Genomic DNA, 57,366 nt, shown 5'->3' with positions numbered 1-57,366 from the left:
AGCAGGGCCTGCGGGTCCAGCCCGGCCGGGATCGCCACCGGCAGGCCGAGGCGTTCCAACAGTGCCTGCAGGCGAGCGCGGTCGGCATCGTCGGCCAGGCCGAGGTCGGTGGACAGCTTCGCCGCCAGCACCATGCCCACCGCCACCGCCTCGCCATGGTTCAGCGCATCGCGGCCTGGAGCCGAGTAGCCCTGCTCGGTTTCGATGGCATGGCCGAAGGTATGCCCGAGGTTGAGCAGGGCACGTTCGCCCTTCTCGAACGGATCGCGCTCGACGATGGCGGCCTTGTGCCGGCAGCTGCGCGCGATGGCTTCGGAAAGCACGTGGTCTTCACCGGCGACCAGCGCATCGGCATGCTGCTGCAGCCATTCGAAGAACACCGCGTCGCCCAGCGCACCGTACTTCACCACTTCGGCCAGGCCTGCACGCAGTTCGCGCGGCGGCAGGGTGGCCAGCACGCGGGTATCTGCGATGACCGCACGCGGCGGATGGAAGGCGCCGACCAGGTTCTTGCCGGCCGGGATGTCGACGGCGGTCTTGCCGCCCACCGACGAATCGACCATCGCCAGCAGGGTGGTCGGCAGCTGCACGCAGTCCACGCCGCGCATCCAGCAGGCGGCGGCAAATCCGGCAAGGTCACCGACCACGCCGCCGCCGAGGGCGAAGACACAGGCGTCGCGCGTGGCGCCGAGCGCCGCAAGCGCTTCGATCGCGCGGCCGAATTCGGCCAGCGTCTTGGAGGCCTCACCGGCGGCCAGCACGTGCTCGCCGATGATCAGGTCGGGGCGCGCGGCCAGCAGGGTCTGCTTCACTGGTGCCAGATAGCGCGGGGCGACTTCGCTGTCGCTGAGCAGCAGCACGTGGCGGCCGCGAACGTGCGCGGCCAGTGCAGCGCCATCGGCCTGGGCACCGGCGCCGATGGTGATGGTGTAGGGGCGGTCGCCGCCAACGGCGACCTGCAGCAGGGCGGGGGAAGTCATGCAGTCAGGTCCTGGCGCTGCCATTGCGTGGCCAGCTTGACCACCAGCTGGGCAGTCGCATCGGCAGCGGTGTACGGGTCGGTATCGAGGGTGAGGTCGGCCAGTTCGCGGTATAGCGGGTCGCGGTGTGCGGCCAGGTCGTGCAGCACCTGCTCGCGGTCCGGGCGTTGCAGCAGCGGCCGGCCCTTGTCGCGGGCCAGGCGTTCCAGCTGCGCGGTCACGCTGACCCGCAGGTAGACCACGAAGCCGCGGCGGGCGATCAGTGCACGGTTGTCGGGGTCCAGCACCGCGCCGCCGCCGGTGGAGACCAGCTGGCCGCGGCCTTCCAGCACACGGGCCAGGGCCTCGCGTTCATGGTTGCGGAAACCGGCTTCGCCGGCGTGCTCGAAGATGGTCGGGATGCTGGCACCGGCGGCATCGACGATGGCCTGGTCGACATCGACGAAGTCCAGCGTGAAGCGCTCGGCCAAGCGGCGGCCGATGCAGGTTTTGCCGGCGCCCATCGGGCCGATCAGGATCAGGTTCGGAGCAGGATTCATGCCCTCTGATGCTAACACCTCCGTGCCCTGGCCTTTACGTTCTTCACGTCAGGGTAGGCGTTCCAGCGGGGTCTCCCGCGCCAGCCGGAGTACAGGCCATGACGGTCGCCAAGGTCATCGAAATCACCGCCTCCTCGCCGAAGAGCGTGGAGGACGCCGTGCGCAGCGGGCTGAAGAAGGTCTCCGAGACGGTCAAGGGCATCCAGGGCGCCTGGGTGAACGAGACCAAGGTGGTCACCAATGGCAGCGGCGAGATCACCGAATGGCGGGTCAACCTGCGGGTGACCTTCCTGGTGGAATAGGCGTGCTCAGCGCACGTCCTGCACTTGGCGCTGGCCGTCCAGTACCACCACGTGGTCGGCGAGGGCGGGCAGGGTGTGCAGTGCCTGCCGACTGACCCGCTCGTAGTACTGCACGAAGCGCTCCAGCTGTGGCCGGCTCATGCCGTGCCGGCCCGGCTGCGCGGCTTGCAGGTTCTGCTCCTGCTGCCAGCGCCAGCGCGGTACCACCGAAAAATCCGGCGGATGAAGGAACCATAGCCGGTCGCAGCGCTGCCACAGCGCCGGGTAGTCGCGGGCCAGCGCCTGGTTGCACCAGCGCCGCCAGCGGCCATCGGCGTCGGCCTCGCGCTCCAGCGCGTTCAACGGGCTGTCCAGCGCGTTGTCATCCTGCGCGGGCGTGCCCAGAAACCAGCCTTCGAACACCAGCAGGTCCAGCGGTTGGTGCAGGCGCGGCCATTGCGCTTCGGGCAGGCGTTCGTCGGCCAGCTTGTCGAAACGCGGCATCGCGAAGGGCTGGCGCGCTGCCACCGCATCCAGCACTGCGTGGGCCAGCGGCAGGTCATGGGTTCCCGGCGGGCCCCGGGTGATCAGCAGTGGATGCACCTGGCGGGCCAGCCGCTGCCGCTGTGCGCGGGTCAGGTAGACATCATCAATGGACAGCGTGGCGGCGTTCAGGCCGCGTGCCTGGGCGCGGGCCACGACCTGCGCGGCCAGCGTCGATTTGCCGCTCCCCTGCAGGCCGCTGATCGCCAATACTGGAACCGCTGCGCCACTGCCCAGTGCGTCGTCCAGCACCTGTTCGGCCAATGTTTCGGGGAATCCTTTCACCTGGGGCATATACGCAGCAGCGGCCATGCAGCCACAATAGCCCAATCCGTGTGAGAAGAACGCAATCATGAGCGACCTGTACGCCGAAGCCCTGTCCACGTTTGCCAGCCTGTTCGAAGAGGCCAGGCAGAGCCGCGAGGTCGAGCCGAACGCCATGACCGTGGCCACCGCCGATACGCACGGCCGTCCGTCGGCGCGCACCGTGCTGCTGAAGGCGTTCGATGAGCGTGGCTTCGTGTTCTACACCCACCTGGACAGCCACAAGGGCCGGGAGCTGCAGGCCAATCCGCAGGCTGCACTGCTGTTCCTGTGGCGCAGCCTGCGCGAGGCCGGCATCCAGGTGCGCATCGAGGGTCGCGTCGAGCAGGTGGCCGATGCCGAGGCCGACGCCTATTTCGCCAGCCGCCCGCGGATGAGCCAGATCGGCGCCTGGGCTTCGCAGCAGTCGAAGACGCTGGCCACGCGCGAGGAATTCGACGCGCGCGTGGCCGAGGTCGAAGCCCGCTTCGAGGGCCAGGACGTGCCGCGCCCGGACGGCTGGAGCGGCCTGCGCGTGGTGCCTGACCGCATCGAGTTCTGGTACGGCGCGCAGTTCCGCCTGCACGAGCGCTGGTGCTATGAAGCCGGTGCTGAAGGGCGCTGGAGCAAGCGACTGCTGTATCCGTAAGTCAGGGCGGTGCCGGGGCTGCTGTAGAGCCGAGCCCATGCTCGGCTGTTGTCCCTGCAGAAGCAGCCGAGCATGGGCTCGGCTCTACAGACCCTCCGCGCGCAGCCAGCGCCATAGCGTGGTGCGTGATACGCCCAGCGCCTGGGCCATGCCCTCGCGGTCATTGCGATGTTCCTGCAGCAATGCTTCCAGCTGCGCACGCGGCGGGCGTTTGCCGTTGCTTTCCAGCGGCAGTGCCGTCGCGCCTTCGCTTGCCAGCTCGGGCGCAAGCTGCAGCAGTCGCGAAGCATCAATAGGCCCTTCAGCCGGCTGCCAGTGGATGCGTAGTCGATCCACCAGATTGCGCAGTTCGCGCACGTTTCCCGGCCACTCGGCCGCGCTCAGCAACGCCAGTGCATCCTCATCCAATGGTGCGTCGATGCCACGCAGCTGGCGGAAGAAGTGCTGTGCCAGCAGCGGGATGTCACTGCGCCGCGCACGCAGCGGGGGCAGGGCGATGCGTAGCGCGGCCAGCCGGTAATACAGGTCGCGACGGAAGCTGCCGGTCGCCGCGCGCTGCTCCAGCGACTGCAGGGTGGCGGCCACCACGCGCAGGTCGACTGCGGTCGGTTCGGTAGCGCCGACACGCAGCACCTCGCGTTCTTCCAGCACGCGCAGCAGGCGGGTCTGCAACGGCAGCGGCAGTTCGCCGATCTCATCCAGGAACAACGTACCGCCATCGGCGGCCTCGACCAGGCCCACGCGACCACCGCGCCGTGCACCAGTGAAGGCACCATCGCTGTAGCCAAACAGTTCGGCTTCCAGCAGTGATTCGCTGATGGCGCCGCAATTCAGCGCCACGAAGCGCCCGCGACGGCCGCTGGCGGCGTGCAGTTGACGCGCTACCAGTTCCTTGCCGGTGCCGGTTTCGCCGGTGACCAGCACCGTGCTGTCGTGCGGTGCGTAGAGCGCGATCTGTGCGCGCACCTGGGCCATCGCTTGGCTGTCGCCGAGCAGTTCATGCGTGTCGGCACGCGCTGCCGGGCGCCGGCGCGGGGCGGCTCGGTTGCCGCTGGAGCGGGCCAGCGCCTGGGTCAGCTCCAGCGCATGTTCAAACGCCTGCCGCACCGAGTCGGCCGAATAGAGCAGTACCCCCGGCAGGCCGGCCTGCTCGGCATGGTCGATGGCCATGCCGGTGCCGACGATGACCTCGATGCCGTTGGCGCGCAGGTCGGCGATGCAGTCGCGCGCATCCTCGCGGGTGACGAAGCGGCGGTGCTCGATATCCAGGCCGAAACTCTGCTGGAAGTTGCTGAACGCCGGTACGTCGCTGGCGTGGGTGACCAGGCCGATGCGGCTGGCGATGCGGCGGGCACGGGCCAACGCTTCCATCAGGTCGAAGCCATTGGCCTGGATCGGCACCAGTGGCAGCTCCAGCCGACCGCGCAGCCAGGCCGCGTTGGAGCCGCCGGCGATGACCACGTCGCAATGCTCGCGGCGCAGGCGTTGACCGATCACATCTACCGCTTCCTCGAAACCTAGGTTGATCTGCTCGATGCGCGCGCGTCGATCGAATTCGGGAATGACATCGCCGAGCAGGCCGGTCAGGCGCGAGACGCTGACCGTCCAGATCACCGGGCGACCGGGGTCGGTGTCGGCGTGGCGCAGGGGTGAGCGGGGCAGGTACATGGCGGCTGGAGGTCGACGTGATGTTTCATGATACATCCGTTTCAGTGTTTCATACGTTTCACTATTGCGTGGCGGTCATCCCCGTGAAATCAACGGCTTGCAGCTTGGCATGGTGCTTGCGCCTACCTATCCGTTCTCCAACCTGGATTGCCGCATGACCGCTTCCGCCCCTTTCTCCGCCGGTGCCCGCTTCCGTGAGGCGCTTGCTGCCGAATCGCCGCTGCAGGTGATCGGCGCCATCAACGCCAACCACGCCCTGCTGGCCAAGCGCGCCGGCTTCCGCGCCATCTATCTGTCCGGCGGCGGTGTTGCCGCGGGCTCGCTGGGCCTGCCGGACCTGGGCATCAACACCCTGGAAGACGTGCTGGTGGACGTGCGCCGCATCACCGATGTCTGCGACCTGCCGCTGATGGTGGACATCGATACCGGCTTCGGGCCGAGTGCGTTCAACATCGCGCGCACCGTGAAATCGCTGATCAAGGCCGGCGCGGCCGCCTGCCACATCGAAGACCAGGTTGGCGCCAAGCGCTGCGGTCACCGTCCGGGCAAGGAGATCGTCTCGCAGGGTGAAATGGTCGACCGCGTGAAGGCTGCCGCCGATGCCAAGACCGATCCGGACTTCTTCCTGATCGCGCGTACCGACGCCATCCAGGTGGACGGCGTGGACAAGGCCATCGAGCGCGCCATTGCCTGTGTCGAGGCCGGTGCCGACGGTATCTTCGCCGAGGCGGCCTACGACCTGGACACCTACCGTCGCTTCGTCGACGCGGTGAAGGTGCCGGTGCTGGCCAACATCACCGAATTCGGTGCCACCCCGCTGTTCAGCCGCGATGAACTGGCTTCGGCCGGTGTTGCGATCCAGCTGTTCCCGCTGTCGGCGTTCCGCGCGGCCAACAAGGCGGCCGAGAACGTCTACCAGGCGGTGCGCCGCGATGGCCACCAGCGCAACGTGGTGGAAACCATGCAGACCCGCGAAGAACTCTACGACCGCATCGGCTACCACGCCTTCGAGCAGCAGCTCGATGCGCTGTTCGCCGCCAAGAAATAAGCAGTACCCTGCACCATCAAGTTTCGGAGGGAAACATGAACGATACGACCGCAACCCCGACCTTCAAGCCGAAGAAGTCCGTCGCCCTGTCCGGCACCGCCGCCGGCAACACCGCGCTGTGCAGCGTGGGCCGCAGTGGCAACGACCTGCATTACCGTGGCTACGACATCCTGGACCTGGCCAACACCAGCGAGTTCGAGGAAATCGCCTACCTGCTGGTGCACGGCAAGCTGCCAACCCGCGCCGAGCTGGTTTCGTACAAGGCCAAGCTGAAGTCGCTGCGTGGCATCCCGGCCGCGGTGAAGGCCGCACTGGAAGAACTGCCGCCGTCGGCACACCCGATGGACGTGATGCGCACCGGTGTGTCCGTGCTCGGCTGCGTGGCGCCGGAGAAGGATGACCACAATCATCCGGGCGCGCGCGACATTGCCGACAAGCTGATGGCCTGCCTCGGCTCGATGCTGCTGTACTGGTACCACTGGAGCCACAACGGCCGTGCCATCGACGTGGAAACCGACGATGACTCGATCGGTGGCCACTTCCTGCACCTGCTGCACGGCGAGAAGCCGCAGGACTCGTGGGTGAAGGCGATGCACACCTCGCTGATCCTGTACGCAGAACACGAGTTCAACGCCTCGACCTTCACCTGTCGTGTCATCGCCGGTACCGGCAGCGACATGTACAGCGCGATCTGCGGTGGCATCGGCGCACTGCGTGGCCCGAAGCACGGCGGCGCCAATGAAGTGGCGTTCGAAGTGCAGAAGCGCTACGACAATCCGGATGAGGCCGAGGAAGACATCAAGGCCCGCGTCGAGCGCAAGGAAGTGGTGATCGGCTTCGGCCATCCGGTCTATACCGTCTCCGATCCGCGCAACAAGGTGATCAAGGACGTGGCCCGCGAGCTGTCCGAAGAACAGTCGAGCATGAAGATGTACGACATCGCCGAGCGCCTGGAATCGGTGATGTGGGACATCAAGAAGATGTTCCCGAACCTGGACTGGTTCAGCGCCGTCAGCTACCACATGATGGGCGTGCCGACCGCGATGTTCACCCCGCTGTTCGTGATCGCGCGCACCGCCGGCTGGAGCGCGCACATCATCGAGCAGCGCATCGACGGCAAGATCATCCGCCCGAGCGCCAACTACATCGGTCCGGAAGACCGCGACTTCGTCGCCATCGACAAGCGCGTCTGATCCACCTGCTGTCCCCATCCGGCCGGCCGCGTGCCGGCCGGATGCTTTCGCCGCCGCACCGCCGGCACCCGGCCCGCCCCAAGCATTCCGCCAGCCCATGAATACCGATTACCGCAAGAACCTCCCCGGCAGCGCGCTGGACTATTTCGACGCGCGCGCCGCCGTCGATGCAATCCAGCCCGGCGCCTATGCCACCCTGCCGTACACCTCGCGCGTGCTGGCCGAGAACCTGGTACGCCGCTGCGATCCGGCCACGCTCGCCGATTCGCTGAAGCAGCTGATCGAGCGCCGCCGTGACCTGGATTTCCCGTGGTTCCCGGCGCGCGTTGTGTGCCACGACATCCTCGGCCAGACCGCACTGGTCGACCTGGCTGGCCTGCGTGATGCGATCGCCGACAAGGGCGGCGACCCGGCCAAGGTGAATCCGGTGGTGCCGGTGCAGCTGATCGTCGATCACTCGCTGGCGGTGGAGTGTGGTGGTTTCGATCCGCAGGCGTTCGAGAAGAACCGCGCGATCGAGGATCGCCGCAACGAAGACCGCTTCCACTTCATCGACTGGACCAAGCTGGCGTTCGAGAACGTGGACGTGATTCCGCCGGGCAACGGCATCATGCACCAGATCAACCTGGAGAAGATGTCGCCGGTGATCTACGTGCAGGACGGCGTAGCCTTCCCCGACACCTGCGTGGGCACCGACAGCCACACCCCGCACGTGGATGCGCTGGGCGTGATCGCCATTGGTGTGGGCGGCCTGGAAGCCGAGAACGTGATGCTCGGTCGTGCCTCGTGGATGCGACTGCCGGATATCATCGGCGTCGAGCTGACCGGCAGGCCGCAGCCGGGCATCACCGCCACCGACGTGGTGCTGGCGCTGACCGAATTCCTGCGCAAGGAGCGCGTGGTCGGCGCGTACCTTGAATTCTTCGGCGAGGGAGCGGCGGCACTGACCATCGGTGACCGCGCCACCATCTCCAACATGTGCCCCGAATACGGCGCCACCGCCGCGATGTTCTACATCGACGGGCAGACCATCGATTACCTGCGCCTGACCGGGCGCGAGGAATCGCAGGTGGCGCTGGTGGAAAACTATGCGCGCACCACCGGCCTGTGGGCTGACGACCTGGCCACCGCACAGTATGAGCGCGTGCTGCGCTTCGACCTGTCCAGCGTGGTGCGCAACATGGCCGGCCCGTCCAACCCGCACAAGCGCGTGGCGACCGCCGAGCTGGCCGAGCGCGGCATCGCCGACGAGGCCAAGCTGGCAGCGGGCAAGGCCGAGCAGGCACAGGGGCTGATGCCGGATGGCGCGGTGATCATCGCCGCCATCACCAGCTGCACCAACACCTCCAACCCGCGCAACGTGATCGCTGCCGGCCTGCTGGCACGCAAGGCCAATGAGCGCGGCCTGCTGCGCAAGCCGTGGGTGAAGTCATCGTTGGCGCCCGGCTCGAAGGCGGTGCAGCTGTACCTGGAAGAGGCCGGCCTGCTGCCGGACCTGGAAAAGCTGGGCTTCGGCATCGTCGCCTTCGCCTGCACCACCTGCAACGGCATGAGCGGCGCGCTCGATCCGGCCATCCAGCAGGAGATCATCGACCGTGACCTGTACGCCACGGCTGTGCTGTCGGGCAACCGCAACTTCGATGGCCGCATCCACCCGTATGCGAAGCAGGCCTTCCTGGCGTCGCCGCCGCTGGTGATCGCCTATGCCATCGCCGGCACCGTACGCTTTGACATCGAGAAGGACGTGCTGGGCGTGGACGCCGACGGCAACGAGGTGCGCCTGAAGGACATCTGGCCGAGCGACGCCGAGATCGACGCCGTGGTCAAGGCCTCGGTCAAGCCGGAGCAGTTCCGCCGCGTCTACAACCCGATGTTCAATGTGCGCGTGGAGCACGGCGCGACGGTCAGCCCGCTGTACGACTGGCGCCCGCAGAGCACCTATATCCGTCGCCCGCCGTACTGGGAGGGCGCACTGGCCGGTGAGCGCACGCTGTCGGGCATGCGCCCGCTGGCGGTGCTGCCGGACAACATCACCACCGACCACCTGTCGCCGTCCAACGCGATCCTGGCCTCCAGTGCCGCCGGTGAGTATCTGGCGAAGATGGGCCTGCCCGAAGAGGACTTCAATTCCTACGCGACCCACCGCGGCGACCACCTGACCGCGCAGCGCGCCACCTTCGCCAACCCGAAGCTGTTCAACGAGATGGTGCGCAACGACGACGGCAGCGTGAAGCAGGGTTCGCTGGCGCGCGTGGAGCCGGAAGGCAAGGTGATGCGCATGTGGGAAGCCATCGAGACCTACATGGAGCGCAAGCAGCCGCTGATCATCATTGCCGGTGCCGACTACGGCCAGGGCAGCTCGCGTGACTGGGCCGCCAAGGGCGTGCGCCTGGCTGGCGTGGAGGCGATCGTGGCCGAGGGCTTCGAGCGGATTCACCGTACCAACCTGATCGGCATGGGCGTGCTGCCGCTGGAGTTCAAGCCGGGCACCACCCGCCTGACCCTGGGCATCGATGGCACCGAGACCTTCGACGTGGTCGGCGAGCGCACCCCGCGCGCCGAGCTGACGCTGGTCATCCACCGCCGCGACGGCCAGGACGTGATCGTGCCGGTCACCTGCCGCCTGGACAGCGACGAGGAAGTGGCGATCTACGAGGCCGGTGGCGTGTTGCAGCGCTTCGCGCAGGACTTCCTGGAAGGCGCCAAGGTGGCGTGATACCGGCCTGAATGCCTGCCCCCGGAGGCCGGGGGCGGGCTTGTCCGACACCTGGGCAGGGCGCACACTGACTTGGCAAAAACTGCCAATGGAGAGTCTCATGGCCACCATGAACATTTCGCTGACTGATCCGCTCAAGCAGTTCGTGGACGAAGAAGTGCGCGAAGGCGGCTACTCCAGCACGTCGGACTATGTGCGCGACCTGATCCGCCAGCGCCAGCGCAGCAAGGCCGAAGAACTGCTCAAGCAGCTGATTGCCGAGGGGCTGTCTTCTGGTCCTTCGGCGCCTCTGGCGCCGGATCACTTCGACAAGCTCCGTGAGCGTGCTCGGAACCGCAAGTGAGACCTTCGCACTGGTCTCCTGCAGCGGTTCTAGATCTCGACCAGGCAGCAGCCTGGTATGCAGATCAGGGCGGAGAAGTGCTGGAAGTCGGCTTCATCGATGCGGTGGAGTCCGTCGTCAAGCTGATCGAGGCTCACCCGGGTGCTGGTTCCACATTGCATGCGGATCTGTTGCCCTCGCTGCCAGCGCCGTTGCGTTTTCATCCGGTTCGTCGCTTCGACGGCTACCTGGTCTACTACGTGGAGCTACTTGCGCACGTTTCCATCGTGCGCATCTGGAATGCTTCGCGGGGTATGGAAGCACTGCTCGAAGACGAGGAGCTCAACCCCGATATTGGTTCGTCGCACCCAGGATACTGATCCATGACTTTCCTCCCTCAACTCCGTATTCCCGCCACCTACATGCGCGGTGGCACCAGCAAGGGCGTGTTCTTCCGCCTGCAGGACCTGCCCGACGCCGCGCAGGTGCCGGGCGCCGCACGCGATGCGCTGCTGATGCGCGTGATCGGCTCGCCCGATCCGTATGGCAAGCAGACCGACGGCATGGGCGGTGCCACCTCCAGCACCAGTAAATGCGTGATCATTTCCACCGCCTCGGTGCCGGACCACGATGTGGACTACCTGTACGGCCAGGTCTCGATCGACACCGCCTTCGTCGACTGGAGCGGCAACTGCGGCAACCTCAGCACTGCGGTGGGTCCGTTCGCGATCGCCAACGGCCTGATCGATCCGTCCCGCGTGCCACGCGACGGCCTGTGCACCGTGCGCATCTGGCAGGCCAACATCGGCAAGACCATCATCGCCCACGTGCCGATGCGCGATGGCGAAGTGCAGGAGACCGGTGATTTCGAGCTGGATGGCGTGACCTTCCCGGCCGCCGAGATCCAGCTGGAGTTCATCGATCCGTCCGATGACGGCGATGCGGGCGCGATGTTCCCGACCGGCAACCTGGTCGACACCCTGGACGTGCCGGGCGTGGGCAGTTTCGAGGTGACCATGATCACCGCCGGCATTCCGACCATCTTCCTCAATGCGGCCGACCTGGGCTACACCGGCACCGAACTGCAGCCTGCGATCAACGAGGACAAGGGGGCGCTGGAGCGCTTCGAGAAGATCCGCGCCTACGGCGCCTTGCGCATGGGGCTGATCAAGAACCTGGAAGATGCGGCGACCCGCCAGCACACGCCGAAGGTGGCCTTCGTGGCACCGGCGCAGGACTACGTGTCGTCCAGTGGCAAGGTCATTCCGGCCTCGGCGATCGACCTGCATGCGCGTGCGTTGTCGATGGGAAGGCTGCACCACGCGATGATGGGTACCGCTGCCGTGGCGATCGGCACCGCGGCAGCGATTCCGGGCACGCTGGTCAATCGCGCTGCTGGAGGCGGCGAACGCGAAGCGGTGACCTTCGGCCATCCCTCCGGCACGTTGCGCGTGGGTGCGCAGGCCGGTCTCGTTGACGGCCAGTGGACGGTGACCAAGGCCATCATGAGCCGCAGCGCCCGCGTGCTGATGGAAGGCAAGGTGCGGGTACCGGTCGAGTGATGCGTTGGTGAACGCCAACCAAGGTTGGCGACTACCGGGCCGCAGAGACCGATTGCTTTGGTAGATGCCAACCTTGGTTGGCATGGTGCACGGGCGACCGTGCACCGCAACGAGGAGATCGATGATGTCCGACAGCCACACCCCATCCAACGAGCGTGCAGCGTGGGATGCGCTGCTGGTGGGCATCGTCGACTACGTGCGCGACGCGCGCATCGACTCACCGCTGGCGTTCCAGACCGCGCACCACTGCCTGCTCGACACGCTGGGCTGCGGCCTGGAAGCGCTGTCGTTCCCGGCCTGCAGCAAACTGCTTGGTCCACTGGTGCCGGGCATCAGCGTGGTCAACGGCGCGCGCGTTCCGGGTACGCATTACGTGCTGGACCCGGTGCAGGCCGCCTTCAACATCGGCGCGATGGTGCGCTGGCTGGATTTCAACGATACCTGGCTGGCGGCCGAATGGGGGCACCCTTCGGACAACCTGGGTGGCATCCTTGCCGTCTGCGACTGGCTGGGGCGCAACGCGCAGGCTCTGCGGCGCCCACCTCCGACCGTGCGCGACGTGCTGCTGGCAATGATCAAGGCGCACGAGATCCAGGGCGTGCTGGCGCTGGAGAATTCCTTCAACCGGGTCGGGCTGGACCACGTGGTGCTGGTCAAAGTGGCCACCACCGCTGTGGTTGCGCAGCTGCTCGGCCTGGATCGCGAGCGCATGCTCAATGCGTTGTCGCTGGCCTGGGTCGATGGTCAGTCCCTGCGCACCTACCGGCACGCACCCAACACCGGCTCGCGCAAGAGCTGGGCAGCTGGCGATGCGACCAGCCGTGGCGTGCGCCTGGCGCTGATGGCGGCCAGTGGCGAGATGGGCTACCCCAGCGTGCTCAGCGCGCCGACCTGGGGCTTTGAAGCGGTGTCGATGCATGGCAAGGCACTGACGCTGGGGCGACCGCTGGGCAGCTACGTGATGGAGAACGTGCTGTTCAAGATCAGCTACCCGGCCGAGTTCCATGGCCAGACCGCAGTGGAGGCGGCCATCATGCTGCACCAGCAGTTGCGTGCGATGGGGCGGCGGGTCGAGGACATCGCGCATATCGCGATCCGGACCCAGGAAGCCTGCATCCGCATCATCGACAAGCAGGGCCCGCTGCATAACCCGGCCGACCGCGACCATTGCGTGCAGTACATGGTCGCCATCGCGCTGCTGCACGGGCGGCTGGTGGCCGAGGATTACGAGGACGACGTTGCCGCTGATCCACGCATCGATGCCCTGCGGGCGAAGATGGCCTGCCATGAGGATCCGCAACTCAGCGCCGACTACCTGGACCCGGACAAGCGCAGCATTGCCAACGGCCTGGGCGTGCGCTTCAGCGACGGTACTGAGCTGCCCGAGGTACTGGTGGAATACCCGCTCGGCCATGCCCGACGCCGGGAGGAAGGCATTCCGCTGCTGATGGACAAGTTCCGCCGGCACCTGGCCCACCGCTTCCCGACAGTCCAGCAGCAGCGCATCCTGGCGGCATCACTGGATCCGGTGGCGCTGGCGGCAATGCCGGTGACCGACTATGTGGACCTGTACCAGCCGGGGTGAGGCCGCTCTGGTAGATGCCAACCTTGGTTGGCATGTGGGGGGGCGCCAGCCAAGGTTGGCGGCTAGCGGGTCCCGGGCGGAACCGGGTTTCCGACCGCCGGGGCGCCAACGCCTTGACGCGGCCTGCCTATAATGGCCACCTCGATCAAGGAGTGACGACATGAGCGGTCCGGCACGGCGGAAGCGGTGGGGATGGGCGGCGGCGGTACTGGCAGGAGGCCTGTTGCTGGGCCTGGCCGGCTGCCGCAACGACAGCGGGCAGCTGCCCAAGGCCAGTGGCGAGGCGATCACCACCAAGGCCGAGCAGGTGAAGGAATTCACCCTGCTGCGCGCCTACCCGGACCAGAAGAATGACGGCCTGTCGCTGGCGCTGGAGTTCTCGCGCCCGCTGGTCGGCACCCAGGATTTCGACACGCTGGTGCGCTTCGAGGAGAAGGTCGGCACCGAGGACAGCAGCTGGACGCTGTCCGATGACGGCCTGACCCTGCGCTACCCGTTTGTCGAGGCCGGCAAGGAGTTCAGCCTGGTGGTCTCGCCGGACCTGCTGGCCGCCGATGGCAGCCGCCTGGGCAAGGAACTGAAGCAGAAGGTGTTCAGCGGCGAGCTGAAGCCGGTGGTTGGCTTCGCCTCGCAGGGCAGCGTGCTGCCTGCCAAGGACAGCCGTGGCCTGCCGGTGGTCTCGGTGAACGTGCCGGAAGTCGACGTCGAATTCCTGCGCGTGCGCGAGAAGGATCTTCCGACCTTCTTCAGCCAGTACCAGCGCGGCGGCCGCCGTGGCAGCTGGGAGCTGAGCAGCGACTACGAGCGCAGCCCGATCAACAAGCTGGCCGAGCCGGTCTACGTCAACCGCTTCATCCTTGGCGGCAAGCAGAACGAGCGGGTGCTGACCTACCTGCCCACCCAGGACATCAAGGAACTGCAGGAGCCGGGCCTGTACTTCGCCCTGCTCAAGCGTACCGGTGACTACGAAGGCGAGTTCGACACCGCGTTCTTCTCGGTCAGCGACATCGGCCTGCATACCCGCGCCTACAAGGACAAGCTGTTCGTGCACACCGCCGGTCTCAAGGACGGCGCGCCACTGAAGGGCATCGACCTGCGCGTGCTCGACGCCAAGGGCGAGGTGGTGCTGAAGGGCAGCACCGACGGCAATGGTAATGCGCTGCTGAACTACACCCTGGATGCCACCCACGTGCTGGTCGCCAGCAGTGGCAAGGACACCAGCTTCCTGCCGTTCAACCAGCCGGCGCTGGACCTGAGCGAATTCGCCGTGGCTGGCCGTGACAACGCCTGGTTCGATGTCTATGCCTGGTCCGGGCGCGACCTGTACCGGCCGGGCGAGACCGTGCGCCTGTCCGCGCTGCTGCGTGACAACGACGGCAAACCGGTCAAGGCCCAGCCCGTGTTCCTGCGCCTGAAGCAGCCCGATGGCAAGACTTTCCGCGAGACCCGGCTGCAGCCGGGTGACCAGGGCTACATCAATTTCGAGCAGGTGATCCCCACCGAGGCGCCGACCGGGCGCTGGCAGGTCGAGTTCCGCACCGACCCGGCCAGCAAGGAAGCGATCCAGGGCATGACCCTGCGCATCGAGGAGTTCCTGCCCGAACGCATGAAGCTGGACCTGGACAGCGCGCAGAAGACGCTGAAGCCGGGTGAGGACCTGCGCCTGCAGGCCAATGGCGCCTACCTGTATGGCGCACCGGCCGATGGCAACCGCTTCACCGCACGCATGGCGGTGGCCGCCGAACAGAAGCCGGTGGAAGGCCTGCCGGGCTATTTCTTCGGTGACCCGACCCTGCAGCTGCCGCGCGAGGCCAAGGACGTGATCGACACCACGCTGCCGGCCAATGGCCAGCTGCGCGAGGATGTGGCGTTGCCGGAAGAGGCCGCCAAGGCCAAGGCGCCGATCGCCGTGGTGCTGTCCGGCAGCCTGTATGAAACCGGCGGCCGCACAGTCACCCGCACCCTGAAGCGGGTGATGTGGCCGGCCAATGCGCTGGTCGGCGTGCGACCGCTGTTCAACCCGGACGATGGCGCCGATTCCAACGGCAACGCGCGCTTCGAGCTGATGCGCGTGGATGCCGCTGGTACGCCGCAGCCGGCCAAGGGCCTGAAGATCACCCTGGTGCGCGAGCTGCGCGACTACCACTGGACCTTCAACGACAACCGCTGGGACTACGACTTCACCCGCCGTTTCGAGAACAAGGAAACCCGCACCGTCGATGCCGGCAACAGCGCGGTCGCCTTTGATTTCCCGGTGGAGTGGGGCGAGTACCGGGTGGACGTGTTCGATCCGTCCACCGGCCTGACCAGCCGCTATCCGTTCCGTGCCGGCTGGAGCTGGGGCGATGACAACCGTGGCCTGGATGCGCGCCCGGACAAGGTCAAGCTGGGCCTGGACAAGACCGGTTACAAGGCCGGTGACACCCTGGAGGTGACGGTGACCCCGCCGCACGCCGGCAAGGGCATCCTGATGGTCGAGACCGACCGCATGCTGTATGTGCAGGACATCGAGGCCAAGCCGGGTTCGACCTTCAAGATCCCGGTCACCGCCGACTGGGAGCGCCACGACGTCTACATCACCGCGCTGGTGTTCCGTGGCGGCAGTGCGCCGAGCAAGATCACCCCGGCCCGTGCCGTGGGCGTAGTGCACGTGCCGATGGACCGCAAGGGCCGCACCGTGGCCGTCGGCCTGGTCGCGCCCAAGCAGATGCGCCCGGAGCAGGACCTGCCGGTAACCGTCAGTGCGCCGCAGCTGGCCGGCAAGACCGCGCACGTCACCGTTTCGGCGGTGGACGTGGGCATCCTCAACATCACCCGTTTCCCGGTGCCCGATGCCGGTGCACACTTCTTTGCCCAGCGTCGCCTCGGTATCGATGCCTACGACATCTACAGCCGGGTGATCGAGAGCTTCGATGGTGGCAGCGGCAAGCTGAAGTTCGGCGGCGACATGGCGCTGCAGGCATTGCCGCAGGCCAAGCGCCCGACCGCGCGCGTGCAGACCGTGGACCTGTTCTCCGGCCCGGTACAGCTCGATGCCAAGGGCAATGCCCGCATCCGGCTGAAAGTGCCGGACTTCAACGGCACCCTGCGCGTGTCGGCGCTGGTCTACAGCGATGACCAGTACGGCAAGCGTGACGTGGAAACCATTGTGCGCGCCCCGATCCTGGCCGAAGCCAGCATGCCGCGCGTGCTGGCCCCGGGCGACCGCAGCACCGTGACCCTGGACGTGCAGAACTTCACCGGCAAGCCGGGGCAGTTCAACGTGAAGGTGGAGAGCGAAGGCCCGTTGAACCTGGGCGAGGGCAGCCGCAGCGTGCAGTTGAATGCCGACGCCAAGACCACGCTGAGCTTCCCATTGTCGGCTCGCGAAGGCCACAGCGTGGCCAAGGTGAGGGTGCGGGTGGACGGCAACGGCTTCAAGGCCGATCGCCGCTACGACCTGCCGGTGCGTGCGGCGTGGCCGCAGGTGCTACGTTCGCAGGTGCGCACGCTCGATCCGCTGGCGGCGGTCAGCCTCGACAACAGCCTGACCGAGGGCCTGATGTCCGAGTCGGTGAATGCCCGCCTGCTGGTCAGCCCGCTGCCGCCGATCCCGTTCGCCAGTGCACTGCAGGGCGCGCTGAACTATCCATATGGCTGTGCCGAGCAGACCACCAGCAAGGGTTACGCCGCGCTGATCCTGGACCAGGCCACCTCGTCGATGCTCGGCGCCGATGGCCTGGATGCCAAAACCCGTAGAGAGCGCATGGAAGGTGCGTTCGGTCGCCTGGCGTCGATGCAGGTGGCCAATGGCAACTTCTCGATGTGGGGTGACGATGGCTACGTGAACCCATGGCTGACCCCGTACATCACCGAGTTCCTGCTTGATGCCAAGGACGCCGGCTTCGCCGTGCCCGACAAAGTGCTGCAGAAGGCGCTCAACCGGCTCAGCGAGGATCTGCTGTCCGGCGGCAATCAGTTCTATGGCCAGGAGGATCGCGAGAAGCTGAAGTTCGCCAACCAGGCGTATTCGGGCTACGTGCTGGCCCGGGTCAATCGTGCACCGCTGGGTACCCTGCGCACGCTGTACGACAACGAACGCAGCAAGGCGGTCGGTGGCCTGTCGCTGGTCCACCTGGGCGTGGCGCTGTCGCTGCAGGGTGATGCCAAGCGTGGCCAGGCCGCGCTGGCGGCGGCCTTCGCCAAGTCCAGCAGCGAACGTCCGTCGTACTTCGGCGACTACGGCAGTGCGATCCGCGATGATGCACTGATGATCGCGCTGACCCACGAGAACAAGCTGGCCAAGCCCGCCTGGGATGCGCGTGCGGTGGATCTTGGCCGTGGCCTGGATGCGCGCCGCAATGCCGGCTGGATGTGGCTGAGCACGCAGGAACAGGTGGCGATTGCCCGCCTCGGCAAGGCCCTGGCCGCCAACCAGAAGGCGCTGGTGGCCGGTGAGCTGGTGATCGGTGGCAGCACCGAAGCCATCGGCGAGCGCAAGCTGTTCGGCCGCAACTTCAGCGCCAGCGAGCTGGCCAGCGGCGTGCGCTTCACCCCGCAGGGGCAGCCGCCGATGTTCGCCAGCATTGATGTGGCCGGCATCCCGCGCAGTGCGCCCGCACCGGACAACAGCGTAGTGGGTATTGAACGCAGTTACTTCGGTACCGATGGCAAGCCGTGGTCGCCGCGCCCGCTGAAGGAAGGCGAAGCACTGATCGTGCGCGTCACCGTCACCACCGACACCACGATGCCCGATGCACTGCTGACCGACCTGCTGCCGGCGGGCCTGGAGATCGAGAACTTCAACCTGGGCGATGCCAAGCAGTGGGCCGACGTGGTGGTCGATGGCATCACCATCAGCGACCGGGGTGAGGCCGCCGATACCAAGCACGAGGAGTTCCGCGACGACCGCTACGTGGCCGCGCTGAAGCTCTCGCGTGGCAGCAAGGCCAACGTGTTCTACCTGGTGCGCGCGGTGACCCCGGGTACCTACTCGGTGCCGCCGCCGCTGGTGGAGGACATGTACCGGCCGCAGCTGCGCGGTGTCGGCCGCAGCAACCCGACCACGATCACGGTGGTACAGCCGTGACCGCGCGCACGGGCCGCGACGGCGCGGCCCGTCCTGCTGGCAACCCGCAATGAAGAACACGATGACGACCCGGCTGGCGACCCTGCGCCGCCGGTGGCGGCCGCTGTGGCCGTGGCTGCGCTGGGGCATGGCCGCTGCGCTGGCGCTGCTGCTGGTGCTGGATTTCGCCTTCCCGCCGCCGCTGCCGAAGCAGCGTGATACCAGCACACTGGTGGTGGCTGCCGACGGCACGCCATTGCGCGCGTTTGCCGATGCCGAGGGCGTGTGGCGCTATCCGGCCTCGATCGACAGCGTCTCACCGCTGTACCTGCAGGCGTTGCTGACCTATGAAGACCGCTGGTTCTGGCGCCATCCGGGCATCAACCCGCTGGCGATCCTGCGGGCCAGCGGCCAGCTGCTGCGCGGCGGCCGCATCGTGTCCGGTGGCTCGACCCTGACCATGCAGGTCGCGCGCATTCTCGATCCGCACTCACGCACCCCGTGGGGCAAGCTGAAGCAGATGCTGCGTGCGGTGCAGCTTGAGGTGCACCTGAGCAAGCAGCAGATCCTGGCCCTGTACCTGGAGCGTGCACCCTACGGCGGCACCATCGAAGGCGTGGAAGCGGCCAGCTGGGCCTATCTGGGCAAGCCGGCGGCGCAGCTGTCGCATGCCGAGGCTGCGCTGCTGGCGGTGCTGCCACAGGCGCCCAGCCGGCTGCGCCCGGACCGCCATCCGGAAGCTGCGCAGAAGGCGCGCGACAAGGTGCTGTCACGCATGGCCGAGCTGGGCGCGTGGACACCGGAAGAAGTGGAGGATGCGCGCGTCGAGAACGTGGTGGCGCGTTCGCTACGCCCTCCCTTGCACGCCGCGCTGCTGGCGCAGCGCCTGCACTCGGCGCATCCGGGCCAGGCACGCATCCAGAGCAGCATCGACATCGGCCTGCAGCGCACGCTGGAAGAGCGCGTGGCCAGCTATTTCTCGACGCTGCCCGAGCGTACCTCGGCGGCCCTGCTGGTGGTCGACAACCGGACCCTGCAGGCACGCGCCTATGTCGGTACATTGTCCTTCGGTGACCGCCAGCGGCTGGGTCACGTGGACATGGTGCAGGCCTGGCGTTCGCCAGGCTCCACGCTCAAGCCGTTCCTGTACGCGATGGCGCTGGACGATGGCCTGATCCATTCGGAAAGCCTGCTGGTCGATGCACCGCAGAGTTTCGGCAGCTACCGCCCCGGCAACTTCGACATGGCCTTCAATGGGCCCATCGGTGCCTCCAGCGCATTGCGGCTGTCGCTCAACGTGCCGTCGGTGGATCTGCTGCAGCGGGTCGGCGCGGCGCGCTTCGCTGCCCGCCTGTCGCACGCCGGGATCCAGCTGCGCTTCCCGCCGGGCAGTTCGCCCAACCTGTCGCTGATCCTGGGCGGCACCGGCGCGCGCCTGGAAGACCTGGTCGGCGCGTTCGCCGCGTTCAACCGGAGCGGTATCGCCGGCCGCGTGCGTTACACCGACGACGAGCCGATGATCGAGCGGCGCCTGGCCTCGCCGGGCGCCAGCTGGATCGTGCGCGAGATGCTCGAATCAAACCCGCGCCCGGGGTACAGCGCCGGGACGTTCGATGTCGGTGGCCGCCCGCGCGTGGCGTGGAAGACCGGCACCAGTTACGGGTACCGCGATGCATGGGCGATCGGCAGTACCCGCCACTACACGGTGGGCGTGTGGGTGGGCCGGCCGGACGGTACTCCGTTGCCGGGCCAGTACGGCGCGGTCACCGCGCTGCCGCTGATGTTCGAAGTGGTGGACAGCCTGCCGCGCCAGCGTGGTGATTCGGCGGCCGCGCCGATGCCGGCCAGTGTCAGCCAGGAAGACATCTGCTGGCCCACTGGCGAACGTGCCGAGGGGCTGCCGGCGGCACTGTGCCAGCGCAGGATGCCAGCCTACCTGCTCGATGGCGCCGCACCGCCGACCTTCCCGGAGCGCGAGGCGCGGCGCTGGCAGCCGGGGCGGCAGCGTTACCTGGCCGATGCGCGGACCGGTCTGCGTGTCTCCGCTGATTGCCGTTTGCCGCATGAGGAAGTCGCGCGTGAGATCGCGCGCTGGCCGGCGCTGTTGTCGCCGTGGCTGCCCAAGGCCACGCGCGACGCCTCGCAGCTGCCGGCGCTGTCGCCGGACTGCCGTGATGATGGCCGGGAGGCCAGCGTCGCGCTGCACATCGATGGCCTCAATGATGGCGCCGCACTGGCGCGTGCGCCCAACGCCGAACATGGCGTACGCCTGCAGCTGCGCGCGCTGGGCAGCGAGCAGGCGGTGGACTGGTTGCTGGATGGACGCTGGATCGCGCAGACCCGCGGCGCACAGTTGATGCAGCGCGAGTTCGCCGATCCCGGGGCGCATACCCTGACCGCCTTGGCCGCGGACGGCGCGTGGACGCAGGTGCGGTTCACTGTCCTCCGGTAGGTGCCGGGCCATGCGCGGCGGGATGGCATTGCTCCGCTTTGGTGGGTGCCAACCTTGGTTGGCACGCGAACGGCAAAGCGCCCACCAAGGTGGGCATCTACCAGAGCATCCGCAGCGCAATCATTCCCCGATCCACCCATCCAGCAGATCGGCGAACTCGTCGGCGTGTTCCTCTTCCTGCGCCAGGATCTCTTCGAGGATGCGCTTGGTGGTGGTATCGCGGTCGCCGATGAAGTTGATCATCTCGCGGTAGCTGTCGATGGCGATGCGTTCGGCCACCAGGTTCTCGCGGACCATGTCGCGCAGGTCGCTGCCTTCCTTGTATTCGGCATGCGAGCGCGCGGTCAGCGTATCCGGGTTGAAGTCGGGCTCGCCGCCGAGCTGCACGATGCGCTCGGCCAGCTTGCCGGCATGCGCCTGTTCCTGCTGTGCATGTTCAAGGAATTCGGCTTTCACCGCGTCGGCCAGCATGCCCTTGGCCATGAAGTAGTGCCGGTAGTAGCGCAACACGCACACGTACTCGGTGGCCAGTGCGTCGTTGAGCAGCTTGATCACCACCTTGCGGTCGGCGCTGTAGCTGTCGGTGATCGCACCATCCTCGATGTTGCGCCGGGCGCGCTCGCGCAGGGCCGTGCGCTCGCTGATGCCGGGAATCTGCGCGGTGGGCTTGGGGGCTTTGGCTGGCTTGCTGGACATGGCTGGCCGTTTCCTCTTGCGGTGGGAGATCAGGTGGGCAGGTGCTCCAGCACGTAGTCGGCCGAAGACACTTCGAATTGACCGGGCTGTTCAACCCAGGCGGCGCGGACCACGCCGTCGACCACGAACAGGGCGAAACGGCGCGAGCGGATGCCCATGCCCGAGGCACTGGCGTCGAGCTCCAGGCCGAGCGCACGGGTCAGTTCGGCATTGCCGTCGGACAGCATCAGCAGGCCGTCGGGCACGTGCTGATCGGCGGCCCAGGCCTTCATCACGAACGGGTCGTTGACGGCCATGCAGTAGACATCGATGCCGCGCTGGCGGAAGGCCTCGAATTTCTCGACGTAGCCGGGCAGGTGGCGGGCCGAGCACGTCGGCGTGAACGCGCCGGGCACAGCGAACAGCACCACCTTGCGCGCGTCGAACAGCGAATGCGTATCGAGCGTTTCAATGCCCTCGCGGATGCGCTTGAGGGTGACTTCCGGAATGCGGTCGCCGACATGGATGGTCATGGGGAACTCCTTGCTGGGGCAGCGTAGTGGGCCGGATGGGACAGGGACGTCAAGACATTGGAAAACCGGCGTGCAGGGCCCATCTTCAGGCTTTGCGGAGCGGGCTTCCAGCCATAGCCTGGGGCAGGGCGATGGCAACCGCATTGCGCAGGATCAGTCGGCCTCACCGGGGCCGCACGAGCGACGGCGTAGCATCGCCGGCGCGTAGAATGAACCCGGGGCGGCGCCACCGGCGCGGCCGAAGCAGATCGAGGTAGCTGGATGGAATTCAAGGATTACTACGCCACCCTGGGGGTGGAACCGAGCGCGGGCGAGGCGGAGATCAAGACCGCCTACCGCCGGCTGGCACGCAAGTACCACCCGGACGTCAGCAAGGAGGCCGGGGCCGAAGACAAGTTCAAGGCGGTCAACGAGGCCTACGAGGCGCTGCGCGACCCGGAAAAGCGTGCAGCCTACGACCAGCTGCGCGCGCAGGGCTATCGCCCGGGCGAGGAGTTCAACGTGCCGCCGAACTACGGCGGCGCCGGTGGTTTCAACTTCGAGGAAGTGTTCGGGGGTGGTGGCGCCAACGGCGGCTTCAGCGACTTCTTCGAAAGCCTGTTCGCGCGCCAGCGCGGCGGTGCCGGCCCTGGCCCGGGATTCAGCAGCCAGGGCCATGCGCCCAACCGCGACACCCGCGCCAAGCTGTCGGTACCGCTGGAAGCGGCCTACAGCGGCGACAGCCTGCGCATCACCGTCAACGGCAAGCAGCTGGACGTGCGCGTGCCCAAGGGCATCCGTCCGGGCCAGGTGATCCGCCTGGCGGGGCAGGGCAACCATGGCGGCAACCTGCTGCTGGAAGTGGAGTACGCCGCACACCCGCAGTTCGAGGTCGATGGCCGCAACATCCTCTACACCCTGCCGGTCACGCCGTGGCAGGCCGCGCTGGGCACCAGCATCAGCGTGCCGACCCTGGGCGGCGCGGTGGAACTGAAGATCCCGGCCGACTCCGATGCCGGGCGCAAGCTGCGCCTGCGCGGGCGTGGCCTGCCGGGCAATCCGGATGGCGACCAGATCGTCGAGATCGAGATCGTGGCCCCGGCCGCGACCGACGAGGCGCAGAAGAAGGCCTACCGGAACCTGGCCAAGGCGTTTGGCGAGACGATCTGAGCACGCCTTCCGGTAGTGCCGGCCGCTGGCCGGCAATCACACATCATTGCCGGCCAGCGGCCGGCACTACCGCGCGCGTCTCAGCCCTGCCCGGCGAACACGCGCTCCAGCACTTCGGACAGCTCGTCTTCCGAGAACGGCTTGGTGATGTAGGCCTTGGCGCCTTGGCGCATGCCCCACATGCGGTCGGTATCCTGGTCCTTGGTGGTCACCAGGATCACGGGAATATGCCGGGTTGCCTCGTCGCGGGCGAGGGTGCGGGTGGCCTGGAAGCCGTTGAGATTGGGCATCACCACGTCCATCAGGACCAGGTCGGGCAGCTCGGCCTTGGCGGTTTCGACCCCGGCGGCGCCATCGGTGGCGGTCAGGATCTGGTGCCCGAGCTTCTCGACGATGCGCTGTATCCCCAACAGCTGCGACGGTGAGTCGTCGACGATCAGAATGCGTGCCATGTTGTTCCCCATGTAATGCCCGCAGTGTAGTGCGGGCTCATTACCGGCGGGAGGGGCGCATCTGCCGTCCGTCGCCTGCCTGCTACGTTCAGTCGATCCGCACCACGGTGCGGCCCAGCGAGCCGCCCGCCAGCATCCGCTCGAACACGGCCGGCAGGCCATCAAGGCCAACCTCGGCGGTACAGATGCGGTCCAGGTGCTGCGGTTTCCATTCGTTGCCCAGCCGCGCCCAGACATCCTCGCGCAGCCCGCGTGGCGCATTGGCCGAGGACACGCCCAGCAGCGACACGCCACGCAGGATGAACGGCATCACGGTCATGTCCAGCGCCGGGCTGGCCGCCAGGCCGGCACTGACCACGCTGCCGTAGGGCGCGGTCTGCGCCAGCAGGCTGGCGAGCATGGCGCCGCCGGCATTGTCCAGGCCCCCACCGAAACGCGCCGATTGCAGTGGGCCGGTGTCGGCCAGGGCCTCACGCGGCAGCACCTCGGTGGCGCCGATGGCGTGCAGGAAACCGGTCTGGTCGGGTTTGCCGCTGATCGCATGCACCGTGTAGCCGGCGCGGCTGAAGATCGACAGTGCCAGCGCGCCGACGCCGCCACTGGCGCCGGTGACCGCCAGCGGTCCAAGTTCCGGGCTCTGCCGGTTGTCCTGCATGCGCAGCAGCGCCAACGCCGCGGTGAAGCCGGCGGTGCCCAGCACCATCGCCTCGCGGGGGCTCAGCCCGGCCGGCTGGGCGATCACCGCACGCGATTCCAGCCGCACATACTGGCTGTAGCCGCCGTCGCGGGTCTCGCTGAGGCCGCAGCCGGTGGCCAGCACCGCGTCGCCTTCACGCCATTCCGGATCGGTGCTGGCGACCACGGTGCCGGCTACGTCGATGCCCCCCACCAGCGGGAAGCGGCGCAGGATCTTTCCCTTGCCGGTGCCGGCCAGGGCGTCCTTGTAGTTGACCGAGGACCAGTTGGCGCGGATCAGAACCTGGCCGGGGCTGAGGTCTTCGACCTTGAGCTGGGCCAGGCCGCTGCGGTAACCGGCGTCGTCGTTTTCGATGCGGAAGGCGGTGAACGGGGTGGTGGGGGCCATCGGCATTGCCTGACTTCGAGGAAAACGCCACCTTACCCCGTTGCCCCCCTTTCGATCCTGCCGATCCGCCCCATCTTGTATGATCGGTAATGGTTTCACGGCTGGCGCCGCGGGAAGGGCCCGCGCCGCAGCCCACATCTTGATGGAGCGTGCATGGCCTGGAATACACCCGGCGGCAACAAGGGCGGACAAGGCCCCGAGGACAATCGACGCGGGCCGTTCGGGTCACGCGGCGGTGGCAATGGTGGTGGCTGGGGCGGTTTGCCCGGGCCACTGAAGGACCTGTTCGACGGCGGCATCGTGCGTTGGGTGGTGGCGGCCGTGGTGCTGCTGGTGCTGTTCTCCAGCTTCCAGTTGATCGGCGAACAGCAGCGTGGCGTGGTCCTGCGCTTTGGCCAGTTCTCGCGCATCCTGCAGCCCGGTCCGAACTTCAAGCTGCCGTGGCCGATCGAATCGGTCACCAAGGTCAACGCCACCGAGATCAAGACGTTCTCGATCCAGGTGCCGGTGCTGACCCGCGACGAGAACATCGTCAACGTCTCGCTGAACGTCCAGTACCGCATCGACGACCCGCAGCAGTACCTGTTCGGCACCGTCGATGCCAACCAGGTGCTGGAGCAGTCGGCGCAGAGCGCGGTGCGCGAGGAAGTCGGCCGTGCCGACCTCAACGCCGTGCTGAACAACCGTGGCCCGCTGGCCGTGGCCGCCGAGGAGCGCCTGCAGGCACTGCTGAAGGCGTTCAAGACCGGCCTGACCGTGACCGGCCTGACCCTGCAGGACGCCCGTCCGCCGGAAGAAGTGAAGCCGGCCTTTGACGAGGTCAACGGTGCCCAGCAGGTCAAGGAACGCCTGATCAACGAGGCCCAGGCCTACGCTGCCAAGGTCGTGCCGGAAGCCCGGGGCCAGGCCTCGCGCGCCCGTACCACCGCCGAAGGCTACAAGCAGGCCGTGGTGTCCAAGGCCGAGGGTGACGCGCAGCGCTTCAGCCTGTTGCAGGCCCAGTACAAGGACGCCCCGGAAGTGACCCGCAAGCGCCTGTGGCTGGAGACCGTGCAGCAGGTGCTGAGCGAGAACCGCAAGGTGATCGGCGGCGATGGCCGCCAGCTGATCTACGTGCCGATGACCGGCGATACCCGTCCCACCACCTCGGCCCCGGCCGCAGTGGCGAACCCGGACGTGGTGATGCCGTCGCTGCCGGGTGCAGCGGTGGAAGCTTCCCGTGATCCGGGCCGGCCGGTGGGCCGCCCGACCGGGCGACCGAGCGGCCGTGAGGAGGGCAGCCGATGAAGAGTCCTATCTGGATCGCCGTGATCGTGGCGGTGGTGCTGGGCCTGCTCGGCTCGGTGTACGTGGTCCGTGAGGACCAGACCGCCATGGTGCTGAACCTGGGCAAGGTGGTGCGTTCGGACATCAAGCCGGGCCTGCATTTCAAGGTGCCGGTGGTGGAAACGGTGAAGGTCTTCGACCGCCGCTTCCAGGTGCTCGACACCGCGCCGGCGCGCTACTTCACCGCCGAGCAGAAGGACGTCAGCGTCGACTTCTTCGCCATCGGCTACATCTCCAACGTAGGTGACTACTTCCGTGCCACCGGCGGCGATCCGCGCATCGCCAATGCCCGCCTGGCACCGATCATCACCGACTCGCTGCGCAACCAGATCAACTCGCGCACCCTGCAGCAGCTGGTGTCCGGCGACCGCAGCGAGCTGATCGCCGAGCAGCTGAAGGGGATCAACGAGGCGGTGGCCGGCCTCGGCATGCAGATGATCGACCTGCGCATCAAGCAGGTGGACCTGCCGACTGACAGCCAGGTGATCAACGACGTGTACGAGCGCATGCGCGCCCAGCGCAAGCAGGAAGCGGCCAAGCTGCGTGCGGAGGGCGAGGAGCAGTCGCTGACCATCCGTGCCCAGGCCGACCGCGACAGCACCGTGCTGATCGCCGAGGCCGAGCGTGATGCACAGCGCCTGCGCGGTGAAGGCGATGCCGAGGCGGCCCGCATCTACGGCAAGGCTGGCTCGGCTGATCCGTCGTTCTATGCGTTCTACCGCAGCCTGGAGGCCTACCGTGGCTCCATGACCGACGGCAATGGCGTGATCGTGCTCGACAAGAACGACCCGTTCCTGCAGTACCTGAAGAACGACCGCTGAGGTCGCAGGGCACTACCCCACGGGGCCCGGCCAGACGCCGGGCCCCGTGCTTTTTCCGGAGTCCCCCATGAAAGATCTGTTCGCCGCCGTCTGCCTGGTCGCGGTGCTGGAAGGCCTGTTCCTGTTCGTGGCGCCGTTCGCCTGGAAGCGCACGGCCGAGCGCCTGCTGGACCTGCCCAGCCCGGCCCTGCGCAGCTTCGGCGGGCTGGTGCTGCTGGCCGGCCTGGGCCTGCTGTGGTGGGTGAGGCATTAGCAGGGGTCAGATCCCTTTCCGCAGGAAAGGGATCTGACCCCATTTCGGTCCCCTGACCGGCCGGTGAAGCCGTCCGTCGGAAAGGTGGCAGCGGACCCCGGAAACCCGGATAATGCACAAAAGCCGGACGGGCCTCCCCGTTCGGCTTTTTCCGTGTCTGGGCCTTCCATCGCCGGCCGCTCCCCGTCTGGAGCCGCCCTCCAGGTGCTGGCCAGCCCCGCCACGGTTTACCCGTCCGCGGCCCCGATGGCCGCAACAAATCGAGGAGCCCGTCATGGGTCAGTCTGTCGTAGTGTTGGGTGCCCAGTGGGGCGATGAAGGCAAGGGCAAGATCGTCGATCTGCTCACTGAGGAAATCGGCGCCGTCGTGCGCTTCCAGGGTGGCCACAATGCCGGCCACACCCTGGTCATCAACGGCAAGAAGACCGTCCTGCACCTGATCCCGTCGGGCATCCTGCGTGACGACGCGCTGTGCCTGATCGGCAACGGCGTGGTGATCTCGCCGGCCGCGCTGCAGAAGGAAATCGCCGAGCTGGAAGCCTCCGGCGTGGAAGTACGTTCGCGCCTGAAGATCTCCCCGGCCGCGCCGCTGATCATGCCGTACCACATCGCCCTGGACCAGGCGCGCGAACGCGCTGCCGGTGGCAAGGCGATCGGCACCACTGGCCGTGGCATCGGCCCGGCCTACGAAGACAAGGTGGCGCGTCGCGGCATCCGCATCGCCGACCTGCATTACCCGAAGCAGCTGGAAGAACTGCTGCGCACCGCGCTGGATTACCACAACTTCGTGCTGACCAAGTATCTGAACACCGATGCGGTCGACTTCCAGAAGACCTTCGACGAGGCGCTGGCCTTCGGCGAATACGTGCAGCCGATGAAGTCCGACGTGGCCGGCATCCTGCACGACCTGCGCAAGCAGGGTAAGCGCGTGCTGTTCGAAGGCGCGCAGGGCGCGCTGCTGGACATCGACCACGGCACCTACCCGTACGTCACCAGCTCCAACACCACCGTCGGTGGCGCGCTGGCCGGTTCCGGCGTTGGCGCCGATTCGATCGACTACGTGCTGGGCATCGCCAAGGCCTACGCCACCCGCGTCGGCGGTGGCCCGTTCCCGACCGAACTGGACGACGAAGTCGGCCAGGGCATTCGTGACCGCGGCGCTGAGTACGGTGCCTCGACCGGCCGCCCGCGTCGCTGCGGCTGGATGGACATCGTCGCACTGAAGCGCGCCGTGGCCATCAACGGCATCAGCGGCCTGTGCATCACCAAGCTGGACGTGCTCGATGGCATGGAAAAGCTGAAGGTCTGCATCGCCTACGAATACAACGGCAAGCGCACCGAATATGCTCCGCTGGATGCGCAGGGCTGGGAAGAGTGCACCCCGGTGTACCTGGAGTTCCCGGGCTGGAGCGAGAACACCCACGGCATCACCCAGTGGGACGAGCTGCCGCCGGCGGCACGCGCCTACCTGCGTTCGCTGGAAGAACTGGCCGGCTGCCCGATCAGCATCGTTTCGACCGGCCCGGACCGCGACCACACCATGGTCCTGCAGGATCCGTTTGCCTGAGTGAGAGACCGGTAGCGCTGGGCCCTGCCTGGTGTTGCTGAAGGAAAAGCCCCGCGCAAGCGGGGCTTTTTCGTTTTCGGTACTGTGGCGGCACAGCCGGCAGGGCAGCGCAGCGATGACGGAGACTTCGGTATGAAGGGCGAGACGGTCGCACGGGTGACTCTGTGGCTGCTGTGGAGCCTGTGGACGCTGGCCTGCATCGTGCTGGTGCTGGGCGCGCTCGCCAATTACCTGGCTTCGCGCACGCAGACCCTGCCGCTGGTGCTGCAGCCGGGCGCGACCGCCGAGATCACGGTGTACCGCTTCATCGACGACCCGCTGCGACTGCGTCTGCGTTATGCGGATGACGGCGCCGATCCGGCGGTCGATCCCGAGCTGCGCCTGCGCGCGGAAACCCCAACCGATCGCACCGAGTTCCGCGCGGAGAGCCGCTCGGCGGTGACCGATCCGGAGATCCATCGCGCACTGGAATCGGTCGAGCGAGACCGGGTCGCCGCCTCGTACTTCGGCTACGGCCGCAGTGACGCACTGCCGCGAGGCCGTTCCTCGCTGCGGCTGACCGTGCTGGAGGTCGATCCGGCGTTGGCCGGCCGTGCGGCCTCGGTGGACCTGCTGCCGCCGATGGACGTGCTGAAGCTGACCGACCTCGACTACCTCTGGCTGTGGCCGTTCTTCTTCTGGAAGATGGCGGCGCTGTTCCTGCTGATTCCAGGGGCCGCGTTGGCTGTCTTTACTGTGGCGTTGTGGCGCTGGCAGCGCTGGGCATCATCGCTGCCGACTTCAGCAGTGGATAGGGATTGATCGACTCTCCCTTCCACCACTGCTTCTCTGGCCCCAGCACATGCACCTCGAAATGCAGGTGCGGGGCATGGGCGCTGGCGTTGCCCGTGCTGCCGACGTAGCCGATCACCTCGCCGCGCCTGATCACCTGCTTTTCGGCCAGGCCATCGGCATAGCGCTGCAGATGCGCGTAGTAGTAGCACCAGCGTCCACCGGGCTCGAACTGGTAGATCGTCAGTCCACCGCGCTCGCTGTCGAACAGTTTTTCCACCGTGCCATCCGCCACCGCCAGTACCGGCGTTCCTGCATCGGCCATGATGTCGATGGCATCGTGTACGCGGCCCTCGCTGCGTGCATCGGTGAAGGTATCGCGCAGCTGCGAGGGCAGGATGCCCTGCACCGGCAGCAGCAGGCCGGACGGGGCATCCGGAGCCTGCGCGGCCGGCGGCGCAGTGGAGGCGGGTGGGGCTGTTGCACCTGGCGCTACCGGTTCCGTCACCGGCGCGGCGGCCACCGTCGATGGCGCTTCCGGCAGCGCGTCGGCCACAGGCTCATCCATATCGCGGTGCAGCCACCAACCTGCACCCAATCCCAGCAGAACACCGAGCACAATCAGTTGCGGAAGACGCATCGACTCACTCCTGCATCACGACAGGCACCGAGGTGTCTACTGCGTCGGCCACGCGCAGTGCATCCCAGTTGGTCATGCGTACGCAGCCATGCGACTCGGTCTTGCCCACGTGGCCGGGTTCAGGCGTGCCATGCAGGCCGTAATGCGGCTTGGACAGATCGATCCAGACCCGGCCGACCGGATTGTTCGGGCCGGGCGGCAGCGTGGCCTTCTTTTCCCCCTTGCGGGCATCCCAGAACAGCTTGGGGTTGTAGTGGAACGGCGGGTCGCGGTACACGCCCAGGATCTTCCATTCGCCGATCGGCAATGGGTCGTGCTGGCTGCCGGATGACACCGGCACCTGCGCGATCAGCTTGCCCTGTGCGTCCAGTAGCTGCAGCGTGGAGTCGGATTTGTCGACCACGATCCTGGCGGCCTTCGGCAATGCGGCCGGGGCGATGTTGGGGACCTGGATGCGGCTGCCAGCCCTGGTCAGATCCACGCCGGGATTGAGCATCTTCATCAGCTCTGGGGACGCGTGGAAGCGCTCGCCCAGGGCTTCTTCCACACTACCGTAGCCCAAAGATTTCAGCTTGGCCTGGGCGGCGGGTCCTTTCGGTATCGGCTGGAACGGGCCGACGACATCCTCAGCAGTCAGCGTGTAGCTGGCCAGCGGCGTGATCGTATCGGCCTGCAGAGCCTTCCAGGTGGCGTCGTCCAGCTCACCCGTTACGGTCAGGCCGTGTGCCGTCTGGAAGCCTGACACCGCCCGCCGCTGGTTGCTGCCTACCTCACCATCAATCTGGCCCGGAGAGAAGTTCGCACGATCCAGCAGCACCTGGGCATGCAGTGCGGAGCGCACTGCGGTGTCCGGGCCAGCCTTCTCGGCAATGGGGGCGGGCAGGTTGGGCGGCGGCGCCTGCGCGAAGGCCGGCGACGCCAGCAGCGAGATTGCGAGCAGGGTGGATCGAGACACAGATGAGCGCATTGGGATCTCCAGCAGGTACGCCGCCACCTTGCCCGCAGGCGGCGCCGAGCCGCCGTGAAAGGGATCTGATGCCCGCATGAGCAGGCATGTCATTGCGGCCGGTTGCCAGCGGCAGGTGTCGCTGGGACGGGGGCTCACCAAGGTGAACGGTGGCCGACGCCGTCGATGGGCGGCGATCAAGATTGCCTGCCGTGCCGCCGATAAGGCCACATCCCCCCGTTTTGGATACCCCCATGAACTACTTGAGGAACGTCAGGGTTGCCTGGCGTCTTGGGCTGGGCTTTGGCCTGTTGCTGCTGCTGGTTGCCGCCGTAGTGGCCACCGGCGCCACCGCCAGCGTCGTGCAGAAGCGCGCGATGCAGCAGGTGGTCGACGTCAGCGTGGCCAAGGTGCGCCTGTTGTCGCAGATGCTCGACGCCAACAACCAGATGATGGTGGTGCGGCGCGAGATGCTGATCCGCCAGGGCGAAGACCGCGGCAGCGATGAGAAGCGCATTGCCGATCTGGTCAAGCGCTATGAGGCCAGCTGGACCGCCTACCAGGCATTGCCAGGCGATGCGGAGGGCAAGGCCATCGCGGAAACCATCGCGGCCAAGCGTGCCATCGCGCGCCCACTCAACAAGCAGACCAGCGAACTGATGGAGCAGGGCGACTACCCGGGCGCCGTGGCGCTGACCCTGGGGCCGGTGCAGGAAGCCGCCAACGGCTGGAACAAGGCGCTGTCCGATGGCGTGGACTTCGAGGAGAAGGAAAGCCGTGAGGCTGCCGCCGAGGCGATTCGCCTGGGCGAGCGCAGCCTGCTGCAGCTGCTGGTGCTGGGCGGCGTCGCGCTGCTGGTGGGTATCGGTGCCTCGGTGATGATCGGCCGCAGCCTGACCGGTCCGCTGGCGCGCGCGGTGAACCTGGCCGAGCGCCTGTCCAAGGGACAGCTGGACCAGGAGTTCCGCCTCGGTGGCCGCGACGAGCTGACCCAGCTGGGCGAGGCGATGGCCAGCGTGCGCCAGAGTGTGCAGGCGGCGATCGGCGCGCAGTTGCAGATGGCCGAGCAGCACGAGGCCGGCGCAATCCGCTATCGCATGGACGCCAGCGCGTTCCCCGGTGATTTCGGCCGCATGGTGCAGGCCACCAACAGCCTGGTCGAATCGCACGTGCAGGTGGAACTGCTGATGGCCGAGGTGATGCAGCGTTACGCCATGGGTGACCTCAGCCGCGACCTGCCGGACTACCCGGGTGAGAAGGGCACGCTGACCCGCACCCTGGCGGCGGTGAAGCAGAGCCTGATGGCGATCAACGCGCAGATCGATGAACTGGCCCGCGCCGCACGCGCCGGCGATTTCAGCATGCGTGGCGATGCCGCTGCGTTCCAGTACCAGTTCAAGACGATGGTCGAGCACCTCAACGGCATGATGGCCAGTTCGCAGGCCAGCATCGCCGATGTTTCCGACGTGCTGCGCGCGATCTCGCATGGCGACCTGACCGCACGCATGGAGGGCGAGTACGACGGCGTGTTTGCGCGCATGCGCGACGATGCCAACACCACCACCGCACAGCTGACCGGCATTGTCCGCGGCATCCAGGTGGCTGCCGACAGCATCAACAACGCGGCCCAGGAACTGGCCGCCGGCAACAACGACCTGTCGCGCCGCACCGAGCAGCAGGCCGCGAATCTGGAAGAAGCGGCCGCGTCGATGGAGGAGCTGACCTCCACCGTACGCCAGAACGCCGAACTGGCCCGTCAGGCCGACAGCGAAGCGCATGCCGCCGGTGCCGCCGTGCGCGAGACCGAGCAGGCGATGGCACAGATGGCATCGGTGATGGGCGAAATCGATCAGTCCTCGGCGCGCATCTCGGAAATCTCCACGGTGATCGACGGCATCGCGTTCCAGACCAACATCCTGGCGCTGAATGCCGCAGTGGAAGCTGCGCGTGCAGGCGAGCAGGGCCGTGGCTTTGCCGTGGTCGCCAGCGAAGTGCGCACACTCGCGCAGCGTGCCGGTGTCGCCGCCAAGGAGATCAAGGAACTGATCGAGGACGCAGCTTCCAAGGTGAAGAGTGGCCTGGCGGTGACCGTTGAATCGGAAGCCGCGATCGCACGCGTGGCGCAGGCCAGTTCGCGCACCACCCAGCTGATGAGCGACATCGCAGCGGCCAGCAAGGAGCAGGCCGCCGGCATCGAGCAGGTCAACCAGGTGGTGGTGCAGATGGACCAGGTGACCCAGCAGAACGCCGCGCTTGTGGAAGAAGCCACTGCCGCGAGCCGCGCGCTGGAAGAACAGGCGCATGCACTGACCACGTCAGTGGCGGTATTCCAGCTGGAGCAGGGGCCGCGCATGCCGGTCATGCCGGCGCGGGCGGCGTAAGCGACCTGTAACTGGATACTGGAAGGCGCCCTGCCTGCGATGTCCCGCATGCAGGGCGTCGATGCACCCACCGGAACGATGCCGCGGGCTAGCGCCCGCGCGCTGAGCGTTCGATCAGCCAGCCGGCTGCGTACAGCAACAGCAGTGTTGGCGGAACCAGCACTGCATATGCGGTCGACCAGGGTTTGCCACGCAGCAGGCCGCCTGCGCCGATGGCATCGAGTGCGGCGGACTGCAGGGTGATGGGGAGCGCCATCAGGATATAGGTACCCTTCGGGTCCCCTTCCGACTGCGCGCCGTGAACCAGCCATGCGGTCAACAGCAGGTAGACCACGCAAAGCGCAAGACCGGTCCAGCTCAGGAGTCGCCGCATCTTCATCCGCATGCCCCGGTTCAACGGACGTCGAAGCGGGCCTGCAGCGGCAGGCTCACCTTCCGCAGCAGATCCCGGACCACCACCTGCGCAGTCCACGTGCCTTTGGGATCACCGGCCTCGGCGACGAACTTCAGGTGCAGGTTGGTCATGTACAGCAGGTTTGGCGGGCCTGTCAGGGCGGCGGTGAAACAGGGAACATCGCGTTCGTCGATACTGGTACTGCCGTCCGGGCGCAGCATGCGCAGATCGCAGTGCACCTTGGGTACGCGGTTCTCGTCCAGTTGCGGGTTGGAGAGGAATGTCAGCAGGAACAACTCACCGCCCAGGTGGACTTCGTTGGCCTCGTTGAAGCCGGGAGTGGTCTCCGGCGGGGTCTCCCACTTGGCCCGCCAGTCGGCATCGGAAGTGACCAGCAGCGATGCCGCGAAGCCGCCGCTGGATTTCATGGCATCGGTCTCCGTCAACGCCTTGCCATCCCCATTTATCCAACCATCGCTGGCGGAGCTGTTCAGTGGCAGCATCATGGCCATCATGGCCAGCGCGCAGGTCCATCGCATCAACGGCTCTCCCGGGTAGCCGCGTCCCGCGGCAGAGCGGGTAGTATTGCCCAACATTGGCCGGCAAAGCAGCAGGACAGCCGGAGCAGGGGTTCCGTTGCCTGCCGATGTGGGTGATGCTTGCCAGCAAAGGAGGTGGCATGGGAATCGGGAGCGAGGAAACGCCGATCTGTTTCCCTGCATCGGCCGCGCCGCAGCACGTGCTGATGCTGCCCGGTCTGGATGGCTCCAGCAGGCTGTCGCCCCCGTTCCTGTCGGCACTCCAGGCTTACGGTCTGACAACGCAGGCGATCACGCTGCCCGCGCAGGGACCGCAGGATCACGCCACGCTTGCCCAACGGCTGTGGTCGCAGCTGCCCAGTCGTCCCTTCATCCTGCTCGCCGAGTCTTTCTCGGGCCCGTTGGCTGTTGAACTGGCCACGCGCCATCCCACCGGGCTGCGCGGACTGGTGCTTGCAGCGACCTTTGCGCGTCGGCCGGTGCCACTGCCGGCAGCCAGCGCAGCCCTGCTGTCGCCGGCCTGGCCGCTGCCTCCCGTGGCATTGCTGGCGCGCCTGTTGCTGGGGCCGTGGTACACCCGCGGGCACACGTCGATGCTGCGCGATGCGTTGGCCAGGACTCCGACGAGCACGTTGCGGCAACGCGCCGCAGCAACCCTGCGGGTCGACGTGCGTGCATTGCTGCCAGCGATCCAGGTGCCGACGCTGTGCCTGCACGCGTGCCACGACCGCCTGCTGTGGCCGCCCAGCGTGGCCGAGCTGCAGGCCCTGTTGCCCGATGCCCGCCATGTGTCGTTGGAGGGGCCACATCTGCTGCTGCAGGCGCGTGCCGACGCAGCTGCAGCCGAAGTGGCCGCGTGGATGAGGACGTTGCCGCGTTGAACGATGCGCTCAGCTGCGGGCGCGGGTACGTGCCGCTTTCCTGGCCGCCACCTTGCGCACGGTCTTCTTCGCCGCACGGGTCTTGGCCGCCTTCTTCGCTGCAGCACTGCGCGAGGCGGCTGTACCGGCCTTCTTGACCGCTGTCTTCTTTGCGGCCTTCTTGGCGGCGGTCTTACGAGCCGGTGCCTTCTTTGCCGCCGCCTTCTTCGCAGGCGCCTTCTTCGCGGCCGTCGCCTTGGTCGTGGCCTTCTTTGCGGCTGACTTCCTGGCAGGCGCCTTGCTGGCCGCCTTCTTGCTCGCCGCCTTCTTCGTACCCTTGCGTGCGCTGCCGCTACGTTTGCCGCCACCGTCCTGCTTGTTCACGGTGGCCCAGGCGATGCGCTCGGCAGTCCCTTCACTTGCGCCGCGCTCGCGCTCGCTGTCCTCGATGTGCTCGGCCTGGCGCTTCTGTTTCCCGGTATATGCGGATTTGTCACCACGGGGCATGACGGTTCTCCTGTTGTAGTGGTCAGGCCAGCAGGCGCAGCTTGGGCTCACGCGCCCACTGGCGGGTGGCGGCGACTGCCAGGAAAGCCTTGGCGTCTTCCGCTTCGACGATGCCGGCATCGTTGCCGACCCGCGCCGCCTTCAGCAGCGTCTGGCCGCCTGCGTCGCTGGCGATGGCCTTCAGGTGCGCCCACGCCTGGCTGACGAATTCGACGGCTGCACTCTCTTTCGACAAGGCCTTCGCGGCTTCCGGGCTGAGCACCACGGCCACCGCATCGAACACAGCCGATGGCGTGCCCGCCAGTTGCCCATCCGCCGCCTGCATCGCCCCATCGCTCAGCGTGGCGCCTCCCACTTTTGGTGCCACCAGCTTCACCTCCGCACCTGCCTTCCGAGCGGCCTTGCTCAGGCTGGCGATCACGCGGGCATCGGAGCCCTCATCGAACAGGACGCCGATGCAGCGACCCTGCAGGATGGGCTTGTTGCGCCCGATCACGCGCACCTCGGGAGCGGGGGGCATGTCCCGCACCGGGGTAGCAGTCGGCGCCGCGTCGGGCAGTGCAGGCAACGCCAGACCATCGGCCACGCGCCGGGCCAGCGATTCGTCGATGTTGCGCAGGTGGCTGACGGTGCGCACCCGCACCTTCAGCGTTTCCACCTTGGACAACTCGAATACCAGCGCCGATGCCAGGTGCGCCTGCTCCGGCTTTTCAAGGCTGCGGAAGAACATCCGGGCCTGGCTGTAGTGGTCGGCGAAACTCTCCGCACGCGTGCGGCCCTTGCGGCCATCGTCGGCGCTGGCATGGCTGCGGAAACCGGCCGGTGTCTCGCGCGGGGTGTCGTCCTGCAGCGAGCTGGGATCGTAGGCCACGCGGCCCTTGGGCACCTGCATCTGCATGTGGCCATCGCGCTGATGATTGGCAAACGGGCACTTCGGAGCATTCACCGGGATCTGGTGGAAGTTCGGGCCGCCAAGGCGCAGCAGCTGGGTGTCCAGGTAGGAGAACAGGCGGCCCTGCAGCAGCGGATCGTTGCTGAAATCGATGCCCGGCGGCACGTTGGCCGGGCAGAACGCCACCTGTTCGGTCTCGGCGAAGAAGTTGTCGGGCCAGCGGTCCAGCACCATGCGCCCGATCACCTGCAACGGCACAAGCGATTCGGGAATGATCTTGGTCGGGTCCAGGTGGTCGAACGGAAATGCCTCGGCCTCCTCTTCCGTGAACAGCTGTACCGCCAGTTCCCACTCGGGGAAATCACCGCGCTGGATGGCCTCGAACAGGTCGCGGCGATGGAAGTCATTGTCAGCCGATTGCAGTTTCAACGCTTCGTCCCAGACCGTTGACTGGATGCCCAGCTTTGGCCGCCAATGGAACTTGACGAAGGTCGACTCGCCCGCCTCGTTCAGCAGGCGGAAGCTGTGCACCCCGAAGCCTTCGATCATGCGCAGCGAACGCGGAATGGCGCGGTCGCTCATCGCCCACATGATCATGTGCATCGACTCGGGCATCAGCGAAATGAAGTCCCAGAAGGTGTCATGGGCCGAAGCCGCCTGCGGGAACGCACGGTCTGGTTCCATCTTCACCGCATGCACCAGGTCCGGGAATTTCATGGCGTCCTGGATGAAGAAGACCGGGATGTTGTTGCCGACCAGATCCCAGTTGCCTTCCTTGGTATAGAACTTGACCGCGAAGCCGCGCACGTCGCGCGGAGTGTCCACCGACCCTGCGCCACCGGCCACGGTCGAGAAGCGGGTGAACACGGGCGTCTTCACGCCTACCTCGGTCAGGATGCGCGCCCGGGTGTGGGCGGCCAGAGACCGGGTCAACTCGAAGTAGCCATGTGCCGCGCTGCCACGTGCGTGCACGATGCGCTCGGGAATGCGTTCGTGATCGAAGTGGGTGATCTTCTCGCGAAGGATGAAGTCTTCCAGCAGCGTGGGTCCTCGAGGTCCCTGCCGCAGGGAGTTCTGGTTGTCTGCCACCGGGATGCCCTGATCGGTGGTCATCGCCGGGTGGCTGCCGCCGGCGCGCGGGTGCAGTTCATCGCCGTTGCCGCGGGGGTGGTTTTCGGTTGCGCGCTTGCCGGTCGGCTTGCTGGCGGCCATGGGGGGGAGGCTCCGGATCATCAAGGGAACCACGACACTGGAACCGAACCCGTTAAACCCAGGTCCGGCAAAGGTGAACGTACGGGCAAAAGCAGGCTCGGGTATGCTTGCCCCATGCGAGTCGAGCCCGCCGACATCGAAGCCCTGTTCGACGCCATCCCGGATGTGCTGTTCTTCATCAAGGACCGCCAGGGGCGGTATACCCACGTCAACCAGACCATGCTGCGACGGCTGGGCCTGCGCGCACGCAAGGACGTGATCGGGCGCACAGCGGCCGAGATCTACCCGACCGGCCTCAGCGCGGACTATGTCGACCAGGACGCCCGCGTGCTGTCCGGCGAGGTGATCGAGAACCTGATGGAGCTGCACCTGTTCGCCAACCGCGAACCGGGCTGGTGCCTGACCTGCAAGCGCCCGTTGCTGGTCGATGGCGCCATCGAGGGCCTGATCGGCATTTCCCGCGACCTGGGCCAGAAGGACAGCCTGGGCGCCCAGTACGAGCAGCTGCGGCTGGCCCTGGCCCACCTCAACGCGCACTACGCCGAGAACGTGCGCATGCAGACCCTGCTGGACATCACCGGCTTCTCGCTGTCCAAGCTGGAGCGCAGTTTCCGCAAGGTGTTCCAGATGACCCCGCAGCAGGTGCTGACCCGGCTGCGGATCCAGATGGCCATGCACCTGTTGCATGGCGACGACAGCATTGCCTGCATCGGCCAGGCCTGCGGTTTCAGCGACCAGAGCGCCTTCACCCGCAAGTTCAAGGCTGAAACCGGTTTCTCGCCGCGCGCCTATCGCGCCCGGATCGGCGGCAACGTCGGCGAGCCCGCACTGGCCTGAGCCCCCTGCTGCGCTGTGCCTATCCCCGCGGGCCTGGGACAGGGTAAGGTGTCGCCCCTGTAGCCCGCCGCCAGCCCCGCCGATGCCCAATTCGATTCCGACCGCTTCGCCGTCCCGCCTCGGACATTCGCTCAAGCCCCGCCAGCTGATCATGATGGGCCTGGGCAGTGCCATCGGCGCCGGCCTGTTCCTCGGCTCGGGCGTGGGTGTGCAGGCGGCCGGTCCGGCCGTTCTGGTCTCGTATCTGGTCGCTGGCGCGCTGGTGATCATCGTGATGAACGCACTGGGCGAGATGGCGGCGGCCAAACCGACCAGCGGCGCGTTCTCGGTGTACGCCGCCGATGCCATGGGCGCCACCGCTGGCGCCACGGTCGGCTGGTTGTGGTGGGTGCAGCTGGTGATCGTGATCGCCGCCGAGGCGGTCGGTGCGGCCGGGTTGCTTGCCACGGTCTGGCCGGTGGTGCCGGTGCCGATGGCTGCGTTGGCCTTCATGCTGTTCTTCACTGCGATCAACCTGCTCGGGGTGAAGAACTTCGGCGAGTTCGAATTCTGGTTCGCCATCCTGAAAGTGGCGGCGATCCTGGCCTTCATTGCCATCGGCGTGGCACTGCTGATGGGCTGGCTGCCGCAGGTCACCTCACCTGGCCTGAGCAACTTCACCGGACACGGCGGTTTCGCACCGAAGGGCCTGGCCGGGATCGGTGCGGCGCTGCTGGTTGTCGTTTTTGCCTTCGGCGGCACCGAAATCGTCGCCGTTGCGGCGGCCGAAACCGAAGATCCCGAACGCAGCATCGCCCGTGCCATTCGTACCGTGGCCTGGCGCATCCTGGTGTTCTACATCGGCTCGCTGAGCGTGATCATCGCCGTGGTGCCGTGGACCAGCGAAGCACTGAAGTCGCCCTTCGCCGCCGTGCTGGACATTGCGCGCATTCCGGGCGCAGGCACCGCCATCACCCTGATCGCGGTGATCGCGCTGCTGTCGGCACTCAATGCCAACCTCTACGGCGCCTCGCGCATGATGTATTCGCTGGCGCAGCGCCGCGAAGCGCCGGCCGTGCTGGGCTGGACCGATCCGCGGCAGGTGCCGGTCATCGCCGTGCTGGCCAGCGTGCTGTTCGGCTTTGCGGCCACGGTGATGGAGCTGCTGTTCCCGGACCGGGTGCTGCCGGTGCTGCTGAACATCGTCGGTTCCACCTGCCTGCTGGTGTGGACGCTGTCGCTGGTTTCGCAGCTGGTGCTGCGCCGCCGCGCCGATCGCCTGGGTACCCGGCTGCCATTCCGCATGGCCGGTTTCCCGTGGCTGACCTGCTGCGCGCTGGCGATCCTGGCGCTGATCTTCGGCCTGCTGCTGAGCGAGGCGCACACCCGCCTGCAGTTCCTGTCGATGGTGGCGCTGACCGCCACCATCGCCGCCGGCAGCGCCATCGCCCGGCGCATGCGCGAGGCGTGACTGAAGCTGTAGAGCCGACCCTACGGTCGGCTGCGGTTGCTGTAGTTTCTGTAGAGCCGACCCTGTGGTCGGCTGCTGTTCGCGTAGTCGCCAGCCGAGCGCGGGCTCGGCTCTACAGCCGGCATACATCCGCCGTGCCATCCTGATCGTGTGGGCCGCCAGCGGCCCGTCGACCAGGAGTACCGCATGCTGCGCAGCCGTCCCTTCCTGATGTTCACCGGCCAGGCCGAGGCCGCCCTGGCCCTGTACGCCGAAGCCTTCGCCGATTTCCGCCTGCTGGCCCTGCAACGCCACCCCGAGGGGGCCGGCGCCGGCGTGCCCGGCCAGGTCCGCCAGGCGATCTTCCTGCTCGGTGGCACCCATTACCTGTGCTTCGACAGCCTGGATGTGCACGACTTCACCTTCAGCCCGTCGATCTCGCTGTTCGTCGAGTGCTCCGGTGCCGAGCAGTTCGAGCGTGCGGCACGCGTGCTGGGCGAGGGCGGCCATTGGTTGATGCCGGTGGGTGATTACGACTTCAGCAACCGCTATGGCTGGGTGCAGGACCGCTTCGGCGTATCGTGGCAGTTGAGCCTGGGACAGATGCCGGACCCGTGATCGGGTAACTGTGGGTGTGGACCCTGGTTCACACGCCCTCATGAAAACGGCCCGCTTGCGCGGGCCGTTTTTCTTTATCGATGCAGTGAGGAATCAAGCCTCGACTTCATCATCCTTGTAGGCATCGACCGGGATGCAGGCGCACATCACGTTCTTGTCACCGTACACGTTGTCGACGCGTGCCACCGGCGGCCAGTACTTGCTCTGCTTCAGGCTGGCCAGCGGGAAGGCGGCCAGTTCACGCGGGTAGGCGTGGGTCCACTCGCTGGCGGTCACCGCGGTGGCGGTGTGCGGCGCGTTCTTCAGCGGGTTGTCCTCGCGGTCCAGGCGGCCGTCTTCGATCGCGCTGATTTCCTCTCGGATCTGGATCATCGCGTTGATGAAGCGATCCAGCTCGTGCAGCGACTCGCTCTCGGTCGGTTCGACCATCAGCGTGCCCGCGACCGGGAAGCTCAGGGTCGGGGCGTGGAAGCCGAAGTCGATCAGGCGCTTGGCGACGTCCTCGGCGCCGATGCCGCTGGTCTTCTCCAGCGGGCGCACGTCCAGGATGCACTCGTGCGCCACCAGGCCGTTACGGCCGGTGTACAGGGTCTTGAAGTGCGGAGCCAGGCGCTTGGCGATGTAGTTGGCGTTGAGCTGCGCGACCTGGGTGGCCTTGCGCAGGCCTTCGCGGCCCATCATCGCGATGTACATCCAGCTGATCGGCAGGATCGAAGCACTGCCGAAGCTGGCCGCGCTGACCATGCCGACCGGGCCGTTGTCACCCAGCTTGCCCGGCAGGAACGGGGCCAGGTGCTCCTTGACCGCGCACGGGCCCACGCCCGGGCCACCACCGCCGTGCGGGATGCAGAAGGTCTTGTGCAGGTTCAGGTGCGAAACGTCCGAACCCCACTTGCCCGGCTTGGCCACGCCGACCAGGGCGTTCATGTTGGCGCCGTCGGTGTACACCTGGCCGCCGTGCTTGTGGATGATCTCGCAGATCTCGACCACCTCTTCCTCGAACACGCCGTGCGTGGACGGGTAGGTCATCATGATCGCGGCCAGGCGGTCGCTGTACTTCTCGGCGTTGAGGCGGATGTCCTCGACGTCGACGTTGCCGTTGGCATCGGTCTTGGTCACCACGACCTTCATGCCGCACATCTGCGCCGAGGCCGGGTTGGTGCCGTGCGCCGAGTCCGGGATCAGGCAGATGTCGCGGTGGCCTTCGCCGCGCGAGCGGTGGTAGGCGCGGATCGCCAGCAGGCCGGCGTACTCGCCCTGCGCGCCGGAGTTCGGCTGCAGGCTGACCGCGTCGTAGCCGGTGCATTCGACCAGCATCGCTTCCAGCGTGTCGATCAGTTCCTTGTAGCCCAGCGCCTGGTCGGCCGGCACCAGCGGGTGGATCTGCGAGAACTCCGGCCAGGTCACCGGGATCATCTCGGCGGTGGCGTTGAGCTTCATGGTGCACGAACCCAGCGGGATCATCGTGCGGTCCATCGCCAGGTCCTTGTCGGCTAGCGAACGCAGGTAGCGCAGCAGTTCGTGCTCGCTGTGGTGGGTGTTGAACACCGGGTGGGTCAGGAACGCGGACTGGCGCAGCAGGCCCGCCGGCAGCGCGTCGGCGGTGCTGGCGTCCAGCGCCTCGACGTCAGCCTGCGCGCCGAACACGGCGGCCAGCGCGACCACGTCGGCGCGGGTGGCGGTCTCGTCCAGGCTGATGCCGACCGAGTCGCTGTCGATCGCGCGAAGGTTGTAGCCGGCGGCGCGTGCCTTGGCGTGGATCTCATCGGCATGCACGCCGGTGATGTGCAGGGTGTCGAAGAAGTCGCCACCGACCTGCACGCCGGCGTTGCGCAGTGCCGCAGCCAGGATCGAGGCCAGGCGGTGGGTGCGCCGGGCGATGCGGGTCAGGCCTTCCGGGCCGTGGTAGACCGCATACATCGAGGCCATCACCGCCAGCAGCACCTGTGCGGTACAGATGTTCGACGTCGCCTTCTCGCGGCGGATGTGCTGCTCGCGGGTCTGCAGGGTCAGGCGATAGGCCGGGTTGCCCTGGGCATCGATGGAGACACCGATCAGGCGGCCCGGCATCGAGCGCTTGTAGGCGTCACGGCAGGCCATGAACGCGGCGTGCGGGCCGCCGAAGCCGAACGGCACGCCGAAACGCTGGCTGTTGCCGACCACGATGTCCGCGCCCCATTCGCCGGGAGCGGCCAGCAGGGTCAGCGCCAGCAGGTCGGTGGCCACGGCCACCAGGCCGCCGCGTGCATGCACGGCCTCGACCAGCGCCTTGTAGTCGCCGACCTGGCCGAAGGTGTCCGGGTACTGCAGCAGCAGGCCGAAGGCTTCCGCTTCCAGTGCTTCGGCCGGGGTGCCGACGCGCAGCACGATGCCCATCGGTTCTGCGCGGGTACGCAGCAGTTCCAGGGTCTGCGGGTGCACGGCGTCGTGCACGAAGAAGGTGTCCGACTTCGACTTGGCCGAACGCTTGGCCAGGGTCATCGCTTCAGCGGCGGCGGTGGCTTCGTCCAGCAGCGAGGCGTTGGCGATCTCCATGCCGGTCAGGTCGGCGCACAGGGTCTGGAAGTTGATCAGCGCTTCCATGCGGCCCTGCGAGATCTCGGCCTGGTACGGGGTGTAGGCGGTGTACCAGGCCGGGTTTTCCAGGATGTTGCGCAGGATCACGTTCGGGGTGTGGGTACCGTAGTAGCCCTGGCCGATGAAGCTGCGCAGCACGGTGTTCTTGTCGGCGATCGCGCGGATCTTCGCCAGTGCCTGCACTTCGGTCATCGACTCCGGCAGCGCCAGCGGCGCCGGCGACTTGATCTTGGCCGGCACGATGGCATCGGTCATCGCATCCAGCGACGCGTGGCCGACGACGTCGAGCATCTGCGCGATCTCGGCATCGTTGGGGCCGATGTGGCGCTCGACGAACGCATTGTGGTGCTCGAGCTCACGCAGGGAAGGGGTGTTCTGGGACATGGCGAAGGATCCGTCAGGAAAGGGCACACGCACGGGCACAAGCCGCCGGTCGGCGGTCTGCGGGGCGCCCCTCTGTCCTTTTGCCTGAGAGTTTAAAAGCGCGGCGGACCGCAGCTTCGTGCCCCTTCGGCGCCGGATCGAACCGGTCTCTCCAGAGTTCTGTTACGGGTGGTATCGGGCCTGAGCGATTACGGGCGTTGCGCCTTCGGCAGCGGTGTTCCGCTTCTCCCACCGTGTTGCCCGCCGATTATAGCCCGTTGCGGGCCCGCTGGCCGTCTACGGGCCTGGCCGCTGCGCCTGAATGGCCGATGGCCCGGACGTGCGTTTTGTGCATCGCTGCATGGCATCAGGCGCAATCCCCACCTATGATGGCCAGATACCTGAATTCATCTGGCGCCCTCCCTGCAGACGGGGACCGGCGCCCGCCGTGCGTGCCACGCATGGCCCTGCCGGACGCCTTTCCCATGACCGCCGCTGTTGCTCCCTCCACCCGCCGCATGGCCCTGCTGCTTGCCGGCCTGGCCATGTTCGGCCCGTTCTCGATCGACACCATCTTCCCGGCCTTCCCGCAACTGGCCCGGCGCCTGGCGGTGGACGAGGTGGCGGTGCAGCAGACCATCAGCGTGTACCTGCTGTTCTACGGCCTGATGAGCCTGGCGCACGGCCCGCTGTCCGACGCCTGGGGCCGCAAGCGGGTGATCCTCGGTGGACTGGTGGTGTTCGTCGGCGCCTCGGTGGGCTGCGCACTGTCCACCGACCTGACCACACTGCTGGCCTTCCGCGCCCTGCAGGGCCTGTCGGCGGGTGTCGGCATGATCGTCGGCCGCGCGGTGATCCGCGACCTGTACCACGGCCATGACGCGCAGCGGCTGATGAGCCAGGTGTCCATGCTGTTCGGCATCGCCCCGGCCATCGCGCCGATCATCGGTGGCTGGATCCTGCTCAGTGGCGCGGGATGGCCGCTGATCTTCTGGTTCCTGGTGGTGTTCGGGCTGGTCCTGCTGGCGGCCACTGCACGCTACCTGCCCGAGACCCATCCGGTCGAAGCGCGCGTGCCGTTGTCACCGCGCGCGTTGATGCGTGATTACGTGCGCATCGGTTTCAATCCACGCTTCCTGCGCCTGGCGCTGGCCGGCAGCATCGGCTTTGGTGGAATCTTCCTGTACATCTCCTCGGCGCCGGTGTTCGTGATGCAGCACCTGCACCTGGGCGAGGGCGGGTTTGCCTGGTTGTTCATCCCGACCATCGGCGGCATGACCACCGGCTCATTCCTGTCCGGGCGCATGGCCGGGCACACCACGCCCACCCGCCAGGTCTCCATTGGTTTCGGCCTGTGCGCATTGTCGGTGCTGTTGAACGTTGGCTACGTGGTGCTGTCGCCACAGTTCGTACTGCCATGGGCGGTACTGCCGATCTTCCTGGGGGGCATGGGCATGGCGCTGATCTTCCCGATCCTGGCGCTGGCGGTACTGGACATGTACCCGCATCAGCGCGGCCTGGCCTCGTCGCTGCAGGCCTTTGTGCAGCTGATGATCAGCACCGTGGTGGCCGGCGTGGTGTCACCACTGCTGAGCGGTAGCCCGCTGCACCTGGCACTGGGCCAGGCGGCGTTCTTCGGCGCCGGTTTCGTGTTCTGGTACTGGGAACACCAGCGCGAGCGTGCGGCGCAGGCAGCCTGCACGGGTCACTGAGCAGCGCGCAGGGGTAGGGCGGGCCACGATGCCCGAAACACTTGCGGCAGGGAACGGCCGGACTAGGCTGGGCACTCCAGCCAGCCGGTGCGTGGATGCACGACAGCCAGCCGATCCGATGTCGTTGCATGAGGTTTCCCCGAAATGGCTGCGCAGCAGACCTACCGCCTGTTCGAGGTGGCGCTGAAGGAGCGCCGCGTTCTTTCCCCTTCCCTGGATCGCATGGTGTTCACCGGCGCCGACGTGGCGCGGATGAAGACCGAAGGCCCGGACCAGCGCATCAAGGTGTTCTTCCCCTTGCCTGGCCAGGACCTGCCGCAGGTGCCCTGCGGCGAGGACTGGTATCCGCGCTACCGGGCGCTGCCGGACGATCAGCGCCCGCCGATGCGCACCTACACCATCCGCCAGCTGCGTGCAGAGCTGGGCGAGGTCGATGTTGATTTCGTGCTGCATGGCGAGACCGGGCCGGCCTCACGCTGGGCCATCCATGCACGCCCCGGCGACCGTGTGGTGTTGCTGGCTCCCGATGCCGACTGCGCCGACAGCAGTGAAGGTTGGGAATGGAAGCCGCCGGCCGGCGTCGGCCAGGTGCTGCTGGTGGCCGATGAAACCGCGTTACCGGCGGTGGCTGGCATTCTTGAGGAACTGGCGGCCATGGTGGATCCGCCGCGTACGCTGGCCTTGCTGGAAGTGGCGCAGGCCGGCGACGCGGTGCCGCTGAAGGCACCGGCTTCCGCCGAGCTGGTCTGGCTGCCACGCGGGCGCGCGGCGTACGGGGCGCCGCTGTTGCAGGCGGTGCAGGCGCGGCTGGCAGCCGCCTCGAGCGTGGCCGCTGGCGACGAACTGGAAGAGATCGACGTTGACGCGCAGATCCTCTGGGAACAGGCCGATGCCAGCGTGGCCGGGCCGCTGTATGCCTGGGTGGCAGGCGAGGCGGGGGCGGTGATGGCGATCCGTCGCCATCTGGTCCGCGACTGCGGGCTGGACCGCCGCGCGATCACCTTCATGGGCTACTGGCGGCACGGCAAAGTGCTGGATTGAGGGGGTGTGAAGCGGCGTGGCGGGTGGGGTGCGCTATCCTTGCGCCCCCCTCGCAGCGGTATTGCACCATGTCCACCAGCTCCAAGACCCGCCGCGACCAGCGCCGTCGCCAGGAAAAGCAGGCCGCCAACAAGGCCGCTGCCCAGGCCTCGCCGGTGGAGCCGCATGCCGAACTGCGCGACGCGCAGCGCACCCTGCTGGCCGGTGTCGTGCGCCGCGACGGCGAATGGGTGCTGGGCATGGACGGCCGTATCGCCGGCCACAGTGACTCCGCCGCACAGGTACTGGCGCTGATCATGCAGGCCGGTGAACTGCACGAGCGCAACGGCACGCCGGTGCGCCTGATGTACTCCGATGCGCTGCGCGATGCCGCGCACGCCGAAGCGAAAGAGAAGGGCCAGACCTTCGAGGAATTCAAGGCGGAACTGGCCGCGGCGATGGCGGCGAAGAAGGACAGCTGACAGGCATTCCGGAAAAGCCGGCCGCTGGGTCTTCATCGCGTAGCTGCCGGCCAGCGGCCGGCGCTACAGAAAGGGGCGGATCCTTGCGGACCCGCCCCTTTTCTCATTTCGCCGCCGGGGCGGCGTTGGCCTGCCAGCCACACATCTGGCCTTCGTTCTGCTGCTTCAGCCACTCGTTGACCGGAGTGAAGTACTCGATCATCGGGCCGGCATCGAGCTTGTCGGTGCCGGTCAGCTCCTTCAGCGTGGCCTGCCACGGCTGGCTGGCACCCTTGCTCAGCATCGCCCAGTATTTCTGGCCGGCTTCCTTGTTGCCGTAGAAGGTGCACTCGTGCAGCGGGCCCTTGTAGCCGGCTGCATCGCACAGGCCCTTGTAGAACTGGAACTGCAGGATGCGGGCCAGGAAGTAGCGGGTGTACGGGGTGTTGCCCGGCACGTGGTACTTCGCGCCCGGATCGAAGAATTCTTCGCCACGGGTGCTGGCCGGGGCCACGCCCTGGTACTTGGCCTTCAAGTCCCACCACGCCTTGTTGTAGTTGTCGGCGGTGATCGAACCATCGAACACGCCCCAGCGCCAGCGGTCGATCATCAGCCCGAACGGCAGGAACGACACGCCCGACAGCGCCATGCGCATCTGGTTGTTGATGACCGCTTCGCGGCTCTCGGTCGGTGCATCGACCAGGCCGATCGAGCTGAGGTACTTGGGCGTCATCGCCAGCACGATGGTGTCGCCGATCGCCTCATGGAAGCCATCGTTGGCACCGCCCTGGAACAGCGGCGGCAGCGGGTTGTAGGCCAGGTCGTAATAGATGTGGCCCAGCTCGTGGTAGATGGTGGTGAAGTTCTCTTCGTTCGGCTTGATGCACATCTTGGTGCGCACATCGCCTTCCATGTTCATGTCCCAGGCGCTGGCGTGGCAGACCACGTCGCGGTCGTCAGGCTTGATGAACTGGGTCTTTTCCCAATAGGACTGAGGCAGCGACGGCATGCCCAGCGACACGTAGAAGCCCTGCGCGCGCTCGGTCATCTGCTTGGCGGTACGCAGTTCGGCCTCACGCTGCGCCTTGTACTGGGCGGCCACGTTGGCGTCCTTGCCGGCCTTGGCCAGCGCCGCGCTCAGGTTGGTCTGGTACTGCTTTTCCAGTGCCGCGGTGATGTCCAGGCTGCCGGCGCCGGGGTAGGGTTCCAGCTGGTCCCACAGGTTCGACCAGTCCTGCTGCCACATGTTGCCGAGCAGGTGCGCGGCGATCAGGCCGTTGCCCACTTCGGCCTTGTCCTTGCCGTAGGTCTTGTCCAGCTTGCCGCGTGCGTAGCAGTGCAGCTGCTCGTACATCGGCTTGACCTGTTCCCACAGGCGATCGGTTTCCGGGCCGATCTGCTCCGGCGGCATGTCGTAGCCGCTGCGCCACATCTGGCCGGCGTCGGTGAAGCCCATGCCCTTGGCACCTTCGTTCACCAGGCCGACGAACTTCTGGTAGTCGCCGCGCATGCTCTTGGTGGTGCTGTGCCAGCCCTGCCAGGCGTCGAGCTGCTTGTCGTAATCGCGGCTGCGTGCCAGCACCTGTTCCAGCTCGCCCAGCTGGCGGCAGGAGTTGGGATCGTTGGCGTCGGTGCAGTACTTGCCGGCACCGTAGCTGCCTTCCATGCGGGTGGCGATCTGGGTCAGCTCGGCCAGCTTGGCCGGGTCGCGCGGCGCCGGCATCGACGACATCAGCTTCAGCAGGTGGATCGCGCGCTTGCTGTCCTCGCTCATCGGCTTGCCGTCGAACTTGGCGGCCTGTTCGATCCAGCTGTTGAGCTGGGTGAGCGAACGCTCGTTGGCTTTGGCCGCAATGCGTTCCGAATCACCGTTGATGTAGGTGGAGGACAGCCACTGCGCCGAGGTCATCTCCGGGTAAGCGGCCTTGAATTCGGCATTGATGCGGGCCACGAACTGGTCGGCGGTTTCACCGGCCGGAGCGCTGCTGCTGGCGGTATCGGTGCCTGGGGCAGCTTCCTTCTTGCAGGCGGCCAGGGCCAGCGTGGCGGCGGCGATTGCCGAGGCCAGCAGGAGATGACGGTGTTTCACGGGCGGTCCTTGGGTGGTGAACGACGGCCGAAGGCTAGTGGGCCGTCGCTGCCACCGCAAGTGGCGGACGTCAGCCGGGCGGCGCCCGGCACCCGCAGAGGCCAGAGCACAAGCAACAGCAACCGCCGAAGCAACCGCAACAGCGGGGTATCCGTGGGATGGCGCGGCGGTGTGGGCTTGCAGGACACGCCGTAAACCCATCCATGGGGGCTCGATGGCGCCATCCATGGCGCCAACGGTCCTGCAAGCCCACACCGCCCCACGTCTGACAGATCGTGGCGGCTGTTGGTAGGTGTCGACCTTGGTCGACACATCTGTCAGGTATCGACAATCAAAATGGGGTCAGATCCGTTTTCCTCCGGAAAACGGATCTGACCCCAAGATCGTTCCAACAGATCGCGGAAAACTGTCGAAGGCGGGGTGGGTCCGGTTGCGGGGGCGTGAGCCGCATGGATGCGGCGACCGAGCTTACATGGACGTACTTGCAGCGTCCCCCGCAACCGGACCCACCCCGCCACCCCTCAGGAAACCCGCTTCTGCTGTTGCTTCGGCCGTTGCCGTTGCCCCTGCAGGTGCAGGGCTGCAAGCCCTGCCGAACAACCCTCAACCTTCGCAGTTGGCGAACACGTCGCGGTCGCGCTCGTACAGCGCCGTCTTCACCTGCATCAGGCCCAGCACCGACGGGAACAGGTTGTCGTGGTCGGTATACGCCGCCGAACGCTTGCGCACGCACTGCAGATCCAACCCACGGCTGCTGGCGAAGCCCGGCGAGAACCACATCGTCATCGGTACGCGGGTCTGCTCGGCCGGTGCGATCGCATACGGCACGCCATGCAGGAACAGGCCCTTCTCGCCCAGCGATTCACCATGGTCGGACAGGTAGATCATCGCCGTGTCGTAATCCTGCATGCCCTGCAGGGTACCAATGGTCTTGCTCAGGAAATGATCGGTGTACAACACCGCGTTGTCATAGCTGTTGGTGATCTCGTCGCGCGAGCAACGGCCGATGTCACGGGTGTCGCAGGTTGGCTTGAAGCGGGCAAAGGCGGGCGGGTAGCGCTCGAAGTAGGCCGGGCCGTGGTTGCCCAGCTGGTGCAGCACCACCACCCGGTCGCCGGGCTTGGCCCGCACCTGGGTGGCCAGGTCCTGCAGCAGGATCTCGTCCATGCAGCGGCCATCGGCGCACAGGCCCGGTGTAGTGGCGTCGGACAATGACTGGAAGTCCAGGCCCTCGCACACGCCCTTGCAGCCGGACTGGTTGTCACGCCACAGCGGCGCGATGCCGGCGCGATTCAGTACGTGCAGCAGCGACTGGTGCGCACGGATCTTCTTCTCGTCGTAGTCGTGGCGGCCCCACGGCGAGAACAGGCACGGCAGCGAGACCTCCGTGCTGGTGCCGCATGAGTGCATGTCCGGGAAATTGATCACGCTGGCCTGTGCCAGTTCCGGAGTGGTGTTGCGGCCACCGTTGAGGCCCCAGTTCTGCGCACGGACGGTCTCGCCCATGACGATCACCAGCAGGCGCGGCTTGCTGGCCGGGGCGCGTGGCGTGGCCTTGGCGTCGGTGCCGATCGGCAGCTTCGGTGCGCGCTGCACCGGGTTTTCGCCACGCAGCGCACGCGGCATGCCCAGCAGCACGTTGGCCGGGGTGGCGAGGTAACGCACTTCGCGCTGGTTGCGCATCAGTGCCGAAACATCCTGGAACGAGATCAACGCGCCGCCGACGGCGGTCACCGCGGCCACCGCCAGGAACCCCAGTCGCCACAACAGGCTGCGGCCCCAGCTGCGGCGACGCAGCTGCACGCGCCACAACACCGCCATCGGCAACACCGCCAGCAACAGTACCGGCCACAGCAGCGACACGGTCATCAGCTCGCGGCTTTCCTTGGGGTCGGTCGCCAGCACGTTGCGCAGCATGTCCGCATCCAGGTAGATGTGGTAGCGGCTCATGTAGTGCGCGGCGAATGCGGTCACCAGCAGCAACAGGCTGATCACCACCTTGGCGTTCCAGCGCCAGACCAGGATGCCCAGCAGCACGCCGTGAGCGCCCAGCAGCAACAGCAGCAGCGAAAGCGCGTAGCGCAGGCTGCCTGGATGGCTGGCCATCGCGCTGTGCCAGAACAGGCCATTCCCGGCTACCGCGAAGAACAGGCTGGTCAGCGCGATCAGCGCTTCGGTGGACAGCTGCGGCCGCCAGTGGCGCAGACCCGCAAGGGCGGGGAGGCGAGCGGGCCATTGGACCGATGCACTCATGCGTTTGCCTCCTGGCGGTTGGGACGGTCCCGCTGACGGCGTGTCAGGACGCGTTTGACGATCAGATACAGGCCGAGCGAAAGCAGCCAGCAGATCAATGCGGTGGCGACGTCATGCGAGAGGAAGTGCGCGCCGCGCAGCTGCTGGCTGATGCCGAACACCAGACCGGTGCCAAGACCGATCCACAACCCGGCCCAGCGCCATGAAGGGCGCCACAGCATGGCAAAAAAGTAAAGGGACAACCATGCATAACCCGCGCTGGCGTGGCCCGCCGGGAAGCAGGCCTGCGCGGCCATGCCTGCGGGGCGCGCCGTGAAAAGCCCGATGAAAGGCTGGTGGCCACCGTAGCGGAGCAGATCCCACGGGCATTCCATCGGCACCAGCGACTTCAGCAGGGAGATCACGCCGGTGCCCAGCGCCAGGGCAAGTACGACATAAAGCAGCGCCCACCGCAGGGTGTGATCGCGTCCTTTACGCCAGTGATGGAAGCACAGCAGGAGCACGACCAGCGCCGCCGCAGTGCTCAACCATTTACCGGCCTTGTGCACGACGCTGCGGGTGATCCAGGCGTCCTGCAATGCCCAATGGCCGCCCTCAAGACGGAACAGGTGGTCGGCCACCCACTGGTCGCCGCCGAACCCCATCAGCAGCGCAAACACGGGCAGACCGATTGCGACAGGCAGCCAAAAGTGAGTTACGGCGAATCTTGACGCCAGTGGCGATGTCGCAAGCGGCGCGATCGAATCAAGGGGACGAACGGGCATGCTGAGGGAAGGCGGGTTCGGGAATCCGCAGTCATGCTCGTCACCTGCATGTCGGAGAAGGGTCGGACGCTCGTTCGCGCCGGGTTAATGCTTGCCCGGCACGAGTCAACGTTCAGTCTTCTTCGGCGGTCGAGCCGGCCCGTTCGGCGTGGCATTGCGGATCCCAGGCCGTACCGGGAAGCAGTTGCCAACGATTCCTGTTGGCAACACCGATATCGATCACCTTGGCCGGATCCACGCAGGGGCTCATCGCCTCGTCCAGCACCAGCAGCCAGCGCTTGTCCGGCGCCTCGGCCACCCACGGGCCGGCGTCGTGCCACTGCTCGGCCCAGGGCCGCTTGAAGCCGAACTCGCGTACCGGGCGGTCAGCCTGCAGCAGGTTCTGCTCGCGCCAGGCGACCAGCGCCAGTTCGGCGTCCGGACCGATCCGTGCGCCGACGCGGCGCATCAGCGCCGATGCCGATGCGTAGGGATCCAGTGCCGGAATCAGCACCAGGCCGTAGAGCATCCACAGCATGCCGTGGGTCAACAGCACCAGTGTCGTGGCGCGGCGCACCCGCAACCAGACGACCAGCGTGGCCAGCGCGATGGCGAAGGTCAGCAGGCCATCACCCAGCACCGGCAGCAGCGCATCGGGCATGGCCCGGCGCTCCAGTTGCGCCAAGGCCCACGGGTGCTCGGTCATCAGCATCACGCCGAGCACGCCGGTGGCCAGCATCAGCACCACGCTGTAGCCGAACAGATAGCGGCGCACGCACAGCCGGCGCAGCAAGCCGGGCAACAACGGCGCACCCGCCAGTGCCATCGCAGGCAGCATCGGCAGCACATAGACCTCGCGCTTGCCCGGGCTGGCGCTGAAGAACACCAGCACCAGCAGCGCCCAGCCCAGCAGCAGCCACTGCCGGCGGTCGCCCCGGCGGATGCGGCGCCACCACGGCTTGAACAGCAGCGGCAGCAGCAGGCTGCCCGGCAGCCATAGGGTCAGGATCACCTGCAGGTAGTACCAGGCCGGTTGGCGATGGTGCCAGGCGTTGGCATAGCGGGTACCGGTCTGCTTGAACAACAGTTCATGCGCGTAGGCCTGCAGTTCGGCGCTGGGCGTGTGCAGCAGCGCCCAGCCCAGCGGGGCAAGCCACACCGACACGCCCAGCAGGAAGGCCGGGATCAGCCACAGCAGCGTTGCCGGGTGGGGGCCGTCCACGCTGCGACCGCGGCGACGCTGGTACAGCCACCAGCCGAACCACGGCAGGACCATCAGCAGCGGCAGGAAACCCACGCCTTTGGTCACCGTGCCGAGGCCAGCGGCGAACCCCGCCAGCCACAAGGCAGCCAGGTTGCGGCGTTCGCACAGGTGGCGCATCAAGCCCCACAGGGCCACCGTGGTCATGCCGACCAGCACCATGTCGATCTGCGCGCGCTTGGCCATCAGGCCAAACTGCAGGGTGCAGAACAGCGCCGCCAGGGCGTACAGGGAATGCCGCGGTGACCACAGTCGGCGTGCCAGATCCGACACCAACCACAGGCTGAGCAGGGCGCCCAGCAGCGACGGCAGCAGGAACGACCACTGCCAGCTGCCGACGATCTCGTAGGCCGCCGCCTGCAGCCACATGAAGACCGGCGGCTTCTCCGCATACAGCTCCACGCCCCGGTGCGGCAGCAGCCATTGCCCGCTTTCGACCATGGTGCGGGCCGCCAGCACGAAGCGCGGCTCGTCCGGTGGCTGCGGCTGCCGAAGGCCGATCCCCGCTGCCAGCGCAGCAACGATCAACAGCCACAACAGGGGCAGGCGCCAACGGCGGGGCAGGGCTACGGGCACGGCAGGCTCCGGGAGCAAAACGGCCATTTTGAGGTGGCGGGGGTTGGAAAAGCGTCAGAGGAGGCCGGGGCGACCGCATTCCGACATGCGCAGCGCTACCATGGTACGAACTTCCGTGGATGTTTCGTGCATGCGTCTGTTGGTGATCGAGGACAACCGCCAGCTGGTGGCCAACCTGTTCGACTACTTCGAGTCGCGCGGGCATGTGCTCGACGTGGCCCCGGACGGCATCACCGGCCTGCACCTGGCCGGCAGCCACCCCTACGACGCGGTGATCCTGGACTGGATGCTGCCACGCATGGAGGGGCCGGAGGTGCTGCGTCGCCTGCGCGCCGAGCACGCTTCGGAGGTGCCGGTGATCATGCTGACCGCGCGCGACGAGCTGCCGGACAAGATCACCGGATTCCGCGCAGGTGCCGACGACTACCTGACCAAGCCGTTCGCCCTGCCCGAGCTGGAAGTTCGGCTGGAGGCGCTGCTGCTGCGTGCGCAGGGCCGAAACCCGCGCAAGCGCCTGCAGGTGGGCGACCTGGTGCTGGACCTGGCGACCCTCGAAGCCCAGCGGGGGGGGCAGGTACTCCACCTGTACCCGGCCTGCCGCAAGCTGCTGGAGGTGCTGATGCGTGCCAGCCCCGGTGCGGTCACCCGCCAACAGCTGGAGTTCGCCCTGTGGGGCGATGAGCCACCGGATGGTGACCTGCTGCGCTCGCATGTCTACGAGCTGCGCCGCAGCGTCGACGGTCCGTTTGCCGACAAGCTGATCCACACCCTGCCGCGGGTTGGTTATCGCCTTGCGGTGACCGCGGCCGCCGGTGCAGGCAAGGATGATGATGAAGGCGCGTAGGCCGGGCCCGCTGTACCGGCGCGTGGTGTGGTGGTTGCTGGGCTACCTGGCCCTGCTGTCGATCGCCGTGTTCAGCGTCGGCAACTACGTGCACGAACACGCCGAACATGCCGCCTGGCGCGCGCTGCTCAATTCCGAACTGGACAGCATCGTCGAGCACGTCGAGCATGAGCCGCACTATCGCTGGCAGGATTCGGACACGCTCAGCCTGTACCGCTTCGATGCAGTCAACCTGCCTGACAGCCTGCGTACGCTGCATCCGGGCCTTCACGACGGCGTGATGATCAAAGGCCGGGAGACGGCGGTGATGGTGCGCGAGACCCGGTCGATGGGACGTGTCGCGCTGGCGCTGGACATCTCCGACTTCCATGACCTGGAGCAGTTCGCCACGCGCTGGGTGATGCTGGCCGGGGTGATCATGATCTTCGTCACCGTGCTGATGGCGTCCTTCGGTATGGAACGCATGGTGCGCCCGTTGAGCCTGCTGGCCCAGCACATCGGCGCATTGCGGCCGGGCGTTCAGGGCCAGCGCATCGAGGTCGACCCGCGCGGCAGTTCCGAGCTGCACACCATCGCCGATGCGCTGAACGACTACCTGGACCGCAACGAGCAGTTCGTCGAGCGTGAGCGGGTCTTCATCAGTACCGCCAGCCATGAACTGCGCACGCCGATCGCAGTGATGACCGGTGCTGCCGAGCTGGCGCTGGAGCAACCGGGCCTGCCCGAACGTGCCCGCCAGCAGATGCAGCGGGTCCTGCGCACGGCACAGAGCGTGGAGCAGCTGATCGAGCTGCTGCTGGTGCTGGCGCGTGATCCTGCGCGCCTGGCCGCGCGTGCCGAGCGCATCGCACTGGACCAGCTGCTGCCGGAGATCGTCGACGACCATCGACACCTGCTCGGCGACAAGGACCTGAGCATCGGTATCCAGGCCGCGCCGGTGGATATCGTCGCGCCGCTGGCGGTGGTGCAGGCGGCGATCGGCAACCTGCTGCGCAATGCCATCGAAAACAGCGGCCGCGGCCATATCGAGCTGCAGCTGAGTTCGTCGGCGGTACTGACGCTGCAGGACCCCGGGCATGGGATGAGCCCGGAGGAGATCGCGGCGATCCACGCGCGCATGGCCCGCGGTGAGCGTGCCGATCGAGGCAGTGGCATCGGCCTGGACCTGATCGCGCGGCTGTGCGAGCACCTGGGCTGGACGCTGCAGTTGCAGCCCTGCCAACCGCGCGGGACGCGTGTCACCCTGGACTTCGGCGCTTCGCGCCCCGCCTGATCGGACGGCCGACTTGCTTCGCGCTGCGGCATGACCCGGCGTGAAGACAGTGTTAATCTCGACCTGCGCCGCTTCATGCGGCGCTTTTTTTTCCCGCTCTTTCGATCGACAGAGGATCCCATGCCGACCGAACCCGCTACTGCCCTGATCAGCAACGATATCGTTGGACTGGGCCTGATTGCCGCCACCCTGGCCCTGATCTTCTGGGCCGCCAGTGGTCCGACCCCGCTGTTGAAGAAGATCTTCGCCTGGGTGCCGGCACTGCTGCTGTGCTATTTCATCCCCGCCATCTACAACACCGCCGGTGTCATCGATGGCCACAACACCTCGCTGTACAACCCGGTCGCGCGTGACGTGCTGCTGCCGGCCGCGCTGGTCCTGCTGACGCTGTCGATCGACCTCAAGGGCGTCATCAAGCTGGGGCCGAAGCTGTTGCTTGTGTTCTGTGCCGGTACCGCTGGCATCATGCTCGGTGCGATCGTCTCCTTCCAGCTGATGAAGCTGATCCATCCGGAAACGGTGGCCGGTGATACCTGGGCCGGCATGGCCGCACTGGCCGGCAGCTGGATCGGTGGCGGCGCCAACATGGTCGCCATGCGTGAGGTGTTCGGCACCGATGCCACCACCTTCGGCCAGTTCGCCGTGGTCGACGTGGCCTGCGCCAGCCTGTGGATGGCGATCCTGCTGTTCCTGGCCAACCGCGCGCAGCAGATCGACACCCGCAACGGGGCCGATACGCGCGCCATCGACGAGATGAAGGCACGCATCAGCGCCTACGAGGCACAGAACGCGCGCATTCCCAGCATGACCGACCTGATGGTGATCGTCGGCGTGGCACTGGGTGGCGTCGGCCTGGCCCACGCCATCGCCGCACCGCTGTCGGGCTGGTTCAAGGCCAACGTCAGCTGGGCCAGCCAGTTCAGCCTGGACAGCCAGTTCGTGTGGGTGATCCTGCTGTCCACGGCGATGGGGCTGGGCCTGAGCTTCACCCGTGCGCGCCGGCTGGAAGCCGCAGGCGCTTCGCGGTTGGGCACGGTGTTCCTGTACTTCCTGATCGCCTGCATCGGCATGCAGATGAACCTGCTGTCGCTGCTGGATCGGCCGTGGCTGTTCCTGCTCGGCGCGATCTGGATGGCCACGCATGTGCTGGTGCTGTGGGTGGTGGCCAAGCTGCTGCGCGCGCCGCTGTTCTTCTTCGCGATAGGTTCGCAGGGCAACATCGGGGCGGCCGCCTCGGCACCCGTGGTAGCCGCGGCCTTCCATCCGACGCTGGCGCCGGTGGGGGTGCTGCTGGGTACGGTGGGCTATGCCACCGGTACCGGGTTGGCTTATGTCACCGGCCTGATCCTGAAGTGGATGGCCGGCGCCTGAGTTCTGACCGGACGATCCTGTTGCGGGTTCGCGGCGTGCGCCGCGAACC

The 57,366-nt window shown here is 67.0% G+C and carries 47 protein-coding genes and 1 riboswitch (1 of these 48 only partly in view); of the genes, 28 read left to right on the top strand and 19 right to left on the bottom strand.

The annotated features are described in order from the left end of the window. Both aroB and ACM0PB_RS16985 read right to left on the bottom strand, forming a co-directional pair. A protein-coding gene (gene aroB / locus ACM0PB_RS16990; RefSeq protein WP_005418377.1) for a 3-dehydroquinate synthase crosses the window boundary here: on the bottom strand, positions 1-980 show its 5' portion. Its footprint begins 133 nt before the window's first position; only the first 980 of its 1,113 coding nucleotides appear in the window; its start codon is at positions 978-980; the stop codon falls past the left edge of the window. After that, complete coding sequence (locus ACM0PB_RS16985; protein WP_005418375.1) at positions 977-1,519, bottom strand: shikimate kinase; 543 nt, start codon at positions 1,517-1,519, stop codon at positions 977-979. The genes aroB and ACM0PB_RS16985 overlap by 4 nt, the downstream gene beginning before the upstream one ends. A 98-nt stretch (positions 1,520-1,617) precedes the next feature. Here ACM0PB_RS16985 and ACM0PB_RS16980 point away from each other — a divergent pair, with 98 nt between their 5' ends. After that, positions 1,618-1,821, top strand: a complete 204-nt coding sequence (locus tag ACM0PB_RS16980; RefSeq protein ID WP_005410663.1) for a dodecin family protein — start codon at positions 1,618-1,620, stop codon at positions 1,819-1,821. Positions 1,822-1,827: 6 nt separating this feature from the next. Here the strand turns inward: ACM0PB_RS16980 and ACM0PB_RS16975 are convergent, their stop codons facing one another. Beyond that, positions 1,828-2,655: a kinase gene (locus ACM0PB_RS16975; RefSeq protein ID WP_139727511.1), complete on the bottom strand. Its 828-nt coding sequence runs from the start codon at positions 2,653-2,655 to the stop codon at positions 1,828-1,830. A 40-nt stretch (positions 2,656-2,695) separates the two neighbouring features. Here ACM0PB_RS16975 and pdxH point away from each other — a divergent pair, with 40 nt between their 5' ends. Further along, the gene (pdxH, locus tag ACM0PB_RS16970; protein ID WP_065178210.1) at positions 2,696-3,295 is read left to right on the top strand and encodes a pyridoxamine 5'-phosphate oxidase; all 600 of its coding nucleotides are present in this window, start codon (positions 2,696-2,698) and stop codon (positions 3,293-3,295) included. A gap of 84 nt (positions 3,296-3,379) precedes the next feature. Here pdxH and prpR read toward each other — a convergent pair whose 3' ends face one another. Beyond that, positions 3,380-4,963: a propionate catabolism operon regulatory protein PrpR gene (gene prpR / locus ACM0PB_RS16965; RefSeq protein WP_065178211.1), complete on the bottom strand. Its 1,584-nt coding sequence runs from the start codon at positions 4,961-4,963 to the stop codon at positions 3,380-3,382. 154 nt (positions 4,964-5,117) lie between these two features. Between prpR and prpB the strand changes: the two genes are divergently transcribed. The 9 genes from prpB to pbpC all read left to right on the top strand — a co-directional run bounded on the left by prpB (position 5,118) and on the right by pbpC (position 20,888). After that, on the top strand, positions 5,118-6,011 hold the full coding sequence (prpB, locus tag ACM0PB_RS16960) for a methylisocitrate lyase (protein WP_005418360.1): 894 nt from the start codon (positions 5,118-5,120) through the stop codon (positions 6,009-6,011). A 35-nt stretch (positions 6,012-6,046) separates the two neighbouring features. Next, positions 6,047-7,204, top strand: coding sequence for a bifunctional 2-methylcitrate synthase/citrate synthase (prpC, locus tag ACM0PB_RS16955; protein WP_005418357.1), 1,158 nt, complete (start codon positions 6,047-6,049; stop codon positions 7,202-7,204). Between the two features lie 97 nt (positions 7,205-7,301). Further along, positions 7,302-9,920, top strand: a complete 2,619-nt coding sequence (acnD, locus tag ACM0PB_RS16950; protein ID WP_065178213.1) for a Fe/S-dependent 2-methylisocitrate dehydratase AcnD — start codon at positions 7,302-7,304, stop codon at positions 9,918-9,920. Between the two features lie 100 nt (positions 9,921-10,020). Beyond that, complete coding sequence (locus tag ACM0PB_RS16945; RefSeq protein ID WP_139727505.1) at positions 10,021-10,263, top strand: type II toxin-antitoxin system ParD family antitoxin; 243 nt, start codon at positions 10,021-10,023, stop codon at positions 10,261-10,263. Beyond that, the gene (locus ACM0PB_RS16940; RefSeq protein WP_164229818.1) at positions 10,260-10,622 is read left to right on the top strand and encodes a type II toxin-antitoxin system RelE/ParE family toxin; all 363 of its coding nucleotides are present in this window, start codon (positions 10,260-10,262) and stop codon (positions 10,620-10,622) included. The genes ACM0PB_RS16945 and ACM0PB_RS16940 overlap by 4 nt, the downstream gene beginning before the upstream one ends. Before the next feature lie 3 nt (positions 10,623-10,625). Then, positions 10,626-11,804: a 2-methylaconitate cis-trans isomerase PrpF gene (gene prpF / locus ACM0PB_RS16935; protein WP_164229817.1), complete on the top strand. Its 1,179-nt coding sequence runs from the start codon at positions 10,626-10,628 to the stop codon at positions 11,802-11,804. A 124-nt stretch (positions 11,805-11,928) separates the two neighbouring features. Next, on the top strand, positions 11,929-13,389 hold the full coding sequence (locus ACM0PB_RS16930; protein WP_065185443.1) for a bifunctional 2-methylcitrate dehydratase/aconitate hydratase: 1,461 nt from the start codon (positions 11,929-11,931) through the stop codon (positions 13,387-13,389). 160 nt (positions 13,390-13,549) lie between these two features. Next, positions 13,550-18,457 carry an alpha-2-macroglobulin family protein gene (locus tag ACM0PB_RS16925; protein WP_414604691.1) on the top strand — a complete coding sequence of 1,636 codons (4,908 nt, stop codon included), beginning with the start codon at positions 13,550-13,552 and terminating at the stop codon, positions 18,455-18,457. Between the two features lie 49 nt (positions 18,458-18,506). Beyond that, the gene (gene pbpC, locus ACM0PB_RS16920) at positions 18,507-20,888 is read left to right on the top strand and encodes a penicillin-binding protein 1C (RefSeq protein ID WP_414604690.1); all 2,382 of its coding nucleotides are present in this window, start codon (positions 18,507-18,509) and stop codon (positions 20,886-20,888) included. Between the two features lie 120 nt (positions 20,889-21,008). On the opposite strand, the gene ACM0PB_RS16915 is transcribed toward pbpC, so the two are convergent. Together ACM0PB_RS16915 and ACM0PB_RS16910 are read right to left on the bottom strand one after the other, a co-directional pair. Then, a complete protein-coding gene (locus tag ACM0PB_RS16915; protein WP_005418343.1) occupies positions 21,009-21,584 on the bottom strand; it encodes a ferritin-like domain-containing protein in 576 nt (191 codons plus the stop codon). A 29-nt stretch (positions 21,585-21,613) separates the two neighbouring features. Beyond that, complete coding sequence (locus ACM0PB_RS16910) at positions 21,614-22,096, bottom strand: peroxiredoxin (protein ID WP_005418341.1); 483 nt, start codon at positions 22,094-22,096, stop codon at positions 21,614-21,616. A 261-nt stretch (positions 22,097-22,357) separates the two neighbouring features. Here ACM0PB_RS16910 and ACM0PB_RS16905 point away from each other — a divergent pair, with 261 nt between their 5' ends. After that, the gene (locus tag ACM0PB_RS16905; protein WP_005418339.1) at positions 22,358-23,245 is read left to right on the top strand and encodes a DnaJ C-terminal domain-containing protein; all 888 of its coding nucleotides are present in this window, start codon (positions 22,358-22,360) and stop codon (positions 23,243-23,245) included. Positions 23,246-23,325: 80 nt separating this feature from the next. On the opposite strand, the gene pilH is transcribed toward ACM0PB_RS16905, so the two are convergent. Continuing rightward, positions 23,326-23,697 carry a twitching motility response regulator PilH gene (gene pilH, locus ACM0PB_RS16900; RefSeq protein WP_005410644.1) on the bottom strand — a complete coding sequence of 124 codons (372 nt, stop codon included), beginning with the start codon at positions 23,695-23,697 and terminating at the stop codon, positions 23,326-23,328. A gap of 88 nt (positions 23,698-23,785) precedes the next feature. Next, positions 23,786-24,781 carry a YhdH/YhfP family quinone oxidoreductase gene (locus tag ACM0PB_RS16895; protein ID WP_053498913.1) on the bottom strand — a complete coding sequence of 332 codons (996 nt, stop codon included), beginning with the start codon at positions 24,779-24,781 and terminating at the stop codon, positions 23,786-23,788. 153 nt (positions 24,782-24,934) lie between these two features. Here ACM0PB_RS16895 and hflK point away from each other — a divergent pair, with 153 nt between their 5' ends. From hflK to ACM0PB_RS16870, 5 genes are all read left to right on the top strand, one after another. Continuing rightward, entirely contained in the window at positions 24,935-26,068 is a 1,134-nt protein-coding gene (hflK, locus tag ACM0PB_RS16890) for an FtsH protease activity modulator HflK (RefSeq protein WP_005418335.1), read from the top strand. Next, a complete protein-coding gene (gene hflC, locus ACM0PB_RS16885; protein WP_005414169.1) occupies positions 26,065-26,928 on the top strand; it encodes a protease modulator HflC in 864 nt (287 codons plus the stop codon). Before hflK ends, hflC begins: the two co-directional genes overlap by 4 nt. Positions 26,929-26,995: 67 nt before the next feature. Further along, a complete protein-coding gene (locus ACM0PB_RS16880) occupies positions 26,996-27,181 on the top strand; it encodes a DUF2065 domain-containing protein (protein ID WP_164229813.1) in 186 nt (61 codons plus the stop codon). A gap of 274 nt (positions 27,182-27,455) precedes the next feature. After that, positions 27,456-28,748, top strand: coding sequence for an adenylosuccinate synthase (locus ACM0PB_RS16875; protein WP_005418326.1), 1,293 nt, complete (start codon positions 27,456-27,458; stop codon positions 28,746-28,748). A 132-nt stretch (positions 28,749-28,880) separates the two neighbouring features. Next, positions 28,881-29,549: a hypothetical protein gene (locus ACM0PB_RS16870; RefSeq protein ID WP_065196931.1), complete on the top strand. Its 669-nt coding sequence runs from the start codon at positions 28,881-28,883 to the stop codon at positions 29,547-29,549. Here ACM0PB_RS16870 and ACM0PB_RS16865 read toward each other — a convergent pair. After that, on the bottom strand, positions 29,479-30,159 hold the full coding sequence (locus ACM0PB_RS16865; RefSeq protein ID WP_065196930.1) for a M23 family metallopeptidase: 681 nt from the start codon (positions 30,157-30,159) through the stop codon (positions 29,479-29,481). The genes ACM0PB_RS16870 and ACM0PB_RS16865 overlap by 71 nt on opposite strands. A 4-nt stretch (positions 30,160-30,163) precedes the next feature. Beyond that, positions 30,164-31,126 carry a L,D-transpeptidase family protein gene (locus tag ACM0PB_RS16860; protein WP_414604880.1) on the bottom strand — a complete coding sequence of 321 codons (963 nt, stop codon included), beginning with the start codon at positions 31,124-31,126 and terminating at the stop codon, positions 30,164-30,166. A gap of 233 nt (positions 31,127-31,359) precedes the next feature. On the opposite strand from ACM0PB_RS16860, the gene ACM0PB_RS16855 reads away from it, so the two are divergent. Next, the gene (locus ACM0PB_RS16855) at positions 31,360-33,486 is read left to right on the top strand and encodes a methyl-accepting chemotaxis protein (protein WP_095378358.1); all 2,127 of its coding nucleotides are present in this window, start codon (positions 31,360-31,362) and stop codon (positions 33,484-33,486) included. An 88-nt stretch (positions 33,487-33,574) separates the two neighbouring features. Here ACM0PB_RS16855 and ACM0PB_RS16850 read toward each other — a convergent pair whose 3' ends face one another. Continuing rightward, positions 33,575-33,865 (bottom strand): hypothetical protein, encoded by a 291-nt coding sequence (locus ACM0PB_RS16850; protein ID WP_032954416.1) that lies wholly within the window; start codon positions 33,863-33,865, stop codon positions 33,575-33,577. 14 nt (positions 33,866-33,879) lie between these two features. Beyond that, a complete protein-coding gene (locus ACM0PB_RS16845; protein ID WP_231111973.1) occupies positions 33,880-34,392 on the bottom strand; it encodes a hypothetical protein in 513 nt (170 codons plus the stop codon). A gap of 167 nt (positions 34,393-34,559) precedes the next feature. Here ACM0PB_RS16845 and ACM0PB_RS16840 point away from each other — a divergent pair, with 167 nt between their 5' ends. Beyond that, positions 34,560-35,300, top strand: coding sequence for an alpha/beta fold hydrolase (locus ACM0PB_RS16840; RefSeq protein ID WP_065178227.1), 741 nt, complete (start codon positions 34,560-34,562; stop codon positions 35,298-35,300). 9 nt (positions 35,301-35,309) lie between these two features. Here ACM0PB_RS16840 and ACM0PB_RS16835 read toward each other — a convergent pair whose 3' ends face one another. Both ACM0PB_RS16835 and ACM0PB_RS16830 read right to left on the bottom strand, forming a co-directional pair. Beyond that, positions 35,310-35,786, bottom strand: a complete 477-nt coding sequence (locus tag ACM0PB_RS16835; protein WP_065178228.1) for a hypothetical protein — start codon at positions 35,784-35,786, stop codon at positions 35,310-35,312. A 22-nt stretch (positions 35,787-35,808) separates the two neighbouring features. Continuing rightward, positions 35,809-37,890 (bottom strand): catalase, encoded by a 2,082-nt coding sequence (locus ACM0PB_RS16830; protein ID WP_164093582.1) that lies wholly within the window; start codon positions 37,888-37,890, stop codon positions 35,809-35,811. Between the two features lie 114 nt (positions 37,891-38,004). On the opposite strand from ACM0PB_RS16830, the gene ACM0PB_RS16825 reads away from it, so the two are divergent. The 3 genes from ACM0PB_RS16825 (at position 38,005) to ACM0PB_RS16815 (ending at position 40,774) form a co-directional block, all read left to right on the top strand. Then, on the top strand, positions 38,005-38,727 hold the full coding sequence (locus ACM0PB_RS16825) for a helix-turn-helix transcriptional regulator (RefSeq protein WP_005418296.1): 723 nt from the start codon (positions 38,005-38,007) through the stop codon (positions 38,725-38,727). 82 nt (positions 38,728-38,809) lie between these two features. After that, positions 38,810-40,177, top strand: a complete 1,368-nt coding sequence (locus tag ACM0PB_RS16820; protein ID WP_061478840.1) for an amino acid permease — start codon at positions 38,810-38,812, stop codon at positions 40,175-40,177. A gap of 186 nt (positions 40,178-40,363) precedes the next feature. Beyond that, positions 40,364-40,774, top strand: a complete 411-nt coding sequence (locus ACM0PB_RS16815) for a VOC family protein (RefSeq protein ID WP_005418291.1) — start codon at positions 40,364-40,366, stop codon at positions 40,772-40,774. Positions 40,775-40,867: 93 nt separating this feature from the next. Here the strand turns inward: ACM0PB_RS16815 and gcvP are convergent, their stop codons facing one another. Beyond that, a complete protein-coding gene (gene gcvP / locus ACM0PB_RS16810) occupies positions 40,868-43,735 on the bottom strand; it encodes an aminomethyl-transferring glycine dehydrogenase (RefSeq protein WP_005418289.1) in 2,868 nt (955 codons plus the stop codon). Between the two features lie 62 nt (positions 43,736-43,797). After that, a riboswitch (glycine riboswitch) is annotated at positions 43,798-43,900 on the bottom strand. Between the two features lie 299 nt (positions 43,901-44,199). On the opposite strand from gcvP, the gene ACM0PB_RS16805 reads away from it, so the two are divergent. The 3 genes from ACM0PB_RS16805 (at position 44,200) to ACM0PB_RS16795 (ending at position 46,928) form a co-directional block, all read left to right on the top strand. After that, positions 44,200-45,426 carry a multidrug effflux MFS transporter gene (locus tag ACM0PB_RS16805; protein WP_053500685.1) on the top strand — a complete coding sequence of 409 codons (1,227 nt, stop codon included), beginning with the start codon at positions 44,200-44,202 and terminating at the stop codon, positions 45,424-45,426. Positions 45,427-45,570: 144 nt separating this feature from the next. After that, positions 45,571-46,467 (top strand): siderophore-interacting protein, encoded by an 897-nt coding sequence (locus ACM0PB_RS16800; protein WP_139727493.1) that lies wholly within the window; start codon positions 45,571-45,573, stop codon positions 46,465-46,467. Positions 46,468-46,535: 68 nt separating this feature from the next. Beyond that, positions 46,536-46,928: a hypothetical protein gene (locus ACM0PB_RS16795; protein ID WP_005418286.1), complete on the top strand. Its 393-nt coding sequence runs from the start codon at positions 46,536-46,538 to the stop codon at positions 46,926-46,928. Between the two features lie 103 nt (positions 46,929-47,031). Here the strand turns inward: ACM0PB_RS16795 and ACM0PB_RS16790 are convergent, their stop codons facing one another. The 4 genes from ACM0PB_RS16790 to ACM0PB_RS16775 all read right to left on the bottom strand — a co-directional run bounded on the left by ACM0PB_RS16790 (position 47,032) and on the right by ACM0PB_RS16775 (position 53,829). After that, a complete protein-coding gene (locus tag ACM0PB_RS16790; protein WP_414604879.1) occupies positions 47,032-48,996 on the bottom strand; it encodes a M2 family metallopeptidase in 1,965 nt (654 codons plus the stop codon). A 603-nt stretch (positions 48,997-49,599) separates the two neighbouring features. Beyond that, entirely contained in the window at positions 49,600-51,249 is a 1,650-nt protein-coding gene (locus ACM0PB_RS16785; protein ID WP_164230486.1) for a phosphoethanolamine transferase, read from the bottom strand. Continuing rightward, the gene (locus ACM0PB_RS16780; protein ID WP_065185457.1) at positions 51,246-52,013 is read right to left on the bottom strand and encodes a phosphatase PAP2 family protein; all 768 of its coding nucleotides are present in this window, start codon (positions 52,011-52,013) and stop codon (positions 51,246-51,248) included. Before ACM0PB_RS16780 ends, ACM0PB_RS16785 begins: the two co-directional genes overlap by 4 nt. Before the next feature lie 112 nt (positions 52,014-52,125). Beyond that, complete coding sequence (locus tag ACM0PB_RS16775) at positions 52,126-53,829, bottom strand: ArnT family glycosyltransferase (RefSeq protein ID WP_065179476.1); 1,704 nt, start codon at positions 53,827-53,829, stop codon at positions 52,126-52,128. Positions 53,830-53,959: 130 nt separating this feature from the next. On the opposite strand from ACM0PB_RS16775, the gene ACM0PB_RS16770 reads away from it, so the two are divergent. The 3 genes from ACM0PB_RS16770 to ACM0PB_RS16760 all read left to right on the top strand — a co-directional run bounded on the left by ACM0PB_RS16770 (position 53,960) and on the right by ACM0PB_RS16760 (position 57,317). Beyond that, positions 53,960-54,673 (top strand): response regulator transcription factor, encoded by a 714-nt coding sequence (locus ACM0PB_RS16770; protein WP_005418278.1) that lies wholly within the window; start codon positions 53,960-53,962, stop codon positions 54,671-54,673. Next, positions 54,660-55,946, top strand: a complete 1,287-nt coding sequence (locus ACM0PB_RS16765; RefSeq protein WP_005418277.1) for a sensor histidine kinase — start codon at positions 54,660-54,662, stop codon at positions 55,944-55,946. The genes ACM0PB_RS16770 and ACM0PB_RS16765 overlap by 14 nt, the downstream gene beginning before the upstream one ends. A gap of 120 nt (positions 55,947-56,066) precedes the next feature. Further along, positions 56,067-57,317: a DUF819 family protein gene (locus ACM0PB_RS16760; protein WP_005418276.1), complete on the top strand. Its 1,251-nt coding sequence runs from the start codon at positions 56,067-56,069 to the stop codon at positions 57,315-57,317. Positions 57,318-57,366 lie beyond the last annotated feature (49 nt).

Origin of the sequence: Stenotrophomonas sp. AR029 (assembly GCF_047520695.2) — a bacterium.
GTDB lineage: Bacteria > Pseudomonadota > Gammaproteobacteria > Xanthomonadales > Xanthomonadaceae > Stenotrophomonas > Stenotrophomonas sepilia.
This window is presented reverse-complemented; position numbering and strand designations above follow the sequence as displayed.

Coding starts and splice junctions, on each gene's coding strand:
- ACM0PB_RS16985 (WP_005418375.1), bottom strand. CDS start 1,519: ATGAATCCTGCTCCGAACCTGATCCTGATCGGCCCGATGGGCGCCGGC.
- ACM0PB_RS16980 (WP_005410663.1), top strand. CDS start 1,618: ATGACGGTCGCCAAGGTCATCGAAATCACCGCCTCCTCGCCGAAGAGC.
- ACM0PB_RS16975 (WP_139727511.1), bottom strand. CDS start 2,655: ATGGCCGCTGCTGCGTATATGCCCCAGGTGAAAGGATTCCCCGAAACA.
- pdxH (WP_065178210.1), top strand. CDS start 2,696: ATGAGCGACCTGTACGCCGAAGCCCTGTCCACGTTTGCCAGCCTGTTC.
- prpR (WP_065178211.1), bottom strand. CDS start 4,963: ATGTACCTGCCCCGCTCACCCCTGCGCCACGCCGACACCGACCCCGGT.
- prpB (WP_005418360.1), top strand. CDS start 5,118: ATGACCGCTTCCGCCCCTTTCTCCGCCGGTGCCCGCTTCCGTGAGGCG.
- prpC (WP_005418357.1), top strand. CDS start 6,047: ATGAACGATACGACCGCAACCCCGACCTTCAAGCCGAAGAAGTCCGTC.
- acnD (WP_065178213.1), top strand. CDS start 7,302: ATGAATACCGATTACCGCAAGAACCTCCCCGGCAGCGCGCTGGACTAT.
- ACM0PB_RS16945 (WP_139727505.1), top strand. CDS start 10,021: ATGGCCACCATGAACATTTCGCTGACTGATCCGCTCAAGCAGTTCGTG.
- prpF (WP_164229817.1), top strand. CDS start 10,626: ATGACTTTCCTCCCTCAACTCCGTATTCCCGCCACCTACATGCGCGGT.
- ACM0PB_RS16930 (WP_065185443.1), top strand. CDS start 11,929: ATGTCCGACAGCCACACCCCATCCAACGAGCGTGCAGCGTGGGATGCG.
- ACM0PB_RS16925 (WP_414604691.1), top strand. CDS start 13,550: ATGAGCGGTCCGGCACGGCGGAAGCGGTGGGGATGGGCGGCGGCGGTA.
- pbpC (WP_414604690.1), top strand. CDS start 18,507: ATGAAGAACACGATGACGACCCGGCTGGCGACCCTGCGCCGCCGGTGG.
- ACM0PB_RS16915 (WP_005418343.1), bottom strand. CDS start 21,584: ATGTCCAGCAAGCCAGCCAAAGCCCCCAAGCCCACCGCGCAGATTCCC.
- ACM0PB_RS16910 (WP_005418341.1), bottom strand. CDS start 22,096: ATGACCATCCATGTCGGCGACCGCATTCCGGAAGTCACCCTCAAGCGC.
- ACM0PB_RS16905 (WP_005418339.1), top strand. CDS start 22,358: ATGGAATTCAAGGATTACTACGCCACCCTGGGGGTGGAACCGAGCGCG.
- pilH (WP_005410644.1), bottom strand. CDS start 23,697: ATGGCACGCATTCTGATCGTCGACGACTCACCGTCGCAGCTGTTGGGG.
- ACM0PB_RS16895 (WP_053498913.1), bottom strand. CDS start 24,781: ATGGCCCCCACCACCCCGTTCACCGCCTTCCGCATCGAAAACGACGAC.
- hflK (WP_005418335.1), top strand. CDS start 24,935: ATGGCCTGGAATACACCCGGCGGCAACAAGGGCGGACAAGGCCCCGAG.
- hflC (WP_005414169.1), top strand. CDS start 26,065: ATGAAGAGTCCTATCTGGATCGCCGTGATCGTGGCGGTGGTGCTGGGC.
- ACM0PB_RS16880 (WP_164229813.1), top strand. CDS start 26,996: ATGAAAGATCTGTTCGCCGCCGTCTGCCTGGTCGCGGTGCTGGAAGGC.
- ACM0PB_RS16875 (WP_005418326.1), top strand. CDS start 27,456: ATGGGTCAGTCTGTCGTAGTGTTGGGTGCCCAGTGGGGCGATGAAGGC.
- ACM0PB_RS16870 (WP_065196931.1), top strand. CDS start 28,881: ATGAAGGGCGAGACGGTCGCACGGGTGACTCTGTGGCTGCTGTGGAGC.
- ACM0PB_RS16865 (WP_065196930.1), bottom strand. CDS start 30,159: ATGCGTCTTCCGCAACTGATTGTGCTCGGTGTTCTGCTGGGATTGGGT.
- ACM0PB_RS16860 (WP_414604880.1), bottom strand. CDS start 31,126: ATGCGCTCATCTGTGTCTCGATCCACCCTGCTCGCAATCTCGCTGCTG.
- ACM0PB_RS16855 (WP_095378358.1), top strand. CDS start 31,360: ATGAACTACTTGAGGAACGTCAGGGTTGCCTGGCGTCTTGGGCTGGGC.
- ACM0PB_RS16850 (WP_032954416.1), bottom strand. CDS start 33,865: ATGAAGATGCGGCGACTCCTGAGCTGGACCGGTCTTGCGCTTTGCGTG.
- ACM0PB_RS16845 (WP_231111973.1), bottom strand. CDS start 34,392: ATGGCCATGATGCTGCCACTGAACAGCTCCGCCAGCGATGGTTGGATA.
- ACM0PB_RS16840 (WP_065178227.1), top strand. CDS start 34,560: ATGGGAATCGGGAGCGAGGAAACGCCGATCTGTTTCCCTGCATCGGCC.
- ACM0PB_RS16835 (WP_065178228.1), bottom strand. CDS start 35,786: ATGCCCCGTGGTGACAAATCCGCATATACCGGGAAACAGAAGCGCCAG.
- ACM0PB_RS16830 (WP_164093582.1), bottom strand. CDS start 37,890: ATGGCCGCCAGCAAGCCGACCGGCAAGCGCGCAACCGAAAACCACCCC.
- ACM0PB_RS16825 (WP_005418296.1), top strand. CDS start 38,005: ATGCGAGTCGAGCCCGCCGACATCGAAGCCCTGTTCGACGCCATCCCG.
- ACM0PB_RS16820 (WP_061478840.1), top strand. CDS start 38,810: ATGCCCAATTCGATTCCGACCGCTTCGCCGTCCCGCCTCGGACATTCG.
- ACM0PB_RS16815 (WP_005418291.1), top strand. CDS start 40,364: ATGCTGCGCAGCCGTCCCTTCCTGATGTTCACCGGCCAGGCCGAGGCC.
- gcvP (WP_005418289.1), bottom strand. CDS start 43,735: ATGTCCCAGAACACCCCTTCCCTGCGTGAGCTCGAGCACCACAATGCG.
- ACM0PB_RS16805 (WP_053500685.1), top strand. CDS start 44,200: ATGACCGCCGCTGTTGCTCCCTCCACCCGCCGCATGGCCCTGCTGCTT.
- ACM0PB_RS16800 (WP_139727493.1), top strand. CDS start 45,571: ATGGCTGCGCAGCAGACCTACCGCCTGTTCGAGGTGGCGCTGAAGGAG.
- ACM0PB_RS16795 (WP_005418286.1), top strand. CDS start 46,536: ATGTCCACCAGCTCCAAGACCCGCCGCGACCAGCGCCGTCGCCAGGAA.
- ACM0PB_RS16785 (WP_164230486.1), bottom strand. CDS start 51,249: ATGAGTGCATCGGTCCAATGGCCCGCTCGCCTCCCCGCCCTTGCGGGT.
- ACM0PB_RS16780 (WP_065185457.1), bottom strand. CDS start 52,013: ATGCCCGTTCGTCCCCTTGATTCGATCGCGCCGCTTGCGACATCGCCA.
- ACM0PB_RS16770 (WP_005418278.1), top strand. CDS start 53,960: ATGCGTCTGTTGGTGATCGAGGACAACCGCCAGCTGGTGGCCAACCTG.
- ACM0PB_RS16765 (WP_005418277.1), top strand. CDS start 54,660: ATGAAGGCGCGTAGGCCGGGCCCGCTGTACCGGCGCGTGGTGTGGTGG.
- ACM0PB_RS16760 (WP_005418276.1), top strand. CDS start 56,067: ATGCCGACCGAACCCGCTACTGCCCTGATCAGCAACGATATCGTTGGA.